Source organism: Pseudoalteromonas sp. OANN1, assembly GCF_024124685.1.
GTDB lineage: Bacteria > Pseudomonadota > Gammaproteobacteria > Enterobacterales > Alteromonadaceae > Pseudoalteromonas > Pseudoalteromonas piscicida.
Genome location: NZ_JAMXSE010000028.1, coordinates 1 through 57,671, shown reverse-complemented (window position 1 = coordinate 57,671; position 57,671 = coordinate 1). Strand labels below are relative to the sequence as shown.

58 protein-coding genes (1 of these 58 running past the window's edge) are annotated in these 57,671 nt (G+C 42.9%); 14 read left to right on the top strand and 44 right to left on the bottom strand.

What is annotated here, in order from left to right; all coding sequences use genetic code 11:
- From NH462_RS19695 to NH462_RS19685, 3 genes are all read right to left on the bottom strand, one after another.
- Window positions 1–168, bottom strand: partial view of a putative DNA-binding domain-containing protein gene (locus NH462_RS19695; RefSeq protein ID WP_010368996.1) — the beginning only. Its footprint begins 582 nt before the window's first position; only the first 168 of its 750 coding nucleotides appear in the window; its start codon is at window positions 166–168; its stop codon lies off the left edge, out of view.
- Window positions 169–170: 2 nt separating this feature from the next.
- The gene (locus NH462_RS19690; protein WP_045961625.1) at window positions 171–1,007 is read right to left on the bottom strand and encodes a DUF692 domain-containing protein; all 837 of its coding nucleotides are present in this window, start codon (window positions 1,005–1,007) and stop codon (window positions 171–173) included.
- Window positions 1,008–1,162: 155 nt separating this feature from the next.
- Entirely contained in the window at window positions 1,163–1,702 is a 540-nt protein-coding gene (locus NH462_RS19685; RefSeq protein ID WP_045961626.1) for a hypothetical protein, read from the bottom strand.
- A gap of 261 nt (window positions 1,703–1,963) precedes the next feature.
- Between NH462_RS19685 and NH462_RS19680 the strand changes: the two genes are divergently transcribed.
- Together NH462_RS19680 and NH462_RS19675 are read left to right on the top strand one after the other, a co-directional pair.
- Window positions 1,964–2,950 (top strand): tRNA-dihydrouridine synthase, encoded by a 987-nt coding sequence (locus NH462_RS19680; RefSeq protein WP_253107397.1) that lies wholly within the window; start codon window positions 1,964–1,966, stop codon window positions 2,948–2,950.
- 37 nt (window positions 2,951–2,987) lie between these two features.
- Entirely contained in the window at window positions 2,988–3,362 is a 375-nt protein-coding gene (locus NH462_RS19675) for a TraR/DksA C4-type zinc finger protein (RefSeq protein ID WP_010369006.1), read from the top strand.
- Here the strand turns inward: NH462_RS19675 and NH462_RS19670 are convergent.
- The 10 genes from NH462_RS19670 to NH462_RS19625 all read right to left on the bottom strand — a co-directional run bounded on the left by NH462_RS19670 (window position 3,325) and on the right by NH462_RS19625 (window position 13,445).
- Window positions 3,325–4,329, bottom strand: coding sequence for a hypothetical protein (locus NH462_RS19670; protein WP_253107395.1), 1,005 nt, complete (start codon window positions 4,327–4,329; stop codon window positions 3,325–3,327). The genes NH462_RS19675 and NH462_RS19670 overlap by 38 nt on opposite strands.
- A gap of 51 nt (window positions 4,330–4,380) precedes the next feature.
- Window positions 4,381–5,640, bottom strand: coding sequence for a hypothetical protein (locus tag NH462_RS19665; RefSeq protein WP_010369010.1), 1,260 nt, complete (start codon window positions 5,638–5,640; stop codon window positions 4,381–4,383).
- Window positions 5,641–5,650: 10 nt separating this feature from the next.
- The gene (locus tag NH462_RS19660) at window positions 5,651–6,268 is read right to left on the bottom strand and encodes an energy transducer TonB (protein ID WP_010369012.1); all 618 of its coding nucleotides are present in this window, start codon (window positions 6,266–6,268) and stop codon (window positions 5,651–5,653) included.
- Complete coding sequence (locus NH462_RS19655; RefSeq protein ID WP_010369015.1) at window positions 6,268–6,672, bottom strand: biopolymer transporter ExbD; 405 nt, start codon at window positions 6,670–6,672, stop codon at window positions 6,268–6,270. Before NH462_RS19655 ends, NH462_RS19660 begins: the two co-directional genes overlap by 1 nt.
- Window positions 6,673–6,686: 14 nt before the next feature.
- Window positions 6,687–7,211 (bottom strand): MotA/TolQ/ExbB proton channel family protein, encoded by a 525-nt coding sequence (locus NH462_RS19650; protein ID WP_017218012.1) that lies wholly within the window; start codon window positions 7,209–7,211, stop codon window positions 6,687–6,689.
- On the bottom strand, window positions 7,211–8,572 hold the full coding sequence (locus tag NH462_RS19645) for a MotA/TolQ/ExbB proton channel family protein (RefSeq protein WP_237116945.1): 1,362 nt from the start codon (window positions 8,570–8,572) through the stop codon (window positions 7,211–7,213). Before NH462_RS19645 ends, NH462_RS19650 begins: the two co-directional genes overlap by 1 nt.
- A gap of 6 nt (window positions 8,573–8,578) precedes the next feature.
- Window positions 8,579–9,349, bottom strand: coding sequence for a DUF3450 domain-containing protein (locus NH462_RS19640; RefSeq protein ID WP_138582638.1), 771 nt, complete (start codon window positions 9,347–9,349; stop codon window positions 8,579–8,581).
- Window positions 9,350–9,752: 403 nt separating this feature from the next.
- Window positions 9,753–10,415, bottom strand: coding sequence for a CatA-like O-acetyltransferase (locus tag NH462_RS19635; RefSeq protein WP_249031242.1), 663 nt, complete (start codon window positions 10,413–10,415; stop codon window positions 9,753–9,755).
- 31 nt (window positions 10,416–10,446) lie between these two features.
- On the bottom strand, window positions 10,447–11,487 hold the full coding sequence (locus tag NH462_RS19630) for a Glu/Leu/Phe/Val dehydrogenase (protein WP_010369022.1): 1,041 nt from the start codon (window positions 11,485–11,487) through the stop codon (window positions 10,447–10,449).
- Between the two features lie 431 nt (window positions 11,488–11,918).
- The gene (locus NH462_RS19625; protein WP_253107393.1) at window positions 11,919–13,445 is read right to left on the bottom strand and encodes a fumarate hydratase; all 1,527 of its coding nucleotides are present in this window, start codon (window positions 13,443–13,445) and stop codon (window positions 11,919–11,921) included.
- Between the two features lie 164 nt (window positions 13,446–13,609).
- On the opposite strand from NH462_RS19625, the gene pabB reads away from it, so the two are divergent.
- From pabB to NH462_RS19595, 6 genes are all read left to right on the top strand, one after another.
- Window positions 13,610–14,959 carry an aminodeoxychorismate synthase component I gene (gene pabB / locus NH462_RS19620; protein ID WP_253107392.1) on the top strand — a complete coding sequence of 450 codons (1,350 nt, stop codon included), beginning with the start codon at window positions 13,610–13,612 and terminating at the stop codon, window positions 14,957–14,959.
- The gene (locus NH462_RS19615; RefSeq protein WP_010369028.1) at window positions 14,949–15,509 is read left to right on the top strand and encodes a CoA pyrophosphatase; all 561 of its coding nucleotides are present in this window, start codon (window positions 14,949–14,951) and stop codon (window positions 15,507–15,509) included. The genes pabB and NH462_RS19615 overlap by 11 nt, the downstream gene beginning before the upstream one ends.
- A 168-nt stretch (window positions 15,510–15,677) precedes the next feature.
- On the top strand, window positions 15,678–17,054 hold the full coding sequence (locus NH462_RS19610; RefSeq protein ID WP_010369030.1) for an L-serine ammonia-lyase: 1,377 nt from the start codon (window positions 15,678–15,680) through the stop codon (window positions 17,052–17,054).
- 430 nt (window positions 17,055–17,484) lie between these two features.
- A complete protein-coding gene (locus NH462_RS19605) occupies window positions 17,485–17,715 on the top strand; it encodes a hypothetical protein (protein ID WP_010369032.1) in 231 nt (76 codons plus the stop codon).
- Window positions 17,716–17,949: 234 nt separating this feature from the next.
- The gene (locus NH462_RS19600; protein WP_253107390.1) at window positions 17,950–20,373 is read left to right on the top strand and encodes a S8 family serine peptidase; all 2,424 of its coding nucleotides are present in this window, start codon (window positions 17,950–17,952) and stop codon (window positions 20,371–20,373) included.
- A 12-nt stretch (window positions 20,374–20,385) separates the two neighbouring features.
- Window positions 20,386–20,922: a hypothetical protein gene (locus NH462_RS19595; RefSeq protein WP_253107388.1), complete on the top strand. Its 537-nt coding sequence runs from the start codon at window positions 20,386–20,388 to the stop codon at window positions 20,920–20,922.
- 91 nt (window positions 20,923–21,013) lie between these two features.
- On the opposite strand, the gene NH462_RS19590 is transcribed toward NH462_RS19595, so the two are convergent.
- From NH462_RS19590 to bamC, 14 genes are all read right to left on the bottom strand, one after another.
- On the bottom strand, window positions 21,014–21,529 hold the full coding sequence (locus tag NH462_RS19590) for a hypothetical protein (RefSeq protein WP_253107379.1): 516 nt from the start codon (window positions 21,527–21,529) through the stop codon (window positions 21,014–21,016).
- On the bottom strand, window positions 21,529–22,050 hold the full coding sequence (locus NH462_RS19585) for a hypothetical protein (RefSeq protein WP_010369040.1): 522 nt from the start codon (window positions 22,048–22,050) through the stop codon (window positions 21,529–21,531). Before NH462_RS19585 ends, NH462_RS19590 begins: the two co-directional genes overlap by 1 nt.
- A gap of 12 nt (window positions 22,051–22,062) precedes the next feature.
- Entirely contained in the window at window positions 22,063–22,590 is a 528-nt protein-coding gene (locus tag NH462_RS19580; RefSeq protein WP_253107377.1) for a hypothetical protein, read from the bottom strand.
- Window positions 22,590–23,108, bottom strand: a complete 519-nt coding sequence (locus NH462_RS19575; RefSeq protein WP_119231564.1) for a hypothetical protein — start codon at window positions 23,106–23,108, stop codon at window positions 22,590–22,592. Before NH462_RS19575 ends, NH462_RS19580 begins: the two co-directional genes overlap by 1 nt.
- Window positions 23,109–23,125: 17 nt before the next feature.
- On the bottom strand, window positions 23,126–23,728 hold the full coding sequence (locus NH462_RS19570) for a hypothetical protein (protein WP_010369046.1): 603 nt from the start codon (window positions 23,726–23,728) through the stop codon (window positions 23,126–23,128).
- A gap of 10 nt (window positions 23,729–23,738) precedes the next feature.
- Entirely contained in the window at window positions 23,739–24,395 is a 657-nt protein-coding gene (locus NH462_RS19565; protein WP_010369048.1) for a hypothetical protein, read from the bottom strand.
- A 33-nt stretch (window positions 24,396–24,428) separates the two neighbouring features.
- Complete coding sequence (locus NH462_RS19560; RefSeq protein WP_010369049.1) at window positions 24,429–24,941, bottom strand: hypothetical protein; 513 nt, start codon at window positions 24,939–24,941, stop codon at window positions 24,429–24,431.
- A gap of 8 nt (window positions 24,942–24,949) precedes the next feature.
- Window positions 24,950–27,340: a PKD domain-containing protein gene (locus NH462_RS19555; protein ID WP_010369051.1), complete on the bottom strand. Its 2,391-nt coding sequence runs from the start codon at window positions 27,338–27,340 to the stop codon at window positions 24,950–24,952.
- A 28-nt stretch (window positions 27,341–27,368) separates the two neighbouring features.
- Entirely contained in the window at window positions 27,369–27,911 is a 543-nt protein-coding gene (locus tag NH462_RS19550; protein WP_223229695.1) for a hypothetical protein, read from the bottom strand.
- A 56-nt stretch (window positions 27,912–27,967) separates the two neighbouring features.
- On the bottom strand, window positions 27,968–29,914 hold the full coding sequence (locus NH462_RS19545) for a hypothetical protein (protein WP_010369056.1): 1,947 nt from the start codon (window positions 29,912–29,914) through the stop codon (window positions 27,968–27,970).
- A gap of 26 nt (window positions 29,915–29,940) precedes the next feature.
- Window positions 29,941–30,864 (bottom strand): hypothetical protein, encoded by a 924-nt coding sequence (locus tag NH462_RS19540; protein ID WP_045989866.1) that lies wholly within the window; start codon window positions 30,862–30,864, stop codon window positions 29,941–29,943.
- A 30-nt stretch (window positions 30,865–30,894) separates the two neighbouring features.
- On the bottom strand, window positions 30,895–32,703 hold the full coding sequence (locus NH462_RS19535; protein WP_010369061.1) for a hypothetical protein: 1,809 nt from the start codon (window positions 32,701–32,703) through the stop codon (window positions 30,895–30,897).
- Window positions 32,704–33,281: 578 nt separating this feature from the next.
- Window positions 33,282–34,652 carry a YjiH family protein gene (locus tag NH462_RS19530; protein ID WP_253107375.1) on the bottom strand — a complete coding sequence of 457 codons (1,371 nt, stop codon included), beginning with the start codon at window positions 34,650–34,652 and terminating at the stop codon, window positions 33,282–33,284.
- A gap of 65 nt (window positions 34,653–34,717) precedes the next feature.
- A complete protein-coding gene (bamC, locus tag NH462_RS19525; protein ID WP_253107373.1) occupies window positions 34,718–35,776 on the bottom strand; it encodes an outer membrane protein assembly factor BamC in 1,059 nt (352 codons plus the stop codon).
- A gap of 332 nt (window positions 35,777–36,108) precedes the next feature.
- On the opposite strand from bamC, the gene NH462_RS19520 reads away from it, so the two are divergent.
- Together NH462_RS19520 and bcp are read left to right on the top strand one after the other, a co-directional pair.
- Window positions 36,109–36,642, top strand: coding sequence for an ACT domain-containing protein (locus NH462_RS19520; protein ID WP_010369065.1), 534 nt, complete (start codon window positions 36,109–36,111; stop codon window positions 36,640–36,642).
- Window positions 36,643–36,651: 9 nt separating this feature from the next.
- Complete coding sequence (gene bcp / locus NH462_RS19515; protein WP_010369066.1) at window positions 36,652–37,125, top strand: thioredoxin-dependent thiol peroxidase; 474 nt, start codon at window positions 36,652–36,654, stop codon at window positions 37,123–37,125.
- Between the two features lie 85 nt (window positions 37,126–37,210).
- On the opposite strand, the gene putP is transcribed toward bcp, so the two are convergent.
- Window positions 37,211–38,692, bottom strand: a complete 1,482-nt coding sequence (putP, locus tag NH462_RS19510) for a sodium/proline symporter PutP (protein ID WP_253107371.1) — start codon at window positions 38,690–38,692, stop codon at window positions 37,211–37,213.
- Between the two features lie 318 nt (window positions 38,693–39,010).
- Between putP and NH462_RS19505 the strand changes: the two genes are divergently transcribed.
- Both NH462_RS19505 and NH462_RS19500 read left to right on the top strand, forming a co-directional pair.
- Window positions 39,011–40,231 carry an HDOD domain-containing protein gene (locus NH462_RS19505; protein ID WP_017218024.1) on the top strand — a complete coding sequence of 407 codons (1,221 nt, stop codon included), beginning with the start codon at window positions 39,011–39,013 and terminating at the stop codon, window positions 40,229–40,231.
- An 89-nt stretch (window positions 40,232–40,320) separates the two neighbouring features.
- Window positions 40,321–42,339: a TonB-dependent copper receptor gene (locus NH462_RS19500; RefSeq protein ID WP_253107369.1), complete on the top strand. Its 2,019-nt coding sequence runs from the start codon at window positions 40,321–40,323 to the stop codon at window positions 42,337–42,339.
- 47 nt (window positions 42,340–42,386) lie between these two features.
- Here NH462_RS19500 and NH462_RS19495 read toward each other — a convergent pair whose 3' ends face one another.
- Genes NH462_RS19495 through ccmA form a run of 10 tightly spaced genes read right to left on the bottom strand, consistent with a single transcriptional unit; the run spans window position 42,387 to window position 50,124 of the window.
- Window positions 42,387–43,118, bottom strand: coding sequence for a VacJ family lipoprotein (locus NH462_RS19495; RefSeq protein ID WP_253107367.1), 732 nt, complete (start codon window positions 43,116–43,118; stop codon window positions 42,387–42,389).
- Window positions 43,119–44,402, bottom strand: a complete 1,284-nt coding sequence (ccmI, locus tag NH462_RS19490) for a c-type cytochrome biogenesis protein CcmI (protein ID WP_253107365.1) — start codon at window positions 44,400–44,402, stop codon at window positions 43,119–43,121. It abuts the gene before it with no gap.
- Window positions 44,399–44,863 (bottom strand): cytochrome c-type biogenesis protein, encoded by a 465-nt coding sequence (locus tag NH462_RS19485; protein ID WP_039492487.1) that lies wholly within the window; start codon window positions 44,861–44,863, stop codon window positions 44,399–44,401. The genes ccmI and NH462_RS19485 overlap by 4 nt, the downstream gene beginning before the upstream one ends.
- Window positions 44,860–45,432 carry a redoxin family protein gene (locus NH462_RS19480; RefSeq protein WP_253107363.1) on the bottom strand — a complete coding sequence of 191 codons (573 nt, stop codon included), beginning with the start codon at window positions 45,430–45,432 and terminating at the stop codon, window positions 44,860–44,862. The genes NH462_RS19485 and NH462_RS19480 overlap by 4 nt, the downstream gene beginning before the upstream one ends.
- Before the next feature lies 1 nt (window position 45,433).
- Window positions 45,434–47,392, bottom strand: coding sequence for a heme lyase CcmF/NrfE family subunit (locus NH462_RS19475; protein ID WP_253107361.1), 1,959 nt, complete (start codon window positions 47,390–47,392; stop codon window positions 45,434–45,436).
- Window position 47,393: 1 nt separating this feature from the next.
- Window positions 47,394–47,873 (bottom strand): cytochrome c maturation protein CcmE, encoded by a 480-nt coding sequence (gene ccmE / locus NH462_RS19470; RefSeq protein ID WP_010369083.1) that lies wholly within the window; start codon window positions 47,871–47,873, stop codon window positions 47,394–47,396.
- Window positions 47,870–48,073, bottom strand: coding sequence for a heme exporter protein CcmD (gene ccmD, locus NH462_RS19465; RefSeq protein ID WP_253107359.1), 204 nt, complete (start codon window positions 48,071–48,073; stop codon window positions 47,870–47,872). Before ccmD ends, ccmE begins: the two co-directional genes overlap by 4 nt.
- Before the next feature lie 2 nt (window positions 48,074–48,075).
- Window positions 48,076–48,813: a heme ABC transporter permease gene (locus NH462_RS19460; RefSeq protein ID WP_010369087.1), complete on the bottom strand. Its 738-nt coding sequence runs from the start codon at window positions 48,811–48,813 to the stop codon at window positions 48,076–48,078.
- 1 nt (window position 48,814) lies between these two features.
- Window positions 48,815–49,501, bottom strand: a complete 687-nt coding sequence (ccmB, locus tag NH462_RS19455) for a heme exporter protein CcmB (protein WP_010606377.1) — start codon at window positions 49,499–49,501, stop codon at window positions 48,815–48,817.
- Entirely contained in the window at window positions 49,501–50,124 is a 624-nt protein-coding gene (ccmA, locus tag NH462_RS19450) for a cytochrome c biogenesis heme-transporting ATPase CcmA (protein ID WP_083838450.1), read from the bottom strand. The genes ccmB and ccmA overlap by 1 nt, the downstream gene beginning before the upstream one ends.
- A 103-nt stretch (window positions 50,125–50,227) precedes the next feature.
- Here ccmA and NH462_RS19445 point away from each other — a divergent pair, with 103 nt between their 5' ends.
- Both NH462_RS19445 and NH462_RS19440 read left to right on the top strand, forming a co-directional pair.
- Window positions 50,228–52,678 (top strand): flagellar hook-length control protein FliK, encoded by a 2,451-nt coding sequence (locus tag NH462_RS19445; protein ID WP_253107357.1) that lies wholly within the window; start codon window positions 50,228–50,230, stop codon window positions 52,676–52,678.
- 5 nt (window positions 52,679–52,683) lie between these two features.
- A complete protein-coding gene (locus NH462_RS19440) occupies window positions 52,684–52,980 on the top strand; it encodes an EscU/YscU/HrcU family type III secretion system export apparatus switch protein (RefSeq protein WP_088531003.1) in 297 nt (98 codons plus the stop codon).
- A gap of 290 nt (window positions 52,981–53,270) precedes the next feature.
- Here NH462_RS19440 and NH462_RS19435 read toward each other — a convergent pair whose 3' ends face one another.
- From NH462_RS19435 to NH462_RS19410, 6 genes are all read right to left on the bottom strand, one after another.
- Window positions 53,271–53,702 (bottom strand): DUF2802 domain-containing protein, encoded by a 432-nt coding sequence (locus NH462_RS19435; RefSeq protein ID WP_253107355.1) that lies wholly within the window; start codon window positions 53,700–53,702, stop codon window positions 53,271–53,273.
- The gene (locus tag NH462_RS19430; RefSeq protein WP_010369098.1) at window positions 53,703–54,200 is read right to left on the bottom strand and encodes a chemotaxis protein CheW; all 498 of its coding nucleotides are present in this window, start codon (window positions 54,198–54,200) and stop codon (window positions 53,703–53,705) included.
- 24 nt (window positions 54,201–54,224) lie between these two features.
- Entirely contained in the window at window positions 54,225–54,986 is a 762-nt protein-coding gene (locus NH462_RS19425) for a chemotaxis protein CheW (RefSeq protein WP_253107353.1), read from the bottom strand.
- 8 nt (window positions 54,987–54,994) lie between these two features.
- Window positions 54,995–55,765, bottom strand: a complete 771-nt coding sequence (locus NH462_RS19420; RefSeq protein ID WP_010369100.1) for a ParA family protein — start codon at window positions 55,763–55,765, stop codon at window positions 54,995–54,997.
- A gap of 127 nt (window positions 55,766–55,892) precedes the next feature.
- The gene (locus NH462_RS19415) at window positions 55,893–57,038 is read right to left on the bottom strand and encodes a chemotaxis response regulator protein-glutamate methylesterase (protein ID WP_253107351.1); all 1,146 of its coding nucleotides are present in this window, start codon (window positions 57,036–57,038) and stop codon (window positions 55,893–55,895) included.
- A 74-nt stretch (window positions 57,039–57,112) separates the two neighbouring features.
- Window positions 57,113–57,671, bottom strand: a 559-nt coding sequence (locus NH462_RS19410) for a chemotaxis protein CheW (RefSeq protein ID WP_253107349.1), incomplete at its 5' end; no start/stop codon positions are given.

Below are 57,671 nucleotides of genomic sequence, written 5' to 3'. Positions count from 1 at the left end.
CAAGCTTTTAAGTACAGGAAACGCACTGCTCACGAAGCCTTCAACGTTATTAAAAAACAGCTCTTGATAGATTTTTAAGCGCCGATCTTCTATGCCTTCAGGTGCAGGTTGGTTGTCTGGATCTCTGATATGCGCCATAAACTGCTGCTGAGTTTTTACAAAAGACATAGCTATACCTGCTCCAAGCGCTTGGCGTATTTGGCCTGTATTGCTGAAATTTTTCCCGCTTCTGCCAGTAATTCTGCCATAGGAGGAATATTAAAATCACGCTCTAGTAACGTCGGGAACACCCCATGCAGCTCATAGGCTTTCTCTAACAAGTCCCACACCGGCGAAGATACTTCAGCGCCGTGTGTATCAACGAGTAAGTCTTCGGCTTCCACATAATGGCCTGCGATATGGCCGTATACAATACGCTCGGTTGGCATAGCCGCTAAGAATTGTTCAGCATCGTAGCCATGGTTAATAGCGTTGACATAGATGTTGTTGACATCGAGTAGCAAATCGCAATCGGCTTCGGCTAATACCCCAAGGGTAAATTCCAACTCCGACATTTCTTGTCCAGGAGCGGCATAGTAAGAGACATTTTCTACTGCAATCCGGCGTTCTAGATGCTCTTGGACTGCTCGGATCCGCTTAGCGGTATGATGGATTGCTTCTTCAGTAAAAGGGATTGGCATCAGATCGTACATATGACCCTTTCCCGAACAATAACTCAGATGTTCACTATAGGTAGCGATATTATGCTGGTTAAAAAACGTCTTGAGTTGTGATAAAAATTCGCGATCAAGCGGTGCAGGTGAACCTAGCGATAACGATAAGCCATGACAGATAAAGGTATGTTGTTGCGTCAATGCTTGAAATTGCTTTGCAAGCTTACCGCCAAATTTTAGCCAGTTTTCTGGTGCAACCTCATAAAAGTCTACTTGCTTTGGCGGCGTATTGAGCACGTCATCAACCATTTCACGGCGCAAACCGAGTCCTAACTTGCCTAACTGCACTGTCATACTTCTCTCACTTTAGACATTATTTTAAAGATCCCAAAGCTCGCATCACCGAGGCTTTGCTGTATGCATAGCTCGCTTTGGAATTACCCAATAGTGCTACTATTACCTTAACATAACCAGCAGCGCTATTGGGTCGAACACAATGGTGTTTCTACTTAGTGGTTACCACCACACTTGCCTTCGCCGCATTTGCCTTCTTTCTTGCCTTTAGCGTCGCCACCACATTTGCCTTCGCCGCACTTACCTTCTTTTTTACCTTTTGCATGACCACCACATTTGCCTTCACCGCACTTACCTTCTTTTTTACCTTTAGCGTCGCCGCCACATTTGCCCTCACCGCACTTACCTTCCTTTTTGCCTTTTGCATGGCCACCACATTTGCCTTCGCCGCATTTGCCTTCTTTCTTGCCTTTAGCGTCGCCACCACACTTGCCTTCGCCGCATTTGCCTTCTTTCTTGCCTTTAGCGTCGCCACCACACTTGCCTTCGCCGCACTTACCTTCTTTTTTGTCTTTGGCGTCGCCACCACATTTACCTTCGCCACATTTTCCTTCACCAGCATCTAGTTGATAACCAGCGGTCATTGTTTCAAAACTAAATGGATTAGCACTTGCATCCGTCGCGGTTAACCCAGCAGTACCTGCAACAACTGCGCTTAAAGTAAGGGCAATAGAGTTCTTTTTAACGGTATTCATAATGTTTGCTCTCTCAGAAATAGTAGATTCAATTAGTAGACCCAAACGTCTAAATATTTATTTCGCTAAACGTTTAAAAATTTTAGCTGTGATCACTAAGTTGTGGTTTACATCCAGTTATAGTCCATCTGCTGCCTTTTTGCTATTTGTGGATAACTAGGGCCTATTGGTGACTTGCAGCAAAGAATTAGCTAAAATATCGCGCTTTTCGATGGGTCATCAGTGACTCATTTTATTTTTGTTGTATCTAAAGGTTAACACATGAAGCTTGTTCTGGCGCCGATGGAAGGTGTAGTTGATTTTAAAATGCGCGAATTGCTCACAGATCTCGGCGGCTTTGATCTTTGTGTGACTGAGTTTATTCGCGTCGTTGATCTCACCTTTCCACGCAGAGTATTCACTAGATACTGTCCTGAACTATTAAATGGTGGTTATACCAGAGCCGGAACACCGGTAAGAGTACAGCTTCTAGGTCAGATTCCCCATGCGCTTGCAGCGAATGCACGAAAGGCCGTAAAGCTTGGCTCTCATGGTGTCGATTTGAACTTTGGTTGTCCTGCGAAAACCGTGAATAAAAGCCGCGGCGGCGCGGTTTTACTGAAAGAGCCTGAACAAATCTATCAAATCATTAAAGCAGTTAGAGATGCGGTACCAGAAGAACATCAAGTAAGCGCTAAAATACGCCTTGGCTTTGATGATGATGCCAATAGCACTGAAATTGTCGATGCGGTCCAGCAAGGTGGTGCGTCGAGTTTGGCGATACATGCACGCACCAAGCGAGATGGCTACAAACCGCCAGCGTACTGGGAAAAGATCCCACCTTTATTATCAAGGTTAACCATTCCTGTCGTTGCTAACGGTGAAATTTGGCAAGTGGAAGATGCACTGCTCTGCCAAGCACGCAGCCAATGCCAAGATTTGATGCTTGGTCGTGGTGCGCTAGCCACCCCCGATTTGGCAGCAAAAATCAAAGCGCATGTTAACGGAACTCATTACACTCCACTCAAATGGGAAAACGTGGTCTACCATATCCTCCACTCTTCCATGCATCAGGATGAGAATATGAGTGAAAAGTACTTTTCGGCTAGAACAAAACAGTGGTTAAGTTATTTGAAATGTCAGTATAGCGGCGCACATGTTCTTTTTGATGAAATCAAAACGCTCAAAAGCAAAGATGACGTCATGAAGGTGTTGCAGAAATACGCAATGTCTCCAGACCTTGATTCAAATCATAACAGTGAAGTTTGACTGAAATGATAATGGGGCGTCGGATAGGAGAGCGCCCATGAATGAAAACACACATAACTACGAGCAAAGCTTACAAGCTGAACTTGCTACACTTAGAAGCGACTTTTTAGGAGAGCTAAAAGCTTCACCCAATGAGTTTACTCATAATCTTGCCAATACCTTAGAGCTCAACCCACCCAATAAATGGCTTGATATTGTAATGGAAAAAATAAATCCCGAGCAGTTTCCGCTCTATGATAGGTTGATGAAAGTCGAAGCGGCATTATGCCAAATGGAGATCGGTCAGTTTGGTTATTGCTGTGATTGCGAGCAGACAATAGAGCTTGAATTGCTAGAACAAGATCCAGCAACCCAACGCTGTCGCAGTTGTAAGACTAAGGCTTTAAAAAATGGGGATATGCAGCAAAAATAGTCGCTGGAAAATAGACTATATTAGCAATCAATTGTTGTGCTTGTTGTTCATTCAGCGCTAGTTTTGAGTTGAGCGCAACAAATGCTTGCTTTTGTGACCACCCTTGATAATGAATTCCCAAATCCACTTCCATTAAGGCCACGATTAGCGCTTTATGCTGCTCTATTACCTTTGTACACTTTGCTACTGTCGAAGGCACATTAATAAATCCATCACGCCAGTTGAGTCCACTAATTCTTTGGCAGTTAGCTGGCAATAACTCTAGTATATAAGGCTGTTGAGTATTAGGCGTTGTATTGAGCACAATTGACTTACTCTTTTTCTCATCTATTTTTGATAATATTGCCAAGACTTTATTAGGCGATTCTTGAATAGCTCCGTAAAAATTTAGTTTTGATTGGTACCACTCTTTCCCATTAGGTAACTGATGCAGCCCAAGCATAGCTCTTGGTTTATAATCATTTAAATAAGTCAGTAGCGTTGAACGTAATGGTGCGTCAATATCTGAATCTTCAAGTTGCTTTATTATGGCTTCCCGCTCAAACCGATTTAGGCGAATATTACTTTCATCGGCCTCTTTTAGTTTTGTTATTACAAATTTAAGCCACAGATCAAGTTCCTCAACACTCACTCTACCTTCTACGTTTTTAAGTACAGGGATATGACTAGGCCAAGGTAAGTAACGCTCTGGATATCGCTCTTGAATTCTTAAGTAGTCAAGCTCCTTATGCGCCATAACATCCGATTCATTCAAACTACTTGATAATAAAGCGTGCCTTAACTGTAAATAGCCCTCTGTGAACGGTAAAACAGTAATCTCATCCGTAGATGAATGACTTAAACTACTGTTAAGAGAAATTAAAGAAGTCCTGAGTTCCTGATAACTTACGACTGGCTTGTGCTCACTACAAGCGGATAGGAATATAAATGCGACCAAAGTAAGGCTGAACAATAAATGCTTTTTCATAATTTCACATTAAAACTTGAAATCAAAAAAGCCCCTTCCGGGGCTTTTTAATTAGAGGCTAACACCCCTACGTTGTGCTTTTTCTTTGATAAAGCTCGACCAGCTAATCGCAAATCTTCTAGTGCTAGGATCTTCCTTCGCCTTCAAAATTGCTGCATAAGCTTGTTTGAACTTATCTTGATAGTAGTAAGCTTCCGCAAGATCAGCATATGTACTGCCTTTCTTTTTGGTACCAAGCTCTAACGCTTTATTTAGTCTAACTACTGCTGCACTGTACTGCAGATTTTGCAGTAAAAGGCCACCTGCTCTTCCATAAAGTTCTGCGTCATCGTCAAACTTAGCAGCTTCTTCATAGTATTTAGCAGCATCACTGATGTGTTTAGCTTGGTGGTAATAACTTGCAAGCGCAGTCACGTTTTGCTTAGTACGTTCAATTTTGCCATCTTTCATAGCCTTTTCGAACGTTTGAGCAGCACGCCAAGGATCTTCAGTTAGAGAGTATAAGCTTCCAAGAATCTTATAGTCATTCTCTTTTTCAAAGTAACCTTTGCTAAACGCAACCTTCATTACAGTCATACCTTTACTGTAATCTTCGGTTTGCAAATAAAAGCCACCTAGTTGTGTCCAAGCTTTCGGGTCTTCAGGGAAAACACGTACTAACTCTTCACCAACCTCTACAGCCTTTTTGAATTGCTTCAATTCAAAGTAAGCTGCAACTTTCATCAGATAATATTGTTTATTTGGCTCTTCTACACCTGCGATAGCTTTATCAGCTGGAGCAATAACATTAGTATATTGCTTTAACTCATAATAAGCTTGCGCGATACGACCGTGTACTTTAGGGTCATTTTCACCCGTAAAGTCCATCCACGCTTCATAGGCTTTGATACCTTCTGAGTACTTTTCAGTACCTAGCAGAAGGTCACCAAGCAACTTCATTAGATCGCCTTGATCTTTAAAGTTAAGCGCATCAGGAGCAATAGCTAAACGCGTATACTTAATCGCTTCGCCGTAGTTTTCCTTTTGAGCATAAAGCTGACCTAGGTAACGGTTAACCGTTGCTTTATCGAAATCATCTGAAGGGTCAAGCTCGCGAAGCATTGCAATCGCTTCATCGACTTTTTCTTCGTTATATAATTCGAACGCTTTGGCAACCTTTTTACCTACTCGCTCACCCATGATCTTAGTTTTTGCCGCTTTACGCTTCTCTATTTCTTCATAGTTAGGCGCAGCAGAAACTGACTCTGAGTAAATGCCACCAGTCAATGCAATTAGAAGAGCAAGAGCTGTAAATTTGGGTAAACTTTTCATGCCTGCCTCCTTAATTACCTTGGTTTAGTGTGAAATCAAGCTGGACTGTGATGCCAGGTTGCTTCTGTGGCTTACCATCAACAACTTTAGGACGGTATTTCCACTTACGAAGTGCACGCTTCGCTTCACGGTCAAAGATACGCTTTGGTTCAGCATCGATAATTTCAACATCTTCGACTCCACCTAGCTCATTGATCGTGAAAGATAAACGTACCCAACCTTCTTTGCCATCACGAGCGGCTTGAGGTGGATATTTTGGCTCAATTCGAACGATAGGTGTTGCATCACCATCACGGCCAAACTCGCCAGGTCCAGATAAACCACCTGCAGTACCACCTAGGTCAATGCTAGGCATGTTAAAGCCGATGTTACCCGCAGAAGGATCAGCCGTGTCTGGCTGAGGCGGCTGCGGTTTTGGCGGCTGCTTAGGTGGTGGCGGCGGCGGAGGCGGGACACGCTTCCGCTGCTGCACCTTTGATTCAGGCGGATTCGACATAATCTCGACTACGATTTGTTCCTTTTGTACATCTGCCCTATCTGCTCCTCCGGAGATAAGATATGACATGAAAAAGAACAAGCCGAGAGTTACTGCCCCACCTGCTAGAAGTGAAAACAGAAGTCGAATCATTACTGATCTCCAGCTATTGAAATCTTCAAGTTGTCGCCAGTCGCTTTAATTTGGTCCATAACTTGAACTACTACGCCGTGCTTCGCGCCTTTATCGGCTTGAATAATAATCACGTCAGTAGGTTGTTCTGCCATCAGACTTTCAAGGTTTGCACTTACACGCTCAACATCAACTTGACGCTTGTCCATCCAAATCTCACCGTTTTCACGGATTGCGATAAAGATGTTCGCATTCTTAGTCTTTTGTGCTTGTGCCGCTTTTGGCTTGTTAACCTCAATACCAGCTTCTTTAACAAAAGAAGTGGTTACGATGAAGAAGATAAGCATGATGAATACGATGTCTAGCATCGGCGTCATATCTACTGCTGCATCTTCCTCTTCACGAAAACGTTGTTTACGTGCCATAGTTCAATCTCTCTCTAGTGATGAGGCAAGCTATCAACTAGCTTCTCTTTAGCCATTTTTGCACGTGCTTCTAGACGCGTGCTAAAGAAAACACCTGATAGTGCCGCAACCATTCCAGCCATTGTTGGTACCGTAGCCATTGATATGCCTGAAGCCATTAATCGTGCGTTACCCGTACCTTGAGTAGCCATCGTTTCAAATACTGTGATCATACCTGTCACTGTACCTAAAAGACCGATTAATGGACACATCGCAACCAATGTTTTGATAATCAACATGCGCTCATCTAATTTTTCAGACGCTTCAGAAATCCAAGCATCGCGGATTCTGTGTGCGTACCAAGACGTAGTATCTTGGCGGGCGTCCCACTTAGCAACGATATCCTTGTGTAGCTTAGGAAACTCGCCTAGTAGGAACCAATAGCGCTCAATCATTAAAACCCACATTAGAAAGAGTGCTATCGCGACCACGTATAATACATCGCCGCCTGTAGCAACAAAATCCCTGATAGATTCCCATATCTCCATCAGGACTAACATTAGGCTTTCTCCTTCTCCGCGTGAGTAGCAACAATACCTGCGCTTTGCTCATCTAGGATGTGTAGAACCGCTTTGCTACGACCGTGTACAACAGCGTGAAGTAGAATTAGAGGTAGAGCTGCAATAAGACCTAGTGCTGTAGTTACTAGCGCTAGAGAGATGTTACCTGCCATGATTTTCGGATCACCAGTACCGTAAAGTGTGATTGATTCGAATGTCATGATCATACCAACAACCGTACCTAGTAGACCTAGTAGTGGCGCAATAGCCGCTAGGATCTTGATGATGTTTACACCCATCTCAATACGCGGAGTTTCACGTAGGATAGCTTCATCAAGCTTAAGCTCTAGGTTTTCAACGTCTTGATCTTTGTTATCATGATAAACTTTCAAGATACGACCAAGTGGGTTGTTTGTGTTAGGGTTATTCGCGTTTTTGATTTGCGCTTTGATTTTACCGCTAACAATGAATAGGTCTAGCATACGAACGATGGCAATCAATGCACCTAAGATAAGTAGTGCTGTGATGATGTAACCAACCGTGTCACCTTGGTGCCAGCGCTCTTCCATCGTTGCACGTTGAGTATTAAGTTGTAGTAATGAACCACGAGTCGGGTCAACTGCAACCATTACGAATTTATCAGCAGATGCACCGATTAGACGTTCAACACCACCTAGCTCACCACTTGGCTGCTTACCAAGAGGAACAATTTGCTTGTTCTCAGCATCGTAAATAACGTAGCCGTCTTTAGTAACTAGGTTGAAGTTACCAACACGTGTTACTTCTTTAACGTTTACGTCACCATTTAGCTCAGCAACTTCAGCTTCAAACTTAGAAACTTTAGCTGATTCAGTCATTTCAGTTTGGAAAGCAATCCAAAGGTCTTCAAGTTCACGAGTAGTTGGCAGCTCTTTCGCTTCAGCTAGTGAACGAAGCACTTCAGCACGTCCTGGCTTTTCAGCACTTACAAGTGAAGCTTCGATTGAACCGATAGCGTCAGCAGCTGAACGACGTACAACACCGAACATTTCACCAAGTGTACCTTTGGCATTTTCTAGCTCAACTTCTTTTTCAGCAAGTGTGATTTCATTTTGTTTGAACTGCTCATTTAAACGCTCACCGCGTGCTTTTTCTGCAGCCAATTCACGCTTCGCTTTGTTCAACAATGCTTGTTTGTCAGCACGATCGTTTAAAAACTCTTGCTCACGTTGTTTGTTGATTTTGCCTTCAGAGATACGGTTTTGTTTAACCTGCTCTAGGATTTTGTCCAAGGCTTCAGTGTTTGCGTGTGCATTTAGCGCGGCACCAGCAGAAACTGTTAACGCTGCAGCAACTGCAAAACCTTTAAATAGTTTCTTCATCATTAATTACTCCGCGCCAAAGATAGGTAGATCGATAAGTTCAGGAGCCGCTTGCTTACGTGCAATACGGATCATGCTCTTAACTGGCTTAAGATATTCTTCGCCAAGTTGTTCCCACTGCTTAGTGTTGTTGTTCCAAACCCAAGCGTGTTTTTGGTCGAACGACTGAGCTACGTATGCGATACGGCCAAGGCGTGCGAAGTCAACATTGATGTTTTTGCCGTTTTGTTCAAGAGAACCTTGGCTCGCAACGATAGTTGTACTGTAGTCAGTTTCAATCGTGTAAGCTTCAAGCACTTGACGGAACTTCTCAGATGTTGTTACAGATGAGTTAGTCATGATGCTGCGAAGTTTCTCAACGCGCTCTAGACGTGTTTCTTGATTAAACGGAACGTCCGCTTTGATGAATTGCTCAAGCGTATCGATCATGCGATACATCAAAGGCACAACGTCCTGTTTTGTCTTGTCAATAGTACCAATTTGACGCTCAAGAGACTCAATACCTGCATTTTGATCTGCTACAAGACGTGCAACGTGATCGTTATACACTTTAAGCAGTTCTGCTTCTTCAACCAGACCACGGTATTCCGCGATCATTTCTTGAGACTGACCGTAAAGGTTATCAATCTTTTCTTGAGACTTTTTAGCAGCCGTTTGAGTTTGTTGACCTACTTTTTGTATGTCATTCAAAGGATCTGCAATCACATTGCTGCTTGCAAAAGCTGTCGCGCCTAAAAGCGCCGTAGCTACAAGGCTCTTTCTGATTTTAACAGACATAGTTCCCAACCAATTAAGTAATGTTACTTTTATAATTTTCGCGCTCTCACCAACGTGAGAGCAACCCTGATATCATTTGACAGATATCAACTGTCCAATAATGCTAAATGCAACACGATGTGTCAACTTCACTGTGAAAACATTTTTTGTCAATAAATAAGTAATAATTATATACAAAACAAAAAATTAACATCAAAAACACAGCAAAAGATACACATCCTTTGTAAAACCAACCTTTTGCATACGCTGTTTACAATATTTTACATCAGATTTATTCCAATAAATTGAATAGATATTCCAAATAGAAATTATGAATAACCTATTAAAACAGCAGCATAAGCTAGATTTCTCATTGCACAGAACGCAAATTATTTCATCTTCTGCGAACTAACGCAAAATTTGTTTATCTGTCCCAAATCGCTTGATCTATTTTTTCCTGCAGAATTTGAACGAATTCAGCGACGTGTAGACCATCCATTAAGGCATGGTGGACTTCAATACAAAATGGCATCGTACCATCTGCTTTATTGTATTTTCCGAACACAAATTTTGGGATGCCGAAGTCATCTCGACTGTGTCTCGCATGACCAAAACTGGAAAAAGATAACCATGGAAGTATAGATACATGAACACAATTTGGCACCTGACTTTCCATTAAAAATTGCTCATTGACTAGCGGTCCATTTAGTTGCTCAGTTTTGCTATGAATATTGGCGCTAATAAAGCGGTTGAAATCACTTTCAGGTGCGAGCCTTACAAATCTAAAGGTTTCATCCCCTCGCAGAAAAACACTGCTAATTTCTACAGCATCATATTCAACCACCTCTCCTGCCTCTATACGGTAACGAATAGGGGTATAGCTTTGTAATGCCAGTTGTAGTGCGTATAGGCAACTAAGAGAAAACGGAACGGCATTACGTTTACTCATTTCGTAAACTCTTTCCATTTGTAAGCTGACGGTAACGGTGAAGTAAGGTTGGGCAAAATCATTGAAGAACGAAAAGTGTTCTTGGCGAGGCCAAGTATCAAGAGGTATTTTCTTTTTCATACAAAAAAAGGGGCGCATGCCCCTCTCTGGTAATTAAACGGCGATGTTATTATAGACCGTTTTCAATAATCTCTTGAGCTAATTTATCAGCAATTATATGTGTTGAAACTTTCTCATCTTCAGAACGCTTAAAGATTTCGGTTAGCGTGTCGTAGATACCTTCAACGTGTTTAGTTGCTGCTGCCTCATCATAACCTTCAGGTTTTGTTTCATAGTAAACATTGATGATTCCACCAGCATTAATCACATAGTCTGGTGCATATAAAATGCCTTTTTCACGAATGATCTCACCATGACGCGACTCTGCAAGCTGGTTGTTTGCACACCCTGCAATAATCGTGGCTTTGATACGTGGAATAGTGTCGTCATTTACCGTAGCACCTAGTGCACACGGCGCATACACATCAACATCTAAATCATAGATTTCGTCAATACCAACAGCAGTCGCATTGAAATCATTGACCACTCGTTGCACTGACTCTTCGTTGATGTCTGTAACAAATAGCTCTGCACCCGCTTCATGAAGATGCTTACATAAAGTGTAAGCAACTGCACCCAAGCCCTGTACGGCAACTTTGATACCAGCCAAGTCTTGGTGACCATACTTGTGTTGGTAAGCTGCTTTAATTCCAAGGAACGTGCCTAACGCAGTAAATGGAGAAGGGTTACCGCTTTTACCTTCAAGACCCATTACGTAGTTAGTTTCTTTATGCATTACCATTACATCACCGGTTGTGATGTTTACATCTTCAGCTGAGTAGTAACTGCCACCTAGACGGTCTAGGTGCTTACCAAACGCTCTGAATAGTGCTTCTGACTTGATAGTCTTAGCATCGCCAATAATGACAGATTTGCCACCACCAAATGGTAAACGTGCAACCGCATTCTTATATGTCATACCTTTAGACAGGCGCAGTACATCATATACTGCGTCTTCGTCAGAGGCATAATTCCATAGGCGACAACCACCTACCGCAGGACCTAGTTTAGTATTATGTACCGCGATAATCGCTTTTAGACCTGATGCTTCGTCTGAACAGAATACGACTTGCTCATGGTTATCAAATTCAACTTGGTTAAATACAGCCACTTTCTTCTTCTCCAAAAATTATCTATCCCATACGGGTAAGCTCTTAAGTGTGACTTTGCGTTCAATACCACACTAAGGGCAAATAGCGCTGAAATTGGCAAGACTCTATCACTAACTCTAGCACCATTCCACAAATTGAGATGATATAAACCCAATTCAAAGTAAATACAAATATTTAATTTAATAAAAAAACCATATGAGAAAAAACAAACCATTAGAAAATTAAATAGAGGAATTTTAATTCAAGTTATTGAACTTTTCTGAAGTTACTGTTTACGTAAACGGAAGGTAAACAGTCATTGTAAACATATCCATACAAAAAAGGAGGCGTATAGCCTCCTAAGTAGTACTTCGGCTCCCAACTTAACACTGAAACCGAATGTTTGAAGTGGAAAGTACCTATTTTGTACTCTCCATCAATGTATAGCTGATTAACTAAGTTTGCTATCTAACTCTTCAATTCGTGCTTTCCAAATTGCTGGGCCTTGGGTATGCGCATTCTCACCATTGCTATCAACAGCAACCGTCACCGGCATGTCCTCTACTTCAAACTCGTAAATAGCTTCCATACCTAAGTCTTCAAACGCTACAACACGTGATTTCTTAATTGCCTTAGCCACCAAGTACGCTGCGCCGCCTACAGCCATAAGGTACACGGCTTTATTTTGTTTGATTGACTCGACAGTTGCTGGACCGCGCTCGGCTTTACCAATCATGCCGATAAGACCCGTTTTCTCTAACATTAGATCAGTAAACTTATCCATACGTGTAGATGTGGTAGGACCTGCAGGTCCCACTACTTCATCGCCAACAGCATCCACTGGACCCACGTAATAGATGAACTTATTAGTAAAATCGACACCTTCTGGCAAGCCTTGACCAGAATTCATCATTTCTTGCAGGCGTTTATGCGCTGCATCTCGACCAGTTAAGATCTTGCCTGAAAGCAACACCGTTTCACCCATTTTCCATTCTTGGATATCTGCTTTGGTCAAAGTATCTAGATTGACGCGACGCGTATCTTCACCCACTTCCCAAGTCACTTCTGGCCAATCTTCGAGCTTTGGTGCTTTTAGATCTGCAGGACCTGAACCATCTAGTGTGAAATGTACGTGGCGTGTAGCCGCACAGTTAGGGATCATTACCACTGGCTTAGACGCTGCGTGTGTTGGTGCTGTTTTGATTTTAACGTCAACAACGGTTGTTAAACCACCAAGGCCTTGTGCGCCAATGCCTAGCTTATTTGCACGTTCAAAAATATCTAGACGCAGCTTTTCTTCTGCAGTTTCGGCGCCACGTTCCATTAGCTCATGGATATCAACCGGATCCATTAAAGATTCTTTTGCCAATACAGCCGCTTTTTCTGCTGTACCACCGATACCTATACCTAGCATACCCGGAGGACACCAACCAGCGCCCATTGTCGGTAATGTTTTTTCTACCCATTCAGCAACATCATCTGATGGGTTTAGCATCACCATTTTAGTTTTGTTTTCAGAGCCGCCACCCTTCGCTGCAATCATCACTTCAACTTCAGCACCAGGTACTAAGTCAATGTGTACTACCGAAGGCGTATTGTCTTTGGTGTTTTTACGGCTACCAGCCGGATCGGCAACGATTGATGCACGTAGTGGGTTATCTGGATTCATGTAGGCACGACGAGTTCCCTCATCTACCATTTGTTGTACCGTCAAGTCTGTTTTATCCCACTTAACGTCCATACCGACTTTAACAAAGCAGGTGACGATCCCTGTGTCTTGACACAGCGGACGCTTACCTTCTGCTGACATACGTGAGTTAATTAAGATCTGTGCAATTGCATCTTTCGCGGCCTTACTTTCTTCTTTTTCGTAGGCTTTTTCTAATGCTTGGACAAAATCAAGTGGGTGGTAAAATGAGATATATTGAAGCGCATCTTCAATGCTATCAATAAAGTCTTGCTGACGGATTGTACTCATGACGGTTCCTCAATTTTCGACGGTATTTTTTGGTATTGAAACTTTCGCTGGCAATTGTTGTTATTCAGCGTTAGAAAGTCAATTTCAATACCTTAAACTATGGAATAGCAGGTAACTATGATAACCTCCCCGCCCGTTTGGGGCTAGCTTTGCAGGTCAAGTAAATGATAAACGAGCGAATAAACTGTACGAAATTAGACATTAGGCACAATGCACTAGAATTATTTGAACACTTTGCAAACGAATCTCAGGCTATCCTGTTAGATTCCAGCGATTCTAATCACATCAATAGCCGCTACGATATCATTGCGCTTGCACCAATTAATTTACTTGAAGCTAAAGACGGAAATGTATTTTTAGACGGCCAGCTGCAGAGTAGTTCTATTTTCACTATGATGAAAGATAAGCTTGCCCAGTTTAGTAATTGCAGTGCTCCCCATGATTTACCTTTTAATGGCGGTTGGCTTGGTTATTTTGGCTATGATCTCGGCCGTTATATTGAACACATACCACATTGTGCAGAACATGATATTAAGCTACCCGACGCCTGTGTTGGCTTGTATCCAGACGCGTTAATTCATGACAAAGTACTCAAAGCTTGGTTTTATGTGTCACAACCTAATACACAAAGGCTAGAAATGTATTTGCAGCGGCTCAAAGACGCCTCAGCGTTCGAGCCATTTAGACTGACGTCACAGTGGCAGTCAAACATGAGTAGAACACAATACGAGCAAAATTTTGAGCGCATTCAATCTTATTTGCTAAGTGGCGACTGCTATCAAATAAACCTAGCACAACGATTCAGTGCGAGCTTTTCCGGCGCGCCGTGGTTAGCGTATAAAAAGCTTCGAAACCACAACCAAGCACCTTTCTCAGCATTTTTTAACTTGGGCGATAGTGCCATTGTTTCCGTGTCACCAGAGCGCTTCATCCAAGTTAAAGACAATATTGTAGAAACTAAGCCGATTAAGGGCACCTTGCCAAGGTTACCAAATACTGACGCCGATAAAGCGCAAGCTGAAAAACTGCGAAACAGCAGCAAAGACCGAGCCGAGAATGTCATGATAGTAGACCTACTACGTAATGACTTGGGTAAGGTAGCGGAGCCAGGTTCCGTCGCAGTTCCATCACTCTTCGCAATCGAGAGCTTTCCTGCTGTTCACCATCTAGTCAGCACGGTAACGTCTAAACTAGCAGAGGGTAAATGTGCTGTTGATCAACTCGAAGCGGCCTTCCCTGGCGGCTCCATAACAGGTGCCCCTAAGATCCGCGCCATGGAGATCATCGAAGAGCTAGAGCCGCACAGACGCAGCGTTTATTGCGGCTCAATCGGCTACCTTAGCGCCTGTGGTAATATGGATACCTCTATCACTATCAGAACCCTAGTTTGTCATCAAAATAAGATACATTGCTGGGCAGGTGGTGGTATAGTCAAAGACTCTCAAGTACAGTTGGAATTTGAAGAGACTTACCACAAAGTGAATAAAATCCTCCCGGTATTGAATGAAGATTGATCAGGTTATATCGCAATTTATGCTGGCGCCCATCATGGCGCAAACACCAACTACACTGCATACTCTAAAGCAAAGTGCGGTGCTTATTCCTATTGTTGATGTAAACACTCGAGCCCACCTGTTGTTTTGCAAACGCAGCAGCGAATTGCCGAGCCACCCGAGTCAAATTTGCTTTCCTGGCGGCAAAGTCGAACAACAAGATAGCAATATCATCAATACAGCACTGCGCGAAACCGAAGAAGAGATAGGTCTGACAATCTCTGAGTCTCAAGTACTGGGCATATTGCCGTTTATGCAAACGCTAACCGGCTACCAAATCACCCCCGTTGTTGCTTCTGTACAACAAGATGCGACTTGGGTGAATCAAAGCGACGAAGTGCAACAAACCTTTACAGTGCCATTAAACCAATTAAGCACGGCCAAGAATTGGCGAACTTTCCATTTTACCAATAAAGGCAAACCAGTTTCACTCGACGGGTTTATGACACCGCACGGTTTACTGTGGGGCGCAACGGCAAAAATCGTCAAACAGTTCACCGCCCTATTTTAGCTCTTAACTGGTAAGACCTTTTTTAAAATCCCCCTCCACCTTGCAGATTAGAGACCTTTCTATCACGCTTACTGCAAAGCTGGCATATACTTTTGCCGATTATGGGTTACTTCCCTAAGTAGACACGTTATGATGGCGTCCGTTTTAAAGGCAATGTGAGTAAAATTTATGATCAGTGCATTCGATATGTTTAGTATCGGTATTGGCCCTTCTTCCTCTCATACAGTGGGACCAATGCGTGCTTCTAGGTTATTCGTACAAGACCTTCAGGCACAAGGCATCGTTGATGATATCACTTCGGTGAAAGTGGAACTGTTCGGTTCTTTAGGCCAAACAGGTATTGGCCACGGCTCTGGCAAAGCTGTTATTTTGGGACTTGCGGGTTACGACCCTGAGACCATAGATGCAGATCTAGTACCAGAGATCTTAGAAACCATAGAAAATGAACAGGTTATCTATCTCGACAAGCAACATAAAGTAAAATTTCCTAAGCAAGGCGCGATTGTTTTTCACCGTCGCAAAACGCTGCCTAAGCACTCCAATGCAATGGAAATAAAAGCGTACAAAGGCGAAGAGCTTGCTCATAGCCAAATTTACTATTCGATTGGTGGTGGCTTTATCGTTACCGATCAGAATTTTGAAGCTGAAAAGCAAGCAGCGCTAGATATCAGAACAGAAAACCCGGCACCTTATCCATTCAATTCAGCCGCTGAGCTACTGGAAATGTGTAAAGAGTCTGGGCTTAGTGTGTCTTCGTTAATGATGGCCAACGAGAAAACGCTACGTAAAGAATCTGAAATCAAAGAAACGCTATTCCACATCTGGCAAGTAATGAAAGCGTGTATTGAACGTGGTATGAAAACCGAAGGTATTTTACCAGGCGGTTTAAAGGTTCGTCGTCGTGCACCTAGCCTGTATTTAAAACTCAGTGTAGAAACGCACCAAGATCCACTGCGCGCAATGGATTGGGTGGATTTGTTTGCACTGGCAGTCAACGAAGAAAATGCAGCGGGCGGCCGCGTAGTGACCGCACCAACCAATGGTGCAGCTGGTATTCTTCCAGCGGTGTTAATGTACTATCACACTTTTATCAAAGAAGTGGATATAGAGATTGCCACACGTTATCTACTTACCGCAGCGGCAATTGGGATCTTATATAAAAAGAATGCCTCAATTTCTGGTGCTGAAGTAGGATGTCAAGGTGAAGTAGGTGTTGCGTGCTCAATGGCTGCTGGCGCGCTAACCGAAATAATGGGTGGTAACGTTATACACGTCGAGAATGCCGCCGAGATTGGTATGGAGCATAATCTGGGTCTTACCTGCGACCCTGTCGGTGGGCTTGTGCAAGTTCCGTGTATTGAGCGTAATGCGATGGGCTCTATTAAAGCTATTAACGCATCTCGCCTTGCTTTACGCGGTACGGGCGATCAAAAAGTATCACTAGATAAAGTGATTAAAACGATGCTTGATACCGGTAACGACATGAAAACCAAGTACAAAGAAACCGCACGCGGTGGATTGGCAGTAAATATTATTGAGTGCTAACTGACAATTGTCAGTTCACTTTATAGATGACTTAATGGCATCATGATGGCAAATCATGATGCCATTTTTTATGGTGTATACAGATTAAATTACTGATTTTAGTTTACTCTTTATAAGCATGAATAATTAACTTTAGACCAGAGTAAGCGGTAAAATAGCGCATTGTGGTCAAAACCTTTATATAGCAACTGCCTGTTACAACAATAGAGTTTTTATGGTGACAGCACTTAATCACCTTGCAAACGCAAAAGTATCTATTGTCATTTAGTCAAGGCAATATGTAGTAACCATGGAATAATTTCTACAAGATCCATGATAAATAAGCATTATCAGAAATTCAGGCTATTTACATCCATACGGTAATAGATGGATAAAATACGACTAAGCTAAATATCAACATCAATTATCAACAAAAAGGAGTAAATTGATTATGTCCGGCACTACGATGGTTTTTTTAATTGTACTTATTAGCGTTGGTGGAGGCATACTTAGCGAAATGTATAAACGCCGTTTAGAATACAAAAAGTTAGATTCGCAAAGCCAAAAAGAACGAGACCAGTTGCACACAGAGCTTAATGCTTTGAAATCAAGAGTTGCCATTCTTGAGCAGATTGTGACCGACGAAGGTTATCAAGTTAAAAAGGATATCAACAATTTATAATAGCTTCCCGCCAATGATTACAGACAAACAGGTTAAATACTCCTCTAACCTGTTTGTTTTTTCATCTTTCTCAGCTACCATTTACATTCGTTTTCAATGCCATTAACTACTTGAAAGTATGAATAAAAAATAATTTTTATTCACATCGTTATTACAAACAAATAAATTATAAAATTGCTAACATAAATTTACTTGAGTACATTTGTTGCCGTAAAGAGTACAAAGGTAAATAACATGAATAACAATAAATTTAAATACACGGCGCTATCGACAGCGATAGTTTTAGCCCTATCAGCCTGTGGTGGCAGTGATAAAGATAATGGCAACACTGCGCAACAAGTTGACCGTTCACCTCAAGCTGGTGTGACTCAGCTAGAGAATGTGAAACACTGGCAGACCATTTCAGGTACAATTCAGGCTTCAGATCCAGATAGTGATAACCTTTCAATCGCAATATTTGATGGCGAAACTGAGATAACACCGGTAGACAATGTTTATACATTGCCACACGGTGTTTTAACACTAAAGAGTATCTCTACGTTTGATTACTTGCCGCTTACAGGCGAAGCAGCAACAATTAAATATACCGTTACAGCCAAAGGTAAATCTGCAAATGGTAGCATTGAGATCCCAGCATCAATTACAGATCCGCTTGCAAACCAACAGTGGCATTTAAGAAACACTGAACAGTCAGCATTCTCACAAAGCGAAGTGCTCGTAGAACAAATGGCCAAACGTAGACTGGGTAGTTCTGCATCTGAAGATGAGCTCAAAGCCGAAGAACAAAAACTTAGAGATTCATTCGTAGGTAGCAAAATAGCAGGTAACGACCTAAATGTCGCAGAAGCACATGCGTTAGGGATCACAGGTAAAGGCATCATTTCCGTAGTTGTTGACCACGGCACAAATATCGGCCATGAAGATTTGAGCGATAATGTACTTTCAGGTCGTTCAATTAACCTTCTTCCGAATGCAAGCGATCCTACCGATCCGACTATGACAGGATATTGGACTGAGCAAGAAGACAAAGACGGTAATATCGAAGAAGTATACGAAAAAAATGATATTGAAGCGCACGGCACCGCTGTTTCAGGGTTAATCGCAGCTAAGGGGTGGAATGGACTCGGCGGGCGAGGTGTAGCTCCGGACTCAAGCCTTATTAGTATTAACTACTTAGATTATCAACGCGGTGGCCTAATAGATTTAGCCATTATTCACGGCATGGATGGTAGCGGTATCCGTAAAGATGAAAATGTCTTATTTAACAGAAGCTATGGCTATAGCCCTGCCCATTTTTTACCAGAAAACGAAGTTAGAGAATCACTCTTCGCCTATGCACCTTCAACTCTAAGAGACGGTAAAGGAGCCTTAAGTATCGTCGCTGCTGGGAACGAGTTTGTTAATGGTTCACATAATGGTGACTACTGTAAAAGAACGAATGTCGCCAGTATCGGATTAGGCTGTATTGATGTAAACGTTTCTCAAGCCAGCCGCTCGCCGCATAGCTTAACAGTTGCAGCTGTTGCTGCAAATGGTAAGAAGTCGAGTTACTCTTCTGCTGGTAGTGCTCTATTTATTTCAGCTCCAGGTGGTGAATACGGGGCATTTGCTCCTGCGATGGTCACAACAGACGAGATGACATGCTTGGAAGGCTATTCAAGCTTTGCAGGAGTAGAAGAGCTGTACCAGTATGGCTCGCAAGCATTTGTTGAGGCCTTTGCCAACTTCAATTACCCTGGCCATCCACAGAATGCAAACTGCAATTATACAAATACAATGAATGGTACTTCTTCAGCCGCTCCTAACACCTCTGGTGTGATTGCTTTGATACTTGAGGCCAATCCAGATCTGAGTGCAAGAGACATTCGTCATATTTTAGCTACGACAGCGGTCAAGAATGACCCAGAAAATAGTCAAGTTAAATTAACAACACCAACCGGCGAATTCATTGCACATTTAGGTTGGGTGAAAAATGCTGCAGGTTACCATTTTAATAACTACTATGGGTTTGGCCTTGCGAATGCAGGCAAAGCAGTCAAAATGGCGATGAACTACAAGACCGACTTAGGCACACAAATTTCCTCTGAGTGGATCGATGCTGGTAGTCAAATATTGGAAACCAAAATCGATGCTAATGGGTTCCCTGAACTTGTCGCACCAACAACCCCAAGTTTGAACCTTACGATTCCAGATAACGATGCACAAGGTGTTACACATAATATCGTATTAGATGATGAAATGACGGTAGAGTCGATGCAGTTCCGCTTTACGATTTCAAACCCAGAAATGGCACTATATAATAATCCAAGTATTCCTGGTGATACCGCGAGCTCTGCTGGTACTGATCTAGCACTTGAAGTAACTTCTCCATCGGGTACCAAGGCAATTGTACTTGCGTCTAAACATGCCCACTTAATGCCCGCAATCCTAGATGGTTACTATCGTTCAGGCTATGTGCAACTACCTTCAGTACACTTTTTGAGCAATGCATTTTATGGTGAGCAGGCAAAGGGGACTTGGACTGTAAGAGCCGTGGACACTGATAAGCCGGACCAAGTAAACTATTTAAATAGGGCTAATAAAGCGAGTATTGTATTTGCAAACTCAGAACCTTCGACTCTTGAGGGTTGGGGTTTAAGAGTTATCGGGCGTAAGTAAGAGGTAATTAAAATGAATGTAAAAAAACTATTTTTGGCTTCTGTCTCAGTAATTTCAATGAACACACTAGCAAACGTCATGACCTCTGAGCTTAAGCCATTAGAACTAAAAGCCGTTGATGTAGCAACGTTGAAAAAAGTAAAAGATACCGCTGAAACCGCAGTTTTAACTAAAGAAGCAAGACTAAAGGCTCTACCAGCTGCGATTGCAGCACCCGAAAAGACAGTTAGAGTGCATCATGATATTGCCTATGTAAAATCAGCCTCGATACGCAAAGTTGGTTATTATAAAGGAGATGTACTTTCCGACAAGCAAGGAAACAAGCGGGTAGTTTCTGGCAATCTGGAAATTAAGTATAATGGTGACCTGCAAAGTATTGCAAACAAGTTCGATCTCATTATTTTACGAGACTTCGAAAATAAGATTGCTCTAGTTAAACCAAGATCAAATAATATTGAACTGAATAAGCTTGCACTGGAACTAAGCAAGTTAGAACAAGTTGCAGTTGCTGAGGTTGAGTTACTTGGCAGCTTAGAGCGAGCGTTCTAAGTAAGACTGTTGCCACACTAAAAGAAGGCCAGCTCTACAATAATTCAGAGCTGGCCTTGTTGTCTTTGACTACCACTAAATAAACGTAGCGCTAGTATGGTTTGTTGATAGTCAAATTAAGGTTGATATCTTGTATACGTGTATAAAAAGCACGCGATAAATTCCCAACCTTTGTTAAGACCAACTTCCCAGATCCACAACCATCTGGTACCGCTATTGATCTAGTATTGATATATGGCGTCGCCGAATAGCTAACCTGCTGATATCGAACACCAAACGCCCTATCTTCAGCAACTAAGGTATTTTCACAATACAACTGAAAGTCCATTGCAAAGTTAGACGAATACCACGCACTATTTACTGAACCGCTGAGGTTAAAGTCCAATATGCTGTTTTGGCCGATAATGAGTGTCTCAAAGGGAAACTCATATCCAGTTTCAGCATACTGGGGTTCGCCATCTTTAACACTATATCGCTCTTTGATAACGGCAAAGTCGGATTTAGTCAAATTAATGGTTTCACCAGTAATAACAGTTGGTAGTGCAACACAGTGAGTACTCACCGCGATACTGCCAAATAATACAAGTGAACAATATAACTTGCTCATTAGCCACCTACCACTTCGATGACTTTAACTCGCAGCTTCATATCGGTATAAATCGTGTAAAACTGACGGCTTAAATTACCCTCTTTATTAATTCGGATTTTCATCTTTTTACACTGACCCGCTGTATTACGGATCTCACTGACTCTTGGCTTTGCGGTATAGGATACTTGGTCATACCTCACTCCAAAGGCAAAAGTCGCCCCAATTATTTGCTCAGAACTAGGATCATTGGTTGCATCACTGCAACTGACAAACATTGAAGCAAGCATATTGCCGGCAAACCATTTGGTCTTAATCTCTCCATCAACTTCATAGAGCAGAGACTGACCATAATCGCCCTCAACAAACAGCTCTTTCTCATAGCCTACCACTGCTGTAGTACTACCATATGGTTTAGTGATGGGCGTAAAGTCAGAGAAGTCCAATTGGTATATAACACCACCAACATGTACTGGGTTTGCATTAGTAATTGCACTAATGCAGCAAAAAGCAACGCCAGAAAGCAATTTTCTAACCATCATATACACCTTTCCTTAGTTTGAGGTTGAATCAGACACTGTATAGCTTCCAAGTACAGTGCTAACACGGTCGCCTTTAGCTAAATTCACATTGAGTGTTAAAGACTCACAGCTTGACAGATTTTCTCTAAAAACAGACTGCTCAACGCGAATATTTGCGATGTCTGCAACCACATTTTCGTTGGTAAATTCACTGTCGTGGCTTGTGATGTCAAACAAAACGTTGTCATCGCAACGCAGTGCAACCTGCGCCTCAAATTCGGCCTCAGTATGGTTCACCTCACGAGTTGCACCTGTACACACATCAGCTTGCAGATAGGTGCACACAGAGATACTTTGACGACTTATCGTTTTAACTCCACTTACTTCAAGTTCAATAGATAAGTGTCGATTACCCTCAAATTGTAGCGGCGCAATGGACAACGTGTATCCCTTGTCGCTTACCGTCATCTCTGCATCACTAAAAGGTACTGAGTTAGCTTGAGCATTGGCAGACACACCTGAAAATAGCATCGCCGCAATTATAATTGACTTAGAGGTCATCACTTTGCTCCTTTGATACTTTCAATACTCAAATCAAAATCTATACTTTCTATCTGAGTGAAAAATTGACGACTGAGTGACCCTCGCTTAGAGATGTTAATTTTAATTTGCTTGCAGTCACTTACTCCTTTTCTTAACTCAGATATCTGTACCTGACCGGGAATAGAATAGCGATGTGCTCGATAGCCTTGGGCGAGGTCATAACCCACAGGTATACCACTACAAGTGATATTAATATCCGCAATGAAATTTGCAGCAAACCAAGTGGCAGAGAGTTCAGCTGTTGCATTAAATAACAAACTATCGGCGCCGCTACTGTTATCTACGTCCAATAAGGCTTCATAGCCTGTAATCACATTTCTGCCAGCCCAACTCGATGTGATTGGAGTAAAATCTGCAATTTGCAGCTGCTTTATACCGTTATCAATAATTACCGCAGTAGCTGAGCTTTCTGTATTCGCTGCAGCCGCCAAAGGTAAAGCAAGTAGCCATAGTGGCCACTTCTTTGTTTTTATCATGTTCTTTTCCTTAGCACTCAGTCGAGGTTTTCTGAAATGATAACTGTAAAGTTCATCGAATCCATTTCAGCGCTTGCTGGCGGTACACCCAAACGTGGACACCGTGCTTTGTCTGCCGCGACGGTGATTGTCATAATGTCACAGCTTCCGCCTGTACGCTGCTGTTTATTCACTTGTATACTACGTGTTCCGTATGCTGACGCGCGGAAGTCACCACATGAAACCGTAATATTACCTTTCTCACTCAAGCTACCTGATATATCAAAGTTAAGTAACTGCCCAAAATCGCCATCAACTATAAATTGCGCCTTATATGAACTGATATATTGCATTTCTTGGTTGAATATTCTGTCGTAATACACGTCATAAACAGGTGCAAAATATTGAATATCAAAGCTGTAGCGCTGTCCACCAATATAAACGCCATGTGGAGTAATATTTGCGGCAACATCTAACATATCTTGATGTGTATAAAACGGAGCTGGAGTCACTGGTTCTGCTGTGCCAAATGAAGTAGGGCAAGGTCTCGGGTCTATTTCGATAGGGAAACCAGCGCCAGATGCCATAACAGATGAAGACAATACTGCGCACAAAGAAGCAAATAGAATTTTATTTTTCATTATAATATCCTTATTGAAGTGGAGTATAAACAGCAACAGTGAGATCTAGGCTAGTCAATGCACCTCTAGCTGCTTTTGCCTTGATGTGCATTTTGCTGCATGTTCCACCCGTATTTAGACGTTTTGAAATAATCAGTTTTGTTCCACTATCGCTTAATGTAAACGCCGAACTCCCCGTTCCACAACTTACTGACATAGACACAGAGGTACTGGCTCTGCCTGTTACCTCATAAATCAGATCTTGACCAAAATCACCATCAACCGGTAGCTCAACTTCATACCCTTTAAGCACTCTAATATATTCTGGCGGGTTACCAGGACACGGACCATATATAGGTTCAAACGAATATATCGGTTTCATGTCACTTTTGGTTAATTGATAGCGAGCGCCGCCGACATAAATAGGCTCAGCAGACAGTAGATTAAAGCTCTCAGCAACCTCTGCTTCAGTTAATACTTTTTGATCAGACAAAGGCTCAAGGCAAGGTCGTGACGGATATCTATAATCACAGCAGCCGCTATCAATCGGGCGCGCAGGAGTATTGATTAAACCTGATTGGAGATCCGCACCAACGACCCCGTCGTTTGTTTCTTCGATCTGGCTTGCTGATACGCCCATAGACATTACTATGCCAATTGAAGCGCAAAGATAAGATTTTTTAAACATGTGTTTTCCTTATTATTCCTTTAGTTATTAGAATTACTGTGCATCAGATAAGATGAGTGCATCGAAGCGGATAGATTTTATTATCGCGTCCAAATCAATAAGTTCGCCGGTATGCGGGACAATGTCGATTCGAAGCTGCTTACAGGCACCATTTGTTTTTACACGATTAAAAACATTCATTCTTGCAGGCAGCACGAAATTATACTTTTCAATTAAAATGCTTTGACTAAAGCCAAGTGCCTCTGAATATCCAGAGTCGTTTTGGCAACTAGCAACTAACGAAAGTGGTATCGGGTATGGCACTGCATCGGCCATAATTTCAGCGCTCAAATCAAAAGTAAGTACAGGGTAATCACCGATAAAGTCGTCATATTCATCCAGCAACATTTCTATATTTGACGTATACGTATAAATATTACCGTTAACCACCGTTTCTGGTTCAAAGTCGCTTTTGTTATAGCTGTACTTAGTTCCCCAAACTAAGATGGGCTCGGCAGCATGCACCACTGACGAAGACGCAAGTAAAAGAGCAAATAGATATTTCATTGTTTTCCTTATTTGTAATTGCAAATGTTATAAACTATCGGTTGCTGGTAGCCTTCAAGTAGCGTTACCTCAAGGCGATTAGTCGTGGAACTCACATAGTAAGTGTCGCTTTCAGCAGGCGTGATGCGGTAAGTAGCTGTTGCGGGAAAAGACATTTCTTGCCTCTTGTTCAGCGGTACGCTTATCGTTTTGTTGTAGTCAAATACAAAAGGGCTGCTTGCAGGAAAGCTATCAACCAGCTCATATTTAATATTAATTTGGCTCTGACCTTGATAACCGAAACAGCTCCAAACATGCTGTCTTACAGGTTGCATCACCGGCACAAATGCCTCACCCAGCGAAATTTGGAAACCATCGTTGAGTTGTGATGCTGATTGATAAGTGGCATTGATAACTTTATCGTCGGCCGTTTTTATTATCACTCTCTCACCACGAGCCAACTGTACGCTGGTAGAAAACCCGCCGAGATTGTCCGTTACGACGGACATACCGTTGATAGCTAAATTAACATCGGCTATGCCTCGTAACTGGCTATTGACTAGTCGACCTTTAACTGAACCATAGATTAGCTGTGGAGAATCTAATACGGTAAATTCGAAGTTGCGATTAGCACTCGCACCGTCTGTGTCATTAACGACCAACTCAACTCTGTAAACCCCAGCCAAATCAGGTGTAAACGAAAATAGGCTAGTGTTTTCATTACCGGTCAATACGTCATTGTTTGGACCTATCAGCTTCCAACTGTAACTTAGTGCTTGTCCTTCTGGGTCATAACTTTGTGAAGCATCAATGCTGACCAACTGGCCAACTTGAACTTCCGTCTCTAATGGTTCTTTAATTTGAATAATCGGCGATTGGTTATCCGTTACATTAAACGTCACCGATGTCGCCTCTGAATATAGAGCACCATCAAAAGTCTTCAGTTCAATTTGATAACTACCTAAAGCGGAAGGCGTAAACTCTATTTTAGCGTCTTGCAGCGCTGGCAAAGTATCAGAGCCAGGCTGTTTGGCGATGCGCCAAATATAGGACAAAGGCATCCCTTCTGGATCACGACTTTGTGAACCGTCGAGTACGATACTTTCACCCAAGGTAATGTCTGAGATTGGAGCAATAAACGCTGAAGGTTTACTCTCACCGCTTGAGCTGACATTGATAAGTTGTGTATTCGACCAAGATTGCGATACGCCATCTGATACTAACGCCTTGATACCGTATATTCCCGCTAAATCAGGCGTTAATGTTGCTCCGAGTAGCTGCTCTTTACCAATAATATTTGCAGAACTCCCAGAAGGTCTAATCGTCAGTTTCCACTGCCCACTAAGCTCTGCTTGTTCAGGATCAATACATGCATCGCAGGACAAATTAACCACCTCTCCTTGAGTCGCTGAAATATCAGCACCCAACATAGCAATTGGTGGTTGATCAGCATTACTCACCGTAAAGTGATATAACGCGTCGCTGGATAGGCCGCCAAGATCTTTAACATTCAGTTGGACAGTATAGTCACCAACTTTTGTCGCGCTGACAGCTACTTGCTCATCGAACGGTGAACTCAGGCGAACAAAGCTTCCACTAGGCTTTTCGATTATTTTCCATGAATATATCAATAAGTCGGTAACATCAGGGTCATAACTATTTGACCCATCTAGCAACAGCATCTCGTTAGGTTTTACTTGCGTACGTAGACCAAAAATGTCGGCTTGTGGTGCTGCATTTTGCCTTCGGTCAGAAACTTTAACAGACACAGTATCAGTCACAATATTGTTATCTTCATCCGTCACCTGTACCCCTATCTCATAATGACCAACTTCATCAAAAATAAAGGTGCTTTCCAGTTCAGATAAGGGACTAGCTTGGTTTGCAGTCGAGTTTTGTGGTGCAGCCGTAATTGACCATACGGCATGTTCAATGGCTCCTGCTTGTGAAACTGATTCTCTGGCGCTCAGCGTAATACTGTTCCCTTTCTTAGAATCAAAATCAGGGCCCAAGTCCAACGCAATCACTGACTCTTCACTCACCACAAAATCAACTTTTGCAGTATCGCTATTTCCAGCACTATCAGTGACTGTGACCACGCCACTAAAATTGCCAGCGGTGGTAGGACGATATTGGATAACAGAATCGACCGCTTCTACCCTCTCAACTATGCCACCTTGGCTATCTGCGATATGCCAAGAAAAAGTTAACTCACTTTGCGTGTCGGTACTTGAGGAAGCATCAAGCGTAATATTCTGATATAAAAACAAATTTTCAGCTGAAGCATGTAAATACGCTTGAGGTTGCGTGATGTCTGTCATTTGCCCAGCTTCGACTGCATTGATAGTGGCGGCATCGCTTCCACCACAAGCGAGTAGGTTTGCTGTTACAACAGCGATGTAAACTTTTTTAAAATTCAAAATGTAATTCCTTTTATAACTACAACTTTTAGTTATATCTTGCAGCGGCTAATCTAATCGACTCATTGAGCTCTTGCGCTTTTTTCCCCAGTACGTTTGCACTCAGGAGTAACTCATCTCGTTCTGCTTTGAGCATGCTATCTAATGAAGCCGAAGTACTACCATACTGAGAGATTTGTTGATTGCGGTTGGCAATTTTCTCTTTGTAACCCAGCACTTTTTCTCTTTGCTCACCAACACTCTGGCGATACTCACTAATTTCTTGCTTTAATTCGGGAAAGTTTTCGAGTAAAAAGCTGTAATATTCCTCTTCCTTACTCATATCAACTTCTAGTAGTTGTTGAGCACTCAGCGTTGGCTCTACTTGTTTTACTGCTTCTATTTTTGTTTCTTCTGACTTACCGTTCGCGGTAATGTCTTTGTGTTCCAGCTCCTTTGCTGGACTATCTGCGCGTTTTGGTACGCTTACCTTGAGGGTTTCAATAGGCGTGTCTTGTAATTTAAAATGAACAGCAGCACCGATGAGTGCAGCGCTGATTAACCCACCTGTCAAAATTAGTTTCACTTTCACTTTAGGTACTCCTTTTAAACTTGTGGGAGAAGTGGAACCCTCTCCCACATTTTTTATTAACTACAGCTTGCTTTATCTACACAAACTTTTGCTGTAACTAATGCGCTGCCTTCCTTAACAGTCCAAGTACGTTTATTAAATCGTTTCCAGATTTTTCCGTAATTGGTTGATACATGCGAAGTAGTACCTTGTGCTTTAGAGCCACCAATAGTGTCTAATGTTCTCAACACAACATTCGCAAAACCACAGACTGCCGATTTACAGAACTTAGTGATACCGTCACCAAGTTGCGCGCCAACTTGGCTTTTACCTGCGTCATCAACAACAGGCTCATCAGAAACTACGTCGTAAGACTCAGCGTAAACAGACAGGAACATTGTCCACATGTCGTTGTACATCTCAGCTTCTAAGTTAGCAGCAATCTCTGCAGCTAATGCCGGATCATTTGATTGTGGTTTCAGATCTAGCGAACATTCCATGCCAAGCTCTTCTCTTGCTTCCTCACGAATGTGATCCCATGAACGAGTTTTGCTTCTGAACCAGCTCCATCCCTTAGATTTACCCGCATTTCTCCAGTAGCTATTCATGCGGTCGACATCAATCGAACACTCACCTTTGATTTCGCCAGGGAATGCGTAGTAGTTGTAGGCTAAGCCTAGGTTTGCAACGAATACACTACGGTTTGGTTGTGGTTCATAAAGCTTACGCTTTACACTCCAAGATGCAGAAACCCCATTTTCATTACCCGTATACTCTTCTTCGATTTGTTCAGAGTATTCACCACAACGAGCGTCACGGGTTACAAAGAAGTTAATACCACCAGATGCAAAAGAATGAGCATCCATCGTGTCGAAGTGAATTGTGTCGCCTTCCAACTCTCGCTCAAATGGCATTGCCCAATCACGCAATACATCTTTGTTTACCAAAGTATTGGCAGGGAAAGTCCAAACATTCTTATAGAACAGAGGAGAGTTATTCGCCTCAACGGTTGGGTTGGCCTGAGTCACACCTGAGTTTAACCGCACGTTAAATACATCCAGCTGTTTGACGCTATAGTCACCATGCCCTGCTTGGTAAAGTGTGCTTGCTAATAAGTCGCGTTCATTTTCCCAAAGGTTGTAGCCCGCACTAGCAAGACCCGTGATCTTGGCACCACTCGTTTCAACGACATCAGTTTGTACTTCCCAAGCTGATTTCACGATTGCACTTTGCGCTGCGAGTAATCGAGTTTGAAAATCAAGCGAACTATCTAAGCGTGTGATTTTATCTTCATACGCGTCATAAAGGCCCTTTGCTTCGTAGTATTCATCACGAATTGCCGCTCTATCTTGTTTCACTCGGTCAATTTCTGCAGTTACGGCAGCCTTTGGTGCTTGATATTTGGTGATAACACCCACTATGCACTGACTCAGCATCGTAGGGTTAGTAGAGTAAGAGACGATACAGGTATTTGTCTCAGTAGCTTGCGCCTTATCTAGCGTATCAAACTCATCTTCTAAAGCACCAAGCTCAATGGCAATACCTTTCCACTTTGCATCTACTGCTTTAAATCGCTCAATAGTACCCGCATTTTGAAACGCTAATTCGTCCATTTCAGCGCGGCTATCGCTGATCTTTCTTATAGTTTCAACCGATGAGCGCGGCAATGCATAAGTAAACTGATACCAGTTACTGACAAACTCTCTGTTACGATAAGCTTGCTCTTGTTGTGCTGGTGTTGATTTCTGACGGTAAGCGTCAGCTTTTATCTTGCTATAATCAGAGCACTGAGGTCCCGACGAACCAAGCTCCGCATAATCGCCAATAATAACTTTGCTGCTTGCTGGGCCAACATGTAGTGTTTTTGGGTTCTCGTGGTCAACTGTGATGTCACCAACACCGGCTGGCGTTGGAATACCAAGTGAATCAAGAGGGTTTCCTTTTGTTGCATCTGGCATAGCATATGCTACTGAACTACTAAGTAGCACAGCTAAAACTGATGTAACAGACTTTTTTAAGTACATACCATTTTCCTTACGGGTTATAAAAATCATTGAATCCTTGCTAGCTTGTTCTTAACTAGACTTAGCATGCTGTAATCACGACCAATCGACTTATCTGCAAGCCAATTGACTTGACTATTGATGTAACGATATAAATCTTGTGCTTTCATTTCGTTTAGCAAAATACTGCTATTTGCATAGCTGCGAATATTGGCAAGTTCAGCCGTGCATAGCTGAGCAGATGTGCCTGCTCGACAATTTTGTTCGAGGATTTGTTTTGACGCGCGTAGTTGAGATATATCGGAATTAAGTTGTTCAATCGTGATTGGGTCTTCAACCTCAAATAGCACAAACTCCAGAGTATCTAAGGTATTATCAATGCTATTGAGCAAAGTTAAATACCCTGTAGATGGTGTAGAGATATTGATCATTGTGCTCAAGGTACTGTTCCAAGAACTTAAGCTTGAAGCAACTTGATTAAAATAAGTGGGTTCCGGATAAGTTACGACTTTGCTAACAACGAGCTTACAACCAGGCTTGATAGCTTGAAACCCCGTGATACCACTCATCGCTTCAAAGCTGATATATGAATTTGAAAATCCATGAGTTAATGGGATCGTATTCAATTCACTTGAAGCAGCGCCAGAAATCCGGTTAGAGATACTCGCAACACCATCTGACTCAACACTATACCGAAGTGATAGCGGTCGAATAGACTCACATTGAAAGGTGTACTCTATCGCAGTTTTGAATAATCCATTTCTTACTATACTTGGGCTTGAATAGCTTAATTCTTGCTCTGCATACACTTGTGTTGGCGAATAAGCACAAGGCGGGAAGTATCTTGTTCCTTCCGTTGTTTGCTTTGCCGTACACATGGTATTGGCATCGAATATAGTTTGTTCCGTGGCATTTGCGTGCACACTCATTCCGCCAGACAATAGCAGTCCAGCAAGCAAATATTTGCTCATCAGATTTTCCTTCTGTGTAGTTATCGTTTCTTAGAGTTGCTCTAGAGTAGCTCTGAGAATGTGCCGCTTAACCTGACCATTTGGTGATTCCGCTTTTATAATGAGCTGTAGTTCATTATTGTTCTCAGAACAGGCACTAAAGGGATTTTGCTTTATTAACATTTGAAGTACATTCATCGAACCTGCCGATGCGCTGCCGGTGGGGAATAACGTACTTTCAGGCGTGGAGATATTGACTATGGATGGCATTATCTCTGGGATTGATGGCAACATATTTGGTGTCCAATAAAGTCCATCGTATTCCAAGTATTCTATTTCGATGTTGCCATTATTTGTGAAGAAATTGTCTGCTTGGTCCAACTTCCATACTACCGATTGATACCTATCAACTTCGGTGATATTGAGGTTCGCAATTTGAATTGATTGAGCCGCCAAGACATTTAATCGTGTAATGATCCACTCTAATCGAGCGAGCTGTTCACTGTCTAAACCAAAATCAATCAATGTAGCAATTAGCTCATTAGCTTCATGACCAAGAGTGAAACTCTCTTGCTGAAACTGGCTTAGTTGCGGGTTTATTCGTGTGTACTCTTTACACAACAATGTGTGCTGCTCATTAAATGGCGCTATTGAACTGAAGCCATCAATCGTACTATCAGCCGTCTGTGCAAGCTTTTGAGACAGTCTTCGGCCATCAACATTTTTAGCTAAATAAGCAACATTAATCGCAGTCGCTAGCTTTTTCAAAGAGAGTTCTGTGCCCTGCGCTCGCATATCCTGATAGTGCTCAGTTACAAACCCTGCGAAAGTCGGCATTCGAACAAAAGCAGGATCAACAGGGTGATAATCACTCGAATAAGCATTGCTCAGCAAAGAGGCTTCATTGTTTAACTGCTCCAAATATAACTCAAAATACGTTAGTTTTTTGTCATAATCGGTATCAATAACCACGGCGCTAGCATCAAGTGCGTTAAAGCAAGTCGTTGTCTCGCATTGTCTGAAGCTGACATCAAAATAGGCATTTAATACCTGAGTCTTGTTGATAAATGCTTGTTGTTGAACAAATGGAATGAGGATTAGTGAATCATTCAATGCAGTAAGTCTGCGATTAATAATTCGCACCCTGCTTGATAAAATTGTACTTGCATCATATTTTTTGAGAATTTTCCAAAGCCGGGTCTGGCTATCAACCAGTTGATTTATCTCCACCTTTAGATTTTCTTTCTCAAAAGCACTCATTAAGTCAAATTGATTGATATTTGCATTCACTTTCGCTAAATGCGCATTTAACTTTTCTTCGAGTAGCAAGCCATACTCATATCTTCTGTAGAGCGCAGCATGTGACAAACCCGCTGCAACGCTTCGAGTTGAGCTTATAGTATTCAGTCTAAAATTAACTTTTCGAAGGCTATCACTTGCAGGACTAAATCCTGCAACATCTGCAGGGTTAACAAAATCTTTATATAGTTCACCGTAAAGCGATTGCTGCAATACATAATATTGCTCAATCAAGGCGGTATGATTCATTAAGTCGGTGACATGAAACCATTCATGACCATTTCTGTTTTGGTACCCTAATGCCGATGCTTTAAGCTCTTGCTTTATCCCACAAGGCAGCTCTATCTTCCTAAAACACGATGGTTCCATAGAAGGTTCTGCGGCAACGCAAATATCATTACAACTAGATTCAGAATACTCGGAATAACAAGTACGAGGCATAAAATCTCTAACTTGTACTGATACTTGACATGAGTTTTCAGTTCCCGATGCATAACTTTTACTAGCTATGAAAAAAAATGCGGCAAAACGTAATACGCCGAATCCTTTTACTTCGTACATAAATCAGCTTCCTTAAGCTATGTTTTCCTTAAGCAGGAACATACTAGCGTTGCAAGCCCCACATGTAAACCCAAAAAGTTACATTTAATAAACAATAAACCCCAAAATAAAAACAAAAATAAACAAAGCAGGAAAAAACAAATTATTATAATCAAGTACTTATAACCAACCCTAAGCCACAGCTGAACATCCCGTAAAAAACAAAAATAAATAGTTAACAAGGTTAATTTTATAGAACTTAAGTTCTTAAAGGTAACGGGGTTTATCCACACATGCTACTTAAGAAGCTTTGGAACGAATCGGAGCTTGCTTGGAGAATGAGCTAGGCTGTTATACTTTCGGCTAGCTATACGGTTACGATAGGCTATTGATTTACCATACTTGAGCAAAGTCTCTAATAGAATCGGTAATGTGCTAAACCTGTCAATAGGGCCAGTTAGATTTACAGACGAGGGAATGACTTTGAAGTTACTTTGATGAAGCGGAGTAGTGATAAGGAAAATATTCTCTTTAGAAGAATTAGCTAAAAGTTTAGCTATTCAAATAAAACCCCCTCGCATAGTAGGGGGTTTTTTATTTTAGCCGACTAACCATTTCGCCATAAAGACGATAACAGGCAAGGTAATAAGCGTTCTTAAAATAAAGATTAGGAATAGCTCCCACAAATTCACTGGGATTTTGCTACCAAGCAGTAATGCCCCAACTTCAGACATGTAAATTAACTGGGTAACACTCATTGCGGCAACGATAAACCTAGTGGTATCACTTTCAATAGAGCCTGCAGCAAGGATTGACGGAATAAACATATCAGCAAAGCCGACAACGATTGTCTGTGCTGCTTTTTCGGCTTCTGCCACATTGAGTAGCTCGAGGTAAGGAACGAAAGGTGTACCTAAATATTGAAATACAGGGGTGTATTCTGCGATGATCAGGGCAAAAGTACCAACTGCCATAACCACGGGAAGTACAGCAAATACCATATCTAAGGCATTGTACAGGCCTTCTTCTAATGTTCCTTTAAGCCCAGGTGCCGTTTTAGCCTTAGCAAGTGCAATATCCAAAGAATGACCTAATAGGCCTTTTCCTTCTGGTACCGCTTCTGAATCTTGATTGTGATCACTACCATCTACATAGATATCCTTTTTGAACCTTAGCGGTGGTAAGCGCGGCACTATGATCGCTGCAACAAAGCCAGCTGCACATACGGTGAGGTAAAAAGGAGCAAACAGGTGTTCGAGTTTAACTTGACCAATAACAACTAAACAGAAAGTAATGGAAACCGCAGAGAATGTGGTGCCGATGATAGCCGCTTCTCGTTGTGTATAATGTTTATCCTCATATTGTCGAGCAGTCATCAAGATACCTACGCTACCGTCGCCAAGCCAAGAAGCAACACAGTTTACCGCGCTACGACCTGGCACACCGAATAGCGGGCGCATCACTTTGGTCAAGAGTGTACCAACCATCTCAAGTAGACCAAAGTTAAGTAGTAATGGCAGTAACAAGCCAGCAAGAATAAAGACAGAAAAGAGTACAGGTAACAAGTCATTTAGCACTAATGCTCCTGTGTTTTCTGAATGGATCGCTTCTGGACCAACACCATTGAAGGTAAGCACAATAAACACCATGCCGACTAGTCGGGTTATCAACCAAACCCAGCTAACGTCAAATAAGTGCTTTATTATGGTTATTTTTAATAGCGCTTGGGGTCTTAGGAGCTTCATCACCAAACTCATGATCCCGGTAATACATACTATTGCGACAATCATGTCTTTAATAAAAGGAGCGACTTGCGCTTGTAACCACTTCGCCATAACAGCGATTGGGATAGTCATTGCTTCCCCCACCGCCACTGGCGTCATAAATAAAAAGATACCAATCAATGACGGTACGATAAACGCAAACCACGTTTGTAAGGTGGAGCGTGGTGTCATAGTGCTCTCTGTCATTTTTTACTTCCACAAAAACAAAGAAAAGAGCCGAAGCTCTTTTCGTTTTTAAATTATTATATTTATTAGATTGTTAGACCTTTTTGCCTAAGCAAAGTGATCAAGGCTTGATGCAGGTTATTCATGGTGTTTGCATCAAGTACGTTACCTTCGCTATCCTTCCAGGTAATTGAAGTACGCGTATCCTGCGCTTGAGCGATCTTTATCGTGTAATCACCATTTTCAATTGGCAACACAACCGCTTCTTCACCCCAAATAGAATCCCAAACGCTGCTTTCAGGCGCTTCGTAACGGACCAAAACTTCCTGCTTTTCTCTATCGACACGGACAACCGTGAAGTTACTTCTTTCTAGGAAGTTTGAGAAGCGATCAAGCACCGCTTCTTGACCTTTTTCAGTCAGAAGCGCGGAATCACCATTCTTGTCAAACCCAAGTTCAAGTGCCAGTACACCCTGACGCTTACGCATTTCAACTTGCAGTAGACGATATTGATAGTCAAATTCTGAAACGACTTCGTTCAGTGCCCGAACTTCGAGGTGATTTTTCTGAAGCGCAGTTAACTCACCATCGCCTTGATAATCTACTAATTCCGCTCGAATTGACGCCGTACGCTGATGTTCTTTTTGCTCGACAGTAAACTTAAACTTTTGCTTAGATGGCTCTGTTGCTTCTTCCCAAAACCAGCTGTCTTTTGGCTTGATCAGTGAATACCAGGTTGTGGTTACCGAGCCTTGCGCCTTGTTATCGCTTTCAAGTCCGGCATTGTGCATCGCCACAACGCCATCCAAAGCACGCCAAATAAATGCCGGTAAATCTTCTATACCGTCATTCTTATCAAAAAAGATCCTTGCAGCTTCTTCGCCCTGCTCTACCCAACTGCCTTGCGCAACTGTTAGTACCTGTTGCGGTGCACGGTAACTTACCGGTTCAGCTGTATTTTCATATTGGCCGACTGGCATTGCAAATTCAGGGTCTCGATAAGGCTGAGCTAAGCCCTCAGGGGCTTTCACCGGTGCATTTGCACGATAATTTCTTTCATGATGTGCATCATTTGTGAAAATACTACAGCCGCTTAGACTCACGGCAATTCCAAGAACCAGTGATTTTGGGATCCAATACTGCACTCATTTACTCCTTAGCAAACCCTATTATTATTCGAATCAAAGTTATGATTTAGGATTGCCGAATTGGTTCACACAAAGTTGCCAAAAATTGACAATCTTTGAATTAATAACGCTATGGTATCAAGTATTCCACGTACTATGCTGGGAACACACATCCCATAGCCAAAATTTTGCCTTATGTTACTTGTCATATATTAGAAAAACAAGCAACCATGCCACGCAACCCTAATTCTATTTTTTATTACAACGCGCTAGCGCTAAAACTCAGATATGGTAGTATTTCGCGTTAACTATTAACCTTGAGCGCATTACGTGAAATCAGAGGTTCCAAAATGACCATGCATGCAAACCATCAACTTGTCTTAACCGCAATAGGAGAAGACAGATCTGGTATTGTTGGCGAATTGACCCAGCTTGTGAGTGACTGCAACTGTAATATTATCGACAGTCGTATCGCAATATTGGGAAATGAATTTACCTTTATTATGTTACTCGCCGGTGACATGGCGTCTATTAGTCGTGTAGAACATACCTTACCAGCAAAAGGGATGGAACTCGGTCTCTTAACCATGATGAAACGCACGTCGAGCCATCAGCAAGGCGAATACAGTGCAGGTTATACTTTGGAATATGAAGGACTAGATACTCCCGGTACACTAAGCAAAGTAACGCGCTATTTTGCAGCACAAGGAGTGAATATTTGTTCACTGAAGTCAGATACCTTTGAGCAAGAAGACGAGCTACATATGCGCTGCGAGCTTGAGTTTAATATTCCAGTGGATGTGGATATTGATAACTTTAAAGTTCAGTTCGAAGATCTTTCTCACTCCTTAAACGTAGACTATATATTTAGACGCATTCGCTAAGGATTTACTATGAATACTTTAAAAGTTGGTGATCAAGCGCCACTATTTTCACTGCAAAACCAAAACGACGAGACCGTTGAACTTGCTACTTTATTAAAGTCTCACCAAGTTTTAGTCTATTTTTATCCTAAAGCATTGACCCCGGGCTGTACGGTTCAGGCCGAAAATCTACGCGACCACAAAGCTGAACTGGCTGAATTAAACACCGTAGCCGTTGGCATTAGTCCAGATCCTGTGAAAAAGTTAAAGAACTTTGAAAACAAAAAAGAACTCAACTTTGACTTACTTTCGGATGAAGACCACGCGGTAGCCGATGAGTTTGGTGTGTGGGGACTAAAGAAATTTATGGGCAAAGAATATGATGGTATTCATCGCCTATCTTTCTTAGTCGGTCAAGACGGTACCATCAAGCACGTGTTCAATAAGTTTAAAACCAAAGATCACCATGAAGTCGTGATTAACCACTTAAAAGAGCAAGCTTAAAGTGACTCCTTAAACCGTATTTACGTATATTTAAGAAATAAAAAACGGAGCCGAATGCTCCGTTTTTTATTCACTTCAACCGCCTTTAATCAAGCGCTTTTTCTACTTTATCAAATAGCGTCGTAATCTCTTTACTTGGCTCCTTGGTCAGTAAGCTGACAGCAAAGATAGCGATTGTCGCAACAATGAATCCAGGAACAATTTCATATAATGTCGCGCTAAGCGGCTCACCATTATAAGTAAACGGACCATAGATCCATACCAACACAGTCACCGCGCCAGATACCATACCAGCAAGCGCGCCAGCAAAGTTCATGCGAGACCAGAATAAGCTTATCAGCACCAGTGGGCCAAATGCGGCACCAAAACCAGCCCAAGCATTACTTACAAGATCTAGAATCGAGCTATCTCTGTCGTACGCAAGATAAATGGCAGCAAGCGCTACAACTAGTACACTAGTACGACCAACAAGCACCAGTTCTTTATCCGAAGCATTCTTATTCAAAAATATCTTATAAAAGTCTTCAGTTAACGAACTTGAACTCACTAACAATTGCGAAGAAATAGTACTCATAATTGCGGCAAGAATAGCTGCCAGTAAAAAACCTGCAATCAACGGGTGGAACAATAGCTGAGATAAAATCAAGAAAATGGTCTCGGCATCATCCACAACAATCCCATGTTCATGTGCGTAAGCTGCACCAAACAAACCTGTGCCCACAGCACCGAGCGCTGCAACTATCATCCAGCTCATCCCTATACGACGCGCTGTCGGCATGTCTTTCACACTTCGAACAGACATAAAGCGCACGATAATATGAGGTTGACCAAAGTAGCCAAGACCCCAAGACATTGCCGAGATAATACCTATTGCACCGGCCGAGCCAACCCACGTTAACATCGTTGGGTTTAACTCATTTAGTGTTTGAGATAGCGGATTATCGAGCAGTGAGAAGGTAACTAAAGGCACTAAAATCAAAGCGATAAACATAATACAACCTTGCACAAAGTCGGTCAGGCTCACCGCTAAAAAGCCGCCAAATAAAGTATAAAGCACAACAACGCCGGTGGTGATGTATAAACCACTCTCATAGCTCATACCAAATGAACTTTCAAACAGCTTACCACCAGCAACCACACCAGAGGAGGTGTATAAGGTGAAGAAAACAATGATCACCAACGCTGAAACTATTCTTAACGCGTTTCCTTTATCTTCAAAACGATTTGCAAAATAGTCAGGAATGGTTATCGCGTCATTTGCATACTCTGTGTAAACACGCAGACGTGGTGCAACCAATAAATAGTTAAGCCAAGCACCAATCACAAGACCTATTGCAATCCATGTACTGCTAAAACCATACAGGAACATAGCGCCCGGCAGACCCATTAAGATCCAACCACTCATGTCGGATGCGCCCGCTGAAAGCGCCGCTACACTTGGTGGTAAGCTACGACCGCCCAACATGTAGCCTGACACATCACTGGTCGACTTTTTATATGCGTATAACCCAATTCCCAACATCGCAATAAAATACAGTGCGAGAGAGATTATCGTACCTATCTCCAAATTAGCCTCCTAATTGTTAGTTGGGCTCTTCTCCAAATGTGAGCTTTTTCTATCACTTAATTATTCGATTTCTAACTCACTTTGAATAAAAGCCAAAAACATAAAGAACCCACTATAACATGCACAAACCATACACCCAACCACCTGCGACCATTGATCAAAACAGTATTTTATTCGTACCTAATTCAATTGGTTAATTATCATTCGCCCTATGTTCTGTATTTACCCATATTCTATAAACTCAATTTCCCAGCGTGACCTGATCGCACTTTTACCTTATATTAAAGCCAATAGCATTTTGTTTGGACGGTAGTATCTATGTACTTTTACGCGGCTCGTCAGCCAATTTTTGATGTCCAAAGGGAATTGATTGGCTACGAACTTTTATTTCGTGATGGCCTAAATAATGTATTTCCCGAAATTGACGGTGATGAAGCAACAAGTCGCTTGGTTGAAGGCAGCCAGTTTACCTTTGGTCTTGATGACCTCACAAATCAACGCCCTGCTTACATTAACTTCACTCTAGAGACGCTGGCAAAAGGCTATGTGCAAATGTTGGCGCCTGAACAAGTCGTCGTAGAAATATTAGAAACGGTACAACCGGGGAAACGACTCTTAGCGTGTGTAAAAGAGCTTAAAGAGCAAGGCTATACGCTTGCACTTGACGATTACCATCACCAAAATGTGTGGCGCCATTTTTTTCCCTATATTGACCAGATAAAAGTCGATTTGTTGGCAACTAACCTAGAGCAAATCCATGCCATTAAAGCCGCGATACAGGATTTCCCAAACATTGATTTAGTGGCAGAAAAAGTAGAAACCTACGAACAGTTTGAGCTCGCCAAGTCGCTTGGATTCAAATATTTTCAAGGCTTCTTTTTTGCCAAACCCGAAATGGTCAAAACCAAAGCGTTGGCTCCTTCGGAATTAGCCATGGCTGAATTGCTTTATGAAACTTCAAGCGTTGAGCCCGACCTTGCTAGGATCACACAGGTCTTTGAGCGTGATGTAAACCTAAGCTACAAACTTCTTCGTTATGCAAATAGTGCTGTATTTAAACGCCGAGCAGAAATATCAACGATTAAACAAGCCTTGGTTGTACTCGGTAGTGAAGAGCTTAAGCGTCTGATCTCATTATTATTTGCTTCACAGCTTAATACTGAAAAGCCCAAAGAACTACTTTCACTCTCTTTATTGCGCGCACACTTTATGGAAGCAATAGCAACCAAGGCCAATAAGATCTCTGATACTGGAAGTACATTTTTGGTTGGCATGATGTCACTGATGGACGCCATTCTCGATGACGATATGGCCAGTTTATTGACGAAATTACCCTTATCTCAAGAAATTAAATCAACCCTACTGAAAAAACCGAGTGCTTTTGGTATTTATCTGGACCTTGCTGAATCTATGGAAAAGGGTGACTGGGATAGTGTTGAAACCATATCAAAATCTCTTGGCGTAACCAGCCAGAATATCGCCGAGCTATATCAAAAGTCGCAAGTGTGGAGTGACACTCAAATAAAAGCGATAGAGTAACCCGCCAAAGGATGCGACAATCTGTCGCATCCCGCTAAGCAACTGATAGCGATAAAATAAGTGCACTAAAACAACTTCAAAGTGAACTTATGAAACGCACCCTACTCTCTCTCGCTATTGTTTCCTTATCCCCCATCACCCATGCTGATGAAATTGAAAAAATCGTTGTTATTGCACCGATGCAAACACCAATTACGCTAACAACGGATACCAAAGCAGTACGCCAACCACTACCAGCACAAGATGGCGCGGATTTACTCTCTTCAATTGCGGGGTTCTCACTAATTAAAAAAGGCGGCGCAAGCGCTGACCCTGTGTTTCGTGGCATGGCAGGCTCTAGAATTGCCATTATCGCCAATAATGGTCAAACGCTTGGTGGTTGCGGTAGCCGCATGGACCCGCCTACGGCATATATTACGCCACAATCCTACGACACCTTAAAAGTCATCAAAGGCCCACAAACTGTGTTGTATGGTCCAGGCAACAGTGCTGCGACTGTGGTGTTTGAACGTGAAAATGAACGCCTAGCTAAATCTGAAGTGATTGGCTTTACCAATGCGGTGCTTTCGAGCCAAGGCCGCCACAGTGTTAACAGTGATATCAAGGCTGGTAATGAACGCGGATACGCTCGGATAGCAGCAAATTACAGTGATGCAGATGATTATGAAGATGGTAATGGCACCAAAGTTCACTCAGCGTATGAACGCTGGAATATAGACACAGAGTTTGCCTATACCCCAAGCGATGACGCTTTTTACTCTATCACTTACGGGGTAAGCGATGGTGAAGTTGCCTATGCCGACCGAATGATGGATGGCAGCCTCTTCGATCGAGAAAATATTGGCCTGAATATCAAATTATCTTCCCTTTCATCACTGATTGAAGAGTTATCATTCAACGCATACTATAACTACGTTGACCACATCATGGACAATCATAGCTTACGCCCTTTTGTTGCAAATATGATGATGAAAACCCCAACCTCCTCCAACCCTGACCGTAAAACTTATGGCGCAAAGCTTACGTTGACTTCAGAAATCAATGCCCAACATACTTTTATTTACGGTGTCGATTACCAAGTAAATGAGCACCGCAATCGAGTCAGCCGAGATCAATTCAACAATCCGGTAGAAACGATGCCACGCCAAATAGATGCTGAATTTAGACAACTCGGTATATTTGCCGAGTTCGAATATCAATTGACTCGCTCCAGCCAATGGGTCAGCGGATTGCGCATTGATGATTGGCAAAGTGAAGATCATCGCACCATGATAAGCGCAATGATGTCGATGAAACCAAACCCAACCGCCCTACAAACAAGAGACGATACGTTATTCAGCGGATTTAGCCGCTATCAAGCACAATCTGAAAACAGTAGCTATTTTGTCGGTTTCGGCGTTACAGAGCGTTTTCCCGATTACTGGGAAGTAGTCGGTGGTAGCCGAGGAAGTGAAACGTCTATTTCTGCCTTTAATGTCGATACTGAAAAAACCGTGCAATTAGATGCTGGATTGGTAAAGCAGTTCAAAGACATTAACGTCAATTTCTCGGTGTTCTATAACCAAATTGACGACTATTTATTAATCGACAATCTGTTTGAAAAGATGAATATAACATCAAAAGTGACCAGAAATGTTGACGCAGAAACCTTAGGTTTTGAGGGTGAAGTAATGTGGCAAGCGAGCAAAGCGCTACAACTCACCAGTAGTATCAACTACGTAAAGGGTAATAACCTTACCGACAATCTCGCATTAGCTCAGCAACCACCTCTGCAACTACGTATTGCAAGCAATTACCAACTAAGCGATAAGTGGCAACTAGGCGGATTGGTAAGATTAGTACAACATCAGCACAGAGTGGCGATTGGACAGGGGAATATTGCAGGGCAGGACATCACTGCAACGGCAGGCTTTGGCACGCTTTCACTCAATACCAATTATCAATATAGCGACGCATTACAGCTCAGTGCTGGTGTAGATAATGTACTCGATAAAACCTATGCCGAACATTTAAGTCGCTCCGGCACCGCAGTAAGTGGCTTTGACCAAATTGATCGAGTCAATGAGCCGGGACGGACGCTCTGGGCAAATCTTAACTGGCGCTTTTAACCGTATACTAAGATAACGAAAAGGTCGGCGATTGCCGACCTTATTTTTTACAGGTTCTCTAAAAAGTTCTCGTCAAAATCATCCGGCTCTTCTTCTATTGGCGGATTGCCATCGAATAGCTCGTACAATTGACGTTGATAATAGACATCCTTTAAGAAAGTGTATGGATCAAGCGACTCATTTAGCAGCTTTTCTTGTGACATCAAAGCCGCTCTTGCTTCAACCGCCCGCAGCGCAAACACTAATACTGTTTGTGGCGTAGTGAGTGCAATTTCTGGCAAGACAAAGTTATCGACTACATCACCCGTTAAGTTTCTCGCGGTCGTCGGTCCCATACCTGGGATCATAATATACGCACCATCGCCAACACCCCAAACCCCCAAGGTTTGGCCAAAATCTTCGTCTTTAAGCTCAAGGCCAAGTGTTTTCGCAACATCAAACAAGCCAAAAATACCGACCGTAGAATTAACTAAAAAGCGAGCAACATTGATTGCCATATGATCAGGCTTACCCTGCAATGCCGCGTTTACTGCATCGGTCGGTGCGGCGATGTTGGTGGTGAAATTGACGATACTACTGCGTACAGGAGCGGGAGTCACCGCGACATACCCTTTAGCAACAGGACGCAAAATATAGGCATCCAACACATCCATGTTAAAGTCATAGAGTGGGCGGTTAAGTGATTGAAATGGATCTCGTGGATCCTTTTTCTCTTCGGGTACTTGCGCACAACCAACAATGGTCAACGCAAGTAAGCCTGTGAGCACGGCTTTAAGCATTTATTTCCCTGTATTTGTTAAGACACGACTAATCTCGACATTGAGCTGATTTTCGCCTTGTTGAAGTTCAATTACGCTTGAAACACCCTCAAGTTCTCCATCTGAAGGCATTACTGAACCATCATTAGAAATACGTGCGGTGACCGTAACTTGAGAAAATTTCGACAAGGTTAATTCAGGCATCATTGCCATACTATCATCTAGGTTTACCGTCATTGGCAAGTTAAAGTTTGTAATTTTGGCCACCGCCAATGGCATGGCAGGACCTTCAGCTGCTTTTGCAAACACGAACAAGGTGCTGTCCTTTGGAATGTTATTCTGTAACTCAGCTGAAATGGTTACAGTAGCGACAATACCAGCTTTTACAGCCACTGGTTCGTCTTTTTGTTGACCCAACTTTTGTTCGATTTCAGCAATGCGCCCTGCAATCATCTCATAACGCGGATCATCTTTGGTTAATTGTGACAACAAGACTTCAAAGGCGGCTTTTGACTCTTTCCAATCTTGACGTTCATAGGCAATTAACGCCAGCAAGCTTATCGCATCAATATTCGTTGGATCATTCTTGAGCACTTTTGACAACATTTTTGCCGCGCGATTCATACTTGGCTCTGAGCCCTCTATCAACAATGCTTGGCTATAATTCACGAGGACATTGTTGTTATTAGGTTGCATCACGAGTGCTTTATCAAATGCCTGCATCGCCATCTCAAAGTCATTGAGTGACATTGCAACACGACCAAGTAACATCCATGCAACTGCATCATCGCCAGCTGTTGCTAGTTTAGTTCTTAGCCCCAGCGCAAATGCTTGTAGCTCATTGGCATTGAGCGGCTCTCCAGATTGCATTACTGCACGCTCACCATACTCAGGTAACTTTTCAACGGCTTCATGCCAGCTCGCTATTTGCCTGTGACTACCCGTGTAGTAATAAAAGACACCTGTCACCAGCACCATAAATGCAATACCCGTCAGCGCCAACACACGGTTGTCACCACGACTCGTCAATGATTGTTCAGGCGATAACTCGTTCAATAAGCGACGCTTGAGTTCAACCACAGATTCATTATAACTGTCTTTTTCGATACGCTGATTGGCAAGCTCTTCTTTTAGCTCTTCCAAACGCTGATGGAAAATATCGATACGCTCGGCATTCGCATCATGATCAACTGTGATGCGTCTTTCTTTTTTAATAAACGGAAAAACCACAAAGAGACCGGCAAATACGCCCAGCAGAAGAAACAAAAACCACATTTGGGTTAAATCTGTCGAGAATTCGCTCACTGCTCACGCTCCTGACGTTGATATTGATTAATGAGCTCAGTCAGCTTTTGTTCGTCCGCTGCATTCCAATCTTGCTTTTTCGCAGCGCGTTTTTGACGAAATACAATAAAGCCGAAGCCTAAAATAATGATTGCCACTGGCAGTACCCAAAGTACGATCGTTGCAGGCGTAACAGGTGGTTGATAATGAACGAAATAGCCATAGCGGTCGATCATATAATCAATGACCTCTTGCTTAGACTGACCTTCATTAACCAAAGCGATGACTTTATCACGCAGATCTTTGGCTACGACGGCATCTGAATCTGCAATGTTTTGGTTCTGGCATTTCGGGCAGCGTAGCTCATGAGTCAGCTCTCGGAAAGTTTGCTCACGTTCAGCTGTAGCAAAGTTATATTTGTCTTCCGTTGCTTGTGCCGCTGCAGTAATCATCATTAAAAGCAAAACAATTACATATTTCATTGCGTTAACTCCTGATAGATTGCCGCAAACTTAGTGCGCCACACGCGTTCATTGATGTCGCCAGTATGATGCAACAAAATCTTACCTTGCTTATCTACCAAAAAAGTCTCTGGCGCGCCTGAAACACCTAGATCCAGTGCTAATGTACGCTCCAAATCAAGAATGTTAAATTGGTATGGGTTACCTGCACGGCTCAACATGTTATTGACACCTTGTCTTAGAGCATTGATATCAAACTGGTCGCCAAAATCAGGGTCATAAGCCTGCTCGTAATACAGACCTATTATTTTCACACCACGCTCTCTAAGCTCAGTTAAATAACCCAGCTCAGCGATACACGTTGGGCACCAAGTGCCCCATACGTTCATCAAGTAGACTTCACCCTTAAGCGAGTCGGCGGTCCAGGTTTTATCACTATCCATTAGGTCCGGTAATGAAAACTCAGGCATAGTGTGTCCTAAACGGCCGGTCTGGATCTCTCTAGGATTTCCAAAAAGTCCTTGGTACAAAAACACACACAGGAAAATAAATATCAAAAAAGGCACTAAACCTAATAATTTGCGGTTCATGTTAAGCCTCCACTTGGGATGATTTTTTCACGCGGCTGCGGTAGCGTTTATCCGCAAGCACAATGAAGCCAGCAAAAGAGATAAGTAGTCCACCTAGCCACATCCAGCGCACGTATGGTTTATGATAGATCCTAAGCGACCACGCGCCTGCAGAAAGCGGCTCGCCGAGTGCTAGATATAAATCACGGAAGAAACCATCATCAATAGCGGCTTCGGTCATAAACTGCATCCCTACATCATAGCGGCGTTTTTCTGCATGCAGCTCGGTGACTTTTTTACCATTTTTGAATACCGTCACTACGCCTGCATGGCCACCGTAGTTCGGGCCTCGAATTTCTTTTACCCCATCAAAGCGATATTCGTACTCGTTTAGCATCGCCGTTTCACCCGGTTTCATGCTCACGGAGCGCTCAACTGAGTATGCTGAAGTTAACGTCACCGACGCGATAACAAAGGCAATACCAACGTGCCCGAGTACCATTGCCCAATAGCTTAATCCTAACTTTTTAAAGCCGATTGCAACACTGGGGTGAACAGTCACTTTATTAAATAAGTCAGCAGCAGTAGCCACACTTATCCACACAGCTAAAGCGGTCGCAACAAACGTAAGTGGCGCCACCACTTCGTAGCTCGAGTACAACCACGTCGCCGTGAGCACTATACTCACCGCAATCAATACAGCCCATTTTTTCACTAGTGGCGGCATTTTATTTTGTTTCCAGCGCAGCATAGGTGCTAAACCCAGCAAAATCGCGAACGGCACGATTAATATCGCAAACATTTGGTTAAAGAAAGGTACGCCAATAGAAATAGAGCCTAAGCCCAACTCTTTATGGATCATAGGCAATAGCGTGCCCAATAATACAATCAAGGTCGCAACCACTAAGAAGATATTGTTGATCCACAGCGCTACTTCACGCGAAATGAATTGATAACGCCCTTCGCTATATACTTGAGCTACGCGCAGTGCGTAAAGCGCTAAGCTACCACCCACAACCACAGCCAAGAATGACAGGATATATAAACCACGGTCTGGATCGGTTGCAAACGCATGCACCGAAACGATGATCCCAGAACGAACGATAAAGGTACCAAGTAAACATAAACTAAACGCGGTGATAGCAAGTAGTACGGTCCAAGACTTAAACACACCACGCTTTTCTGTTACTGCGAGTGAATGCAATAAAGCGGTTGCAACAAGCCAAGGCATCAGTGAAGCGTTTTCCACCGGATCCCAGAACCACCAACCGCCCCAGCCTAGCTCTGAGTACGCCCACCAACTACCAATAGTAATGCCTAGAGTAAGAAAGCCCCATGCGGCCATTGTCCAAGGACGTGACCATTTAGCCCAAGTGTTATCAAGTTTACCGGTTAAAAGCGCAGCAATTGCAAAAGAGAAAGACACAGATAAGCCAACATAACCCATATAAAGGAGTGGCGGGTGAATGATCATTCCAGGGTCTTGCAATAATGGATTTAAATCACGCCCTTCAACAGGGAAGTAAGGAAGCAAACGCTCAAACGGGCTCGACATCCACAGGGTATAGAGCATAAAGCCCACACCTAAAAAGCCAAGTACGCCTAACACACGCGCTCGCAATACCCACGGTAGCGACTTTGACATCACTGCAACCAGCATGGTCCACATGGATTGCATCACTAACCACAGTAAAATTGCGCCTTCATGTCCACCCCACGTTGAGGTGATTTTATAATACCAAGGCAAAGTACTGCTCGAATGATGTGCCACATACGCAACCGTAAAGTCATCCATTAATGTGATGTAGATCAGTACCACAAATGAGAACACCACAAGAATACACTGACCAACAGCCAGTGAAGGAGCGGCTTTCATCAGCCTCAAATTACCCGTATAAGCACCCCACAATGGGAAAATACACAGTAATAAGCTCAATGCCATCGCCAGAACTAAAGCGAAGTAACCTATTTCTGGGACCATCTTAGTTCTCGCTGTTTAAATTATATTTTGGCTTTTCGTGCTTAATGCCTTTCACGGCTTCCGCCACTTCTGATGGCATGTACTCTTCATCGTGCTTGGCCAGCACTTCAAACGCTTCAACTACATTAGACTCAACTAACGTCCCTTGCGCTACGATACCTTGACCTTCACGGAATAGATCAGGAAGAATGCCTTTATAACGAATAGTAACCATAGGGCCGGTGTCGATAAGTTTAAATGACACATCTAAAGACGTTTCATCACGCACCACTGACCCTGGTACAACCATACCGCCAATGCGCAGTTTCTGGCCAATTTGCGGTATTTCTTTTAACTCACCTTTACCTTCAACAAGCTCGCTCGGCGTGTAAAACAAATTAATATTTTCTTGTAGAGCGTACAGCGTAAGGCCAACCGCTGCACCAATACCAAAGATAACGGCAACAACGGTGAATAATCTCTTTTTGCGTCTAGGATTCATGCTTGCGACTCCTCTTTTGCTTTTCTAATGCGTGCTTCTCTTGCCATTTGCGCTTTCACTGCTTGCTTTAGCTTCTTACCATCCAAGATAGAGCTGACTAAGATACCAGCAAGTATTAATGCACATGAGCCAAATGAGAGCCAAACATAAAAGCCATAGCCACCCATGGCTAAAAATTCACTGAAGGATTCAAACTGCATGATTAACCCCTATTCACTAATTCGCGGACCCAAGGACGGTGTTGCTCGCTTCGTAAAATTTCATTTTTCAAACGAATTAGGGTAACCACGCCAAGCACACCCGCAAACGCCACTATGTTGATCAACAAAGGCCACAACATGGAAGGATCTATCGCTGACGTATCAAATTTGGTGATAGTTGACCCCTGATGCAACGTATTCCACCACTCTACCGAGAAATGAATAATAGGCAGATTAACGACCCCGACAATGGCAAGAATACAGGCAGCTCTACCACCTGATTTTTTATCTTCAAAGGCGTGATATAGAGACAAAACACCAAAATACAAAAACAATAGGATAAGCTCTGACGTCAATCTTGCATCCCAGACCCACCAAGCACCCCACATAGGTTTACCCCAAGCAGCACCAGTGATTAACGCAATCGCGGTCATTGCCGCACCAATAGGAGCAATGGCTATAACCGCCAATTCAGCATTACGAATTTGCCATACCAAGGCAACAATAGCCGCAATAGCCATAGACGAGTATGCGCCCATTGACCAGATAGCCGACGGCACATGAATAAAGATAATACGATAGCTGTCTTTTTGTTGGTAGTCGGCTGGCGCATAGGCTAACCCCCAAACCCATCCAACAATTAAGCCCACTACCGCAATCACGGCAAAGTAAGGAAGCAAGGTGTTACACAGTTGGTAAGCACGCTCCGCTTTGGCATAAGGATGTAACCACTTCCACATTTTAACTTACACTCACTCTTAAAGCTGACGATATGGCAATTGGTGCGGCAACAATTGCGACGGCAAGCATCGCACCAAGGATTGCAAGCTGACCACCATACGCTAAAGACATGCTACTGGTATCTATGGCAGACGTTGCAAAAATCAATACGGGGATATAAAGCGGTAGGACGAGTAAACTCATTAAAATGCCACCCTTTTGCAATGCAACGGTGAGTCCTGCGCCAATGGCCCCAATAAAACTTAATAACGGTGTACCTATCAGTAAGGTCAATACAGTCGCATTGAGAGACTGCGACTCGAGATTCATTAACAGCGCGAACAAGGGCGCAAGCACCACCATTGGCAAACCACTGACTGTCCAATGCGCTGCTACTTTTGCTAATACTGATAGCGATAAAGGATAAGGTGAAGCAATCAATTGCTCTAATGAGCCGTCGTTGTAATCGTCCCTAAATAATTTATCTAGACCTAACATAGTCGATAAAAGCGCCGCTACCCAAATAATACCCGGTGCCATTCTGGTAAGCAGCGCAGGTTCGGGCCCAATTGCTAACGGAAATAGGGTGATCACGATTAAGAAAAACAACAGCGGGTTGACTATCTCAGCGCGTTGTCTAAAGGCCAAGGTCACATCTTTGGCGTAAACCGATTTAAAAGCTAACCAGTAAGAATGTTGAGTCTGCATTACAAACGGTACTCCAACGCCAAGGTTTGTAACTGTGCAAAATGTGCGGTGAGATCTTGGTGGGTCGTCAATAAAATGGCGCCCCCCTTGTCAAGATGAGACTGAAATTGGGTTTGCAACATGGCGACCCCTTTTTTATCCAGTGCAGTAAATGGTTCATCTAGCACCCAAAGCTTGGCCTGATTCAGCCACAAACGTACTAACGCAACACGGCGCTGTTGGCCTGCCGACAATGTCCGCACAGGTACATCTTCAAGCCCTATTAAACCGAGCTTGGCAAGCAGTGTATAGACTTCTTCTTCATCGGCCTGAGCGCCATGAACCATAAGCCAATGTTGGACATTTTCGTAGGCGCTAAGTTGTTGATTGACACCTGTCTTATGACCAATAAATAATAAATCGGCAGCGAATGAATCATAATCATCGCTGATATCAGTGCTGTTGTAGCGGATCTGCCCTTCGTCCGCTCTGGCGAACCCAGCAATGATCCTCAACAAAGAGGTTTTTCCGGCACCATTTGGGCCTTCAATTTGCATGATCTGCCCCGCATGGAGAGTGAAACTTAATGAGTCAAACAAGCATCTATCTTGTTTGGTACAAGTGACGGCGTCTATCTCTAGCAAACTTGGGCTTCTCTTTACCTAAAATTGGGCGTTAGTCTAACATAATGGTATGGTAATACGAATAATCCGATGCGACCGATTAGCGAAAATTTGATTTAAAATAATGAATAAGCTGCCAATTACAACAAATACGACGACAGCATCTGTGATAAGCACAGATAATAGCGAAGTATCGAGATTAGACTTAGCCAAAAACCAACCGTTTGCAGCGAAGAATATCCAAATTAGTAACGATAAACTAAAAATGGATGTGGCAATTGATGGCCGCTGGCAAACTATCCAACTAGCGCTTAAGCCTCCAACCCAGCCCAATCAGCTTCCAGAAGCACAGGTTAGTATCGATGAAACTGGCAAGGTGATCACCTTTCAAACGCCCAAATTACAAGCGCAAGTAACGCTAACAAAACAGCTTTTTGATATTTTAACGACGCTAAAGACACATACGCCAAGCCCTGTAGTACAGTCTTCAGCTACCACGTTGCCAGACGCCACACTACACATCAAGGCGCTTGATTTAAAAGTACCGCTTCCGCAAGCCGTGGCACAATTGCTCGCAAGTGAAAACAAACTCATTGCCCATCTTAGTGCCCAACAAAGTAATGTTTCCTTGCAAGTCGTCAATCAATTTAAAGACTTGCTGTTTAGTACAGCTTTACCTAAGTCAATGATTGCAAAACTTATCTCAAGTCAACTTAGCAATGTTGAGGTAAAGCCGCAGCCAAGCGGAATAACACTTAACATTCATGACCGTTCAGTCACCTTATCGCCAATAAGCAGTAACTGGCCAGCAGCAACCACATGGCAAAAGGGCGAAGTAAAAACGGCTTTCAATGGAATTGATATCACAAAATCGACACAACAAGTAAAAGTAGAAACCATAAAGCCGCTTAGCGCTTTGCTGCAACAGGTAAGCGTAGTCAATAAGGATGCACCTTCACCGCTTGAGTCACGCTTAGCGTCAGTACATACGCTGGCGTATGACAAACCGTTACTTGAAGTCAATCTGCAACAAATTAAGTCAACGGTAGTAAAAGCGTTGCAAGTACTGATCGGAAGACCTTTTGGTAAACCACTCACAAATCAGGTAGATCAGCCCGCGAACTCCCCAGTCAAGAAAGGTAAAAATGATGTTTTGAGTCGCTCGGTCTCAACTCTGCTTGCGCCAAACGAGAAAGTAAGTGCTCACAATGAAAATAAATCAAGCACGCCACTGCAACAACTCTCAAACCAAATAAAGCTTAATCTTACAGAGCTGATGGCAAAGCAACCATTACCATTGCAAAAAAGTCACACACCTTTGCAAAACGAAAAGTTAGCCAGCTCCATTTCTCGTTACTTACAACACCAGCTAGCAGAGACACCAAAATATCAAGCGCCACCGGTTGATTTTGAGGTGAAACAAAAAGCCCTGTCCTTATTATTGGACACCCTCACAGGTAAACTGTCGCTTAGCAACAAGCAAGTTGAACAGCTGACACAAGTCTTAGAGCGGCCGCTCTATCGTAAAGCGAGTTCTGTGCCTGTAGATCCTGCTAAAACGCTCCAGTTGCAATTTACACATTCACAAAGCACAAAAGTAACCGCTTCGCCTCCTCAAGTACCTCAGCCTACCAGCAATCAAATTAAAGGGGTAATTGAAGCCCTGCTTACTCTGCCCATGGCTAAGCCCGAACAAAAAGAAAACACACCAAACATGTTACGCCAAGCTTCTGCAACCATCGAAAAGCTCGCAAAAGCAGATACATTCAAACAAACGCCTGAATTACAGAAATTAGTCAACCAAGCATTTTCGCGCTTGCTTGATGACCGCTCAGTCAACGCGCTCACCGTTAAAAACCAGTTAGAAAGCCAACTGGGCGTGGCAACCTTTGCTAACACGCCAACAAGTTTAGCTCAATCGAGCTTTACACAAATGTTGGACCGTTTAATTGTGTCGCTATTAGGTAGTCAGGTGGCAAACCAAGCTCAGAGCAATGAACAAGCAACACAAAAAATACAAGCTTTGCTGGATGCGCTGCTACCACAGCTGAAGCTGCTCTCCCCCAAGCAAGCAGCAGACTCGCTTCAACAACCACAAGCAAAAGAGCTGTTGAACGAATTGGGGCAATTGCATAATCAATTACAACCGCAACAATCACACACTACAGCGACCAACTCTGCAAAACAAGACAGCGAAGCACAGTTGATTGTTAACCTGCTCTTCCCCACTAAAGTAGGACAAGAGCAACAGCAAACACAATTACAAATAGGTGAATATAAAAAGTCGCCCAAACCTGGTATGCCAGAGAAATCCGTGTGGTTTATTCGTCTTTGTTTTGATTTTGCTGAAAAAGGTCAGATCCATGCTCAAGCCGAGCTGATGGATAAAGCTCTAGAATGTGCATTAGTAGCCACCTCTAATCAGGTCAAACAGCTCGCAGAGCCACATTTGGCAATGCTCAGACATAAGTTAGCATCTCATGGGCTACAAGTCGCTGAGATAGGCCTTAGGGAAGAAGCCAGCTTTCAAGATAAGTTCTTTAATGAACACGCAATTATCAACATTAAGGTGTAAAAGAGATGACACAAAAATCTGCAATCGGGTTGTTATATGAAGCCGGAAGCGCACCTCAGGTCACCTTTAAAGGATATGGCGAGCTGGCAGAGGAAATTATTGCGCTGGCAAAAGAGAAAAACATCATGATCCATGAAGATGAATCATTAGTACAAACGCTCAGTGCGCTTGAGTTACATCAAGAGATCCCAAAGGAGCTCTACTATGTGATTGCCGAACTCATCGCTTTTTCTTACATTATGCGTGGTAAGTTTCCACCTGGCTGGGAAGGTTTTCGTGGCAAGCTAGATATTAAGGCATAGCCAAAATTTCCTACTTTCTAGGGCCTGTTGACCTTTGCTGTTTGATTTTTGTTCCCCTGAGTGGGTTTTGATCGCGACGCTCGACTTGCCGCCTAGTAATCTAGGCAAAAGTTGAGCAACAAAGAACAAAGCGCACTCAGGGGAACCCAAAGGGCAGCGCTTGATTGGAATTTCTTCTGTGTTATCGCCTAACTTACATAGAATAACTATGCTACGCAGGCTCTGCCTTGTATAAATACCAATCAAACTGCTGCAAAAACAAACTTGAAAGGTCAACAGGCCCTAGACAATCATTTTGATTTGTTATGTAAAGACATCAGCAGCTCTGCCTCAGCTCTTGGCAACTCACACTCGCGCATCACCTCTTCAATATCAGCGCCAAGTTCCACCATTTTCACGGCGCGAGAATACATTTTTGCGTCGGGGTCATCATATTTCTGTGCCGCTTGCTGATTCGCAACATCATTTAATTCTTGCTCGGTTGCGACCACTCGCTTGCCAATACTCATGATACTGGCACGTAACTCTGCAACTTCGCTGCGTAATATTGCTATTTGTTGCTCAGACCCTTGTAGTGAGCTCGAAAGTTGCGCTGTTTGGCCCTGCGCATTCTGTAATTTTTTACTCAGCACAAAAACAAACCTCAAGCATGCTAACGCAAGTATGCTTGAGGTTATTGATATGACGAGTAAAACGGTTTGTGCGTTTACTACTTCAGACATCTAGATATGACTCAGCTCATCCCATTCATCATCGCTTAATAGCTTATTAAGATCGACTAAGATCAATAGCTCGCCTTCTCGATTTGATACGCCTTGGATAAACTTAGCGCTTTCTTCGGTGCCAATGTTTGGCGCGCTGTCAATTTCCGAGCTACGTAAGTAAACCACCTCAGCAACGCTATCGACTAAGATACCAATAACTTGCTTCTCGGCTTCGATAATCACAATTCTTGAATTATCCGTTACTTCTGCACTTTGCAGGCCAAACCTAGCTCGCGTGTCTATAACCGTTACAACGTTACCACGCAGATTAATGATCCCGAGTACGTAGCTTGGCGCACCTGGGACTGGTGCAATTTCGGTATAACGCAATACTTCTTGCACTTGCATTACATTGATACCGTAAGTTTCCTCTTCAAGCTTGTAAGTAACCCATTGCAATACTTCATCATTACTATCAGCATTTTTGTCTGCAGAAAGTAGTCTATCTTGGCTCATGGTTTCACTCCATCAATATACTAGTTACTGCTCTCGACTATCGAGGCCTTGTTCTAGCAAACGGTTTAAATTCTCTACATCAATCAGCGCGCACATTTTCTCTTTAATCACCCCAGCCAACCAAGGCCGTTTACCATCCGCTGTGCGCCACTTTATGTCTTCAGGCTTGAGTGTTAAGTTGTTGACTAGCTTCTCTGCTAACAGTCCCCAGTTACTATCCCCAAGCGTAATCAAATACTGGTAATCCAGAGCATCTTCTAATTCTGGTGTTAACTTCTCAGGCATTACCCATCGCGCAGTATCAACAACATTAAGCTTTTCTTCACGATTTAGCATCACGCCTTTAAACCATTTAGGTTTACCAAAGAGTTGATTGACTTCACCCAGTTGGTGTATTCCCCCAAGTGATTTAAGCGGAACCGCCAGTGTTAAGCCTGCAACTTCAAAAAACAATGCCTGAAATTCACCTTCTTGATAGGCTTCCCTTGCAGAGACGGATTCTATCGTTGTCTGTTCTTTGATAATAGATGTATTTTCAGTGACTTCAAGATCTTGAGCTAATTTACTCGGTTGTTCTTCAATAACTTCACTCACCGACTCCTGAGGCTCTGTTGCAACGACAACTGGAGAGTCTGTGTCTTCAAGTTCGGATTCCGGCTCTTTTACTTGTTCAAGTAGCTTTGCAACTGGTGATAATTCGCATTGCTCAATCTCAGGCTCCTCTTGTAATAGGGCGCCAAGATACTGCTTCATCACCTTTTCATTTGCAAATAAATGCTTACTCATTATGCTCTCTAGCTTAACTGCTTCAAATAGTCCAATAGCGCACGATAAGCGAACACGCCTCGTGATTTAGGACAAAATTGTACTGGGACTTGCTGTGCAAGACTCGCATCCCTAAATTTGGTATCTACGGGAACCACACCTGGCCAAACGGCCTCTTTGTATGTTGCTAGCAACGTTTTATACGCCTCCAACGACGCTTTGGTCCGTTTATCATACATAGTTGGAATGATAGTATATTGATACTGTTTCTGCTGTGAAGACTGCATCAGCTCCATCGTGCGCATCATTCTATCTAGTCCCTTCAACGCCAAAAATTCAGTTTGGACAGGTACTAAAATTCGCTCACTCGCTGCTAATGCGTTAACCATCAGTACCCCAAGCACTGGTGGGCAATCTAAAATAGCATAGTCATATTGATCCGCTATTTTTTCGAGCGATTTCTTTAAGATAAGCCCCATGCCCGTTTTATTACCCATACTACGATCAAGCGTAGCAATAGCCATAGTGGCAGGCAAAATATCAAGATTCTCTATGGTTGAGGGGCAAAGCGACTGTAAAATTTCTTCACTCGTCATACTGCTGCCGCGTGCAAAAATATCATACACACTGACTTCTAACTCTTCAGAATCAATACCAAAGTAATATGTCAGTGAAGCATGTGGATCAGTATCAATAAGCAAAACTCGGTGACCCTGCTCAGCAAGAATGCCTCCTAAGCTCACCGTCGTCGTGGTTTTACCCACGCCACCTTTTTGATTTGCTACTGTCCAAATTTTCACTCTATATTCCTTCGCTTATCACTATTGATTTCGTTCAATAGATACTATACCAACTCAATGTTATTCATTCTTTTTAGACGTTTGATATTTACAAGCTTCAAGCAAAGCAACCAAGTAATGACTTGGTCTATTGGTTACCCGCTTCTTTATTAATTCTCGCAGCAAAGTCTTGTAGGGCGATACTATCCGACGAAAGTCCAGCGCCAGCGACAGCTTGAGGCATACCATACACAACACAAGTCGCTTCATCTTGCGCCCAAATAGTGGCCCCCACCTGTTTTAGCATACGAGCACCATCTCGGCCATCTGCGCCCATTCCCGTTAGGACAATCGCTAACGTGTCGCCACCATAAGCTTTTGCAACACTTGCAAATGTCACATCAACGCTGGGTTTATAGGTGATCCTTGGACTATCATCTTCAAACACTTTTAGTGTCTTACTGCCACCGCGATTTTCAACCAGCATTTGCTTACCACCAGGGGCTAAATAGGCCACACCAGGCATTAATCTATCACCTTGCTCAGCTTCTTTAACTTTAATCTGGCATAAACTATTCAATCTTGCTGCAAACGCAGGTGTAAATGCGGCCGGCATATGCTGGATAAGTAAAATTGGATGAGGAAAGTTTGCTGGCAGCTGGGTCAATATTGTTTGCAGTGCAACGGGTCCGCCTGTTGATGTGCCAATTGCAACCAGTCCATATTTTTTACCCGATGCTCTTGCTCCTGCAGCACTAGACGTACCACCAGATACCGGTCTTTGAAAACTTCTATCCGGTTGAGGGATCGTTGTTCTTCCTGTGTCAGAACGAGTTGCTCTAGGTTCGACGCGCTTTGGCGGAGTCGCAATGCTAGGGCGAGTAAAACGGCTAACGCGACGGCGGCCAATTTCCTTTACCTTATTTTGTAATGATTTAATTGCTTCTTCGCTATTACGAGCGATGTCTTCAAACTTTTTCGGTAAAAAATCTACAGCGCCCGCATCCAGTGCATCTAACGTAGCACTAGCGCCTTCACGAGTTAACGAAGAAAACATTAAGATTGGGGTCGGAGTGGCCTGCATGATCTGCTTCACCGCACTGATCCCATCAAGCACGGGCATTTCCACGTCCATCGTAATTACGTCTGGACGTAATGAAGCGGCCTTTTCAACCGCCTCCTTTCCATTAACTGCGAAATCTATAACTTTGATTTCACTGTCTTTTTCTAAAATTTCACTGACTCGACGACGAAAAAAACTAGAATCGTCTACGACTAACACTTTAACTGCCATTGGCAACGCTCTTTAATTTGCTCTACAGCAGAGCAGCAAATGCTGCTCTAGAATTCGAACTACGCCTAATAAAATTAGGCGTAGTGTTTTAATAAGTTGGGGACATCAAGGATAAGCGCAATACCACCATCAGATGTGATGGTAGCACCGGCCATACCTGGCGTACCTTGTAACAACGCATCTAGTGGCTTGATTACGACTTCCTCCTGACCTATCAGAGAATCAACCACAAAACCGACTTGTTTAGTGCCAATTTGCGCAATGACAACATGGCCTTCAGCCTTTCTCATGCTCCTGTTCGCACCTTTTACCAACCAATGTTCAAGATAAAATAACGGAATTGCTTTTTCTCTCACTATGATAGTCAACTGACCATCAACCACATTCGTTTTAGTCAAATCTAAATGGAAGATCTCGTTCACGCCAGCAAGTGGTAACGCAAACGTTTGCTCTCCGACTACCACCATCAAGGTAGGCAAAATAGCCAGTGTAAGCGGTACCTTAATCTCTAATACGGTACCAACCCCCAACTCTGATTGGATATTTACCGAGCCATTCAATTGAGTGATCTTCGTTTTAACAACGTCCATCCCAACACCACGACCAGAAATGTCTGAGATTTGTTCTTTTGTT

Bases quoted from the DNA above. Each gene is read 5' to 3' on its own strand.
- NH462_RS19690 (WP_045961625.1), bottom strand. From the start codon at position 1,007: ATGACAGTGCAGTTAGGCAAGTTAGGACTCGGTTTGCGCCGTGAAATG.
- NH462_RS19685 (WP_045961626.1), bottom strand. From the start codon at position 1,702: ATGAATACCGTTAAAAAGAACTCTATTGCCCTTACTTTAAGCGCAGTT.
- NH462_RS19680 (WP_253107397.1), top strand. From the start codon at position 1,964: ATGAAGCTTGTTCTGGCGCCGATGGAAGGTGTAGTTGATTTTAAAATG.
- NH462_RS19675 (WP_010369006.1), top strand. From the start codon at position 2,988: ATGAATGAAAACACACATAACTACGAGCAAAGCTTACAAGCTGAACTT.
- NH462_RS19670 (WP_253107395.1), bottom strand. From the start codon at position 4,329: ATGAAAAAGCATTTATTGTTCAGCCTTACTTTGGTCGCATTTATATTC.
- NH462_RS19665 (WP_010369010.1), bottom strand. From the start codon at position 5,640: ATGAAAAGTTTACCCAAATTTACAGCTCTTGCTCTTCTAATTGCATTG.
- NH462_RS19660 (WP_010369012.1), bottom strand. From the start codon at position 6,268: ATGATTCGACTTCTGTTTTCACTTCTAGCAGGTGGGGCAGTAACTCTC.
- NH462_RS19655 (WP_010369015.1), bottom strand. From the start codon at position 6,672: ATGGCACGTAAACAACGTTTTCGTGAAGAGGAAGATGCAGCAGTAGAT.
- NH462_RS19650 (WP_017218012.1), bottom strand. From the start codon at position 7,211: ATGTTAGTCCTGATGGAGATATGGGAATCTATCAGGGATTTTGTTGCT.
- NH462_RS19645 (WP_237116945.1), bottom strand. From the start codon at position 8,572: ATGAAGAAACTATTTAAAGGTTTTGCAGTTGCTGCAGCGTTAACAGTT.
- NH462_RS19640 (WP_138582638.1), bottom strand. From the start codon at position 9,349: ATGTCTGTTAAAATCAGAAAGAGCCTTGTAGCTACGGCGCTTTTAGGC.
- NH462_RS19635 (WP_249031242.1), bottom strand. From the start codon at position 10,415: ATGCGCCCCTTTTTTTGTATGAAAAAGAAAATACCTCTTGATACTTGG.
- NH462_RS19625 (WP_253107393.1), bottom strand. From the start codon at position 13,445: ATGAGTACAATCCGTCAGCAAGACTTTATTGATAGCATTGAAGATGCG.
- pabB (WP_253107392.1), top strand. From the start codon at position 13,610: ATGATAAACGAGCGAATAAACTGTACGAAATTAGACATTAGGCACAAT.
- NH462_RS19615 (WP_010369028.1), top strand. From the start codon at position 14,949: ATGAAGATTGATCAGGTTATATCGCAATTTATGCTGGCGCCCATCATG.
- NH462_RS19610 (WP_010369030.1), top strand. From the start codon at position 15,678: ATGATCAGTGCATTCGATATGTTTAGTATCGGTATTGGCCCTTCTTCC.
- NH462_RS19605 (WP_010369032.1), top strand. From the start codon at position 17,485: ATGTCCGGCACTACGATGGTTTTTTTAATTGTACTTATTAGCGTTGGT.
- NH462_RS19600 (WP_253107390.1), top strand. From the start codon at position 17,950: ATGAATAACAATAAATTTAAATACACGGCGCTATCGACAGCGATAGTT.
- NH462_RS19595 (WP_253107388.1), top strand. From the start codon at position 20,386: ATGAATGTAAAAAAACTATTTTTGGCTTCTGTCTCAGTAATTTCAATG.
- NH462_RS19590 (WP_253107379.1), bottom strand. From the start codon at position 21,529: ATGAGCAAGTTATATTGTTCACTTGTATTATTTGGCAGTATCGCGGTG.
- NH462_RS19585 (WP_010369040.1), bottom strand. From the start codon at position 22,050: ATGATGGTTAGAAAATTGCTTTCTGGCGTTGCTTTTTGCTGCATTAGT.
- NH462_RS19580 (WP_253107377.1), bottom strand. From the start codon at position 22,590: ATGACCTCTAAGTCAATTATAATTGCGGCGATGCTATTTTCAGGTGTG.
- NH462_RS19575 (WP_119231564.1), bottom strand. From the start codon at position 23,108: ATGATAAAAACAAAGAAGTGGCCACTATGGCTACTTGCTTTACCTTTG.
- NH462_RS19570 (WP_010369046.1), bottom strand. From the start codon at position 23,728: ATGAAAAATAAAATTCTATTTGCTTCTTTGTGCGCAGTATTGTCTTCA.
- NH462_RS19565 (WP_010369048.1), bottom strand. From the start codon at position 24,395: ATGTTTAAAAAATCTTATCTTTGCGCTTCAATTGGCATAGTAATGTCT.
- NH462_RS19560 (WP_010369049.1), bottom strand. From the start codon at position 24,941: ATGAAATATCTATTTGCTCTTTTACTTGCGTCTTCGTCAGTGGTGCAT.
- NH462_RS19545 (WP_010369056.1), bottom strand. From the start codon at position 29,914: ATGTACTTAAAAAAGTCTGTTACATCAGTTTTAGCTGTGCTACTTAGT.
- NH462_RS19540 (WP_045989866.1), bottom strand. From the start codon at position 30,864: ATGAGCAAATATTTGCTTGCTGGACTGCTATTGTCTGGCGGAATGAGT.
- NH462_RS19535 (WP_010369061.1), bottom strand. From the start codon at position 32,703: ATGTACGAAGTAAAAGGATTCGGCGTATTACGTTTTGCCGCATTTTTT.
- NH462_RS19530 (WP_253107375.1), bottom strand. From the start codon at position 34,652: ATGACAGAGAGCACTATGACACCACGCTCCACCTTACAAACGTGGTTT.
- NH462_RS19520 (WP_010369065.1), top strand. From the start codon at position 36,109: ATGACCATGCATGCAAACCATCAACTTGTCTTAACCGCAATAGGAGAA.
- bcp (WP_010369066.1), top strand. From the start codon at position 36,652: ATGAATACTTTAAAAGTTGGTGATCAAGCGCCACTATTTTCACTGCAA.
- NH462_RS19505 (WP_017218024.1), top strand. From the start codon at position 39,011: ATGTACTTTTACGCGGCTCGTCAGCCAATTTTTGATGTCCAAAGGGAA.
- NH462_RS19500 (WP_253107369.1), top strand. From the start codon at position 40,321: ATGAAACGCACCCTACTCTCTCTCGCTATTGTTTCCTTATCCCCCATC.
- NH462_RS19495 (WP_253107367.1), bottom strand. From the start codon at position 43,118: ATGCTTAAAGCCGTGCTCACAGGCTTACTTGCGTTGACCATTGTTGGT.
- NH462_RS19485 (WP_039492487.1), bottom strand. From the start codon at position 44,863: ATGAAATATGTAATTGTTTTGCTTTTAATGATGATTACTGCAGCGGCA.
- NH462_RS19480 (WP_253107363.1), bottom strand. From the start codon at position 45,432: ATGAACCGCAAATTATTAGGTTTAGTGCCTTTTTTGATATTTATTTTC.
- NH462_RS19475 (WP_253107361.1), bottom strand. From the start codon at position 47,392: ATGGTCCCAGAAATAGGTTACTTCGCTTTAGTTCTGGCGATGGCATTG.
- ccmE (WP_010369083.1), bottom strand. From the start codon at position 47,873: ATGAATCCTAGACGCAAAAAGAGATTATTCACCGTTGTTGCCGTTATC.
- ccmD (WP_253107359.1), bottom strand. From the start codon at position 48,073: ATGCAGTTTGAATCCTTCAGTGAATTTTTAGCCATGGGTGGCTATGGC.
- NH462_RS19460 (WP_010369087.1), bottom strand. From the start codon at position 48,813: ATGTGGAAGTGGTTACATCCTTATGCCAAAGCGGAGCGTGCTTACCAA.
- ccmB (WP_010606377.1), bottom strand. From the start codon at position 49,501: ATGCAGACTCAACATTCTTACTGGTTAGCTTTTAAATCGGTTTACGCC.
- NH462_RS19445 (WP_253107357.1), top strand. From the start codon at position 50,228: ATGAATAAGCTGCCAATTACAACAAATACGACGACAGCATCTGTGATA.
- NH462_RS19440 (WP_088531003.1), top strand. From the start codon at position 52,684: ATGACACAAAAATCTGCAATCGGGTTGTTATATGAAGCCGGAAGCGCA.
- NH462_RS19435 (WP_253107355.1), bottom strand. From the start codon at position 53,702: ATGTCTGAAGTAGTAAACGCACAAACCGTTTTACTCGTCATATCAATA.
- NH462_RS19430 (WP_010369098.1), bottom strand. From the start codon at position 54,200: ATGAGCCAAGATAGACTACTTTCTGCAGACAAAAATGCTGATAGTAAT.
- NH462_RS19425 (WP_253107353.1), bottom strand. From the start codon at position 54,986: ATGAGTAAGCATTTATTTGCAAATGAAAAGGTGATGAAGCAGTATCTT.
- NH462_RS19415 (WP_253107351.1), bottom strand. From the start codon at position 57,038: ATGGCAGTTAAAGTGTTAGTCGTAGACGATTCTAGTTTTTTTCGTCGT.